This is a genomic window from Amycolatopsis marina, from assembly GCF_900111885.1.
Taxonomy (GTDB): domain Bacteria; phylum Actinomycetota; class Actinomycetes; order Mycobacteriales; family Pseudonocardiaceae; genus Amycolatopsis; species Amycolatopsis marina.
In genome coordinates this window covers 1-56697 of sequence record NZ_FOKG01000025.1, presented here as the reverse complement: position 1 = coordinate 56697, position 56697 = coordinate 1, and the positions used below count along the sequence as shown (strand labels likewise).

Below are 56697 nucleotides of genomic sequence, written 5' to 3'. Positions count from 1 at the left end.
GCCGCCGAGTGCGGGATCGACCAGTTCACCGGACCTGCCGGTTCGGCGCTCTGGTTCGACTCGAACATCATGCACGGCTCGGGCAACAACATCACGCCGTATCCGCGCTCGAACATCTTCCTGGTGTTCAACAGCGTGGAGAACGCGCTGGTGCAGCCCTACGCGGCGAGCAAGCCCCGGCCCAACTTCATCGGCAGCCGGGACTTCACTCCGCTGTCCCGTTAGGGCGGGCGCCAAGGGTGCGGTCGGGCCGCTTGTAGCGGTCCGACCGCACCCTGTTATGTTGTGCCGGTCACGCGCGCCGGTCCGGCTGGACGGGCGTCAGCGTGACTGTTGTCGGTGACGGTGGAACGGGTTTCTGCTCGGGGTGAGCTCCCGCGCCGCTGCCTACGACAACACCTGGTGGATCGTCCTGCGAGTCCGCCGCAATCACCACCGAGTACGGCCCCGCGCCATCAGATCGGGACTGATGGCACGGGGCCGTATTTGTGCGCGCTGCCGCCGAACGGGTGACGATCGGTGGTGGAGTCCCGGGGAATCGCCTTTGCGCATCCGCCGTCCCCGCGTTCGCGATACGTTCGGCTTCTCGTTGAAGGCCGACCGGGGGGACGGACGTGAACGAACGGGATATTCGTGATGGCACAGGGCCGGATGTGCGGATCCAGCTGCTCGGCCCGGTGCAGCTGCTGGCGGACGGAAGGGCGATACCGGTAGGGGGACCGGGCGTTCGCGGTCTGCTTGCGCTGCTCGCACTCGATGCCAACAAGGTCGTGACGCTCGACGACATCATCGACGCGCTGTGGGGACACGAGCCGCCCGCGACGGCGCGGACGATCGTGCACGGCAACGTGTCCCATCTGCGGCGCGTGCTGAGATCGGTGTACGGGGAGAAACGCGCGGACAGCGCGGAGTCCGCTCGGATCCGCACGGCGCCGCCGGGTTACCAGTTGCACGTCGACCCAGATCGGATCGACGTACACCGCGCGCGAGCGTTACTCGAGCGAGCCGCGGTTGCGCCGCTGGCCTTACGGGCCGACCTGCTGCTGGAGGCGTTCGCCCTGTGGCAAGGGCCGGTGCTCGGCGGAGTCCCGCAGTCGGTGGCGGCGCCCGCGCTCGAAGAGCTGCGGCTGGCCGTGCACGGTGCGCGAGTCGATGCCGATCTCGAACTGGGCAGACATGCCGAGTTGATCGCGGAACTCACGCCGATGGTGCGGGAGAACCCGGCAGCCGAGCGCACGGTGGGCCAGCTCATGCTCGCGCTGTACCGGGCGGGCAGAAGGGCTGATGCTCTCGACATCTTCCGTCAGGTGTCGCGGTACGTGAACGACCAGCTGGGCATCGACCCAGGACCTGAGCTGCGGCAGCTACACGACCGGTTGCTGCAGGACGACCTGGACGGTGGCAATCCCGGGGTCACGGTTCCACTGGTTCCCGCCCAGCTGCCCGCCGCGCTGCCCGTCCTCGCGGGGCGAAGCAAAGAGCTGGAGTGGCTCGACCAGCTCGGTGCGGGGGCCGACGCAGGGGCAGGGGCGATCGGCGTGGTCACCGGGACAGCGGGAGTCGGGAAGAGCGCACTCGTGGTCTGGTGGGCGCACCGAGCCGCGGGGCAGTTCGTGGACGGCGTGCTCTTCGCCTCGCTGCGCGGATTCGACCCCCGCACACCCGCGCTCAACCCTGCCGAGGTGCTCAACCAGTTCCTCCTCGGTCTCGGTGTCGCCGCGGCGGAGCTACCGGAACAGCTGCACGAGCGGGTCGCGCTCTACCGGTCACTGCTGGCCGGTCGCAGGGTGCTGGTGGTGCTGGACGACGCGGGATCGGCGGAGCAGGTGCGCCCGTTGCTGCCACCCGGAGCCCGGTCGATGACGTTGGTGACCAGCCGGTCCAGGCTGGACGGCCTCACGGTCAGCAACACCGCGCGGGTGCGTGCGCTGGACGTCCTGGCTCCCGCCGATGCGGTGCGCCTGATCGAGGACCTGGCGGGCGCGACTCCCGACGGCCGCAACGAGCGGCTCGCGAAGCTGTGCGGCTATCTCCCGCTGGCGTTGCGGATCGCGGGGGCTCGGCTCGCCGGTAGTCCACCGTGGATCGGCGAGGAACTGCTGAAGGAACTCGCCGACGAACGGACCAGGCTGGCGGCTCTGGAGGCGGACGGTGGGGAGGCGAGTTTGCGGGCGGCACTCGATCTGTCCTATCGGGGTCTGGCCGCGGAGCACGCTGCGACCTTGCGGGTCATCGGGGTCCTGCCACTCGGCGCCGTGGACCCACACCTGATCGCCGCGCTGTGTGGCGTGGAGGTGGGCGAGGCCCGGAACAGGCTGCGGCTGCTGGCGTCCCAGCACCTGCTGGCGGAGCCGAGGCAGGACCGTTTCACCCCGCACGATCTGGTGCGGCTGTACGTGCGGGACCTCGCCGAGACCGAGCTGACCGGGGCGGAACGAGCGGAACTGCTGGCCGATGCGGTCTGGTACTACCAGGCCGTCGCGGATCGTGCGCGCAGGCGGCTGCTGCGGATCGTGGACCCGCTCGAGTTCTCCGGACTGCTGCCGGAGGGCAGTGCTGTGGTGCCCGCGCTGGCCACGTTCGACGAAGCGCTGGACTGGTTCGCCGCGGAATGGGCCAATCTGCTGGCTGTGATCGAGGCTGCCAGTGCTGCCGGTGCGTACGAGGACGCGTGGCAGTTGGCGAGAGTGGCGCACACCTATCGCGTGGTGCGCCCGTGGTGGGACGAGTGGTCCCGGCTCGTGGAGCTCGGGTTGACCGCGGCCGAGGCGGCGGGCAGCGAACTGGGGCGCTGCTGGATGCTGATCTCCCGGTGTGCGGTGGCACTGACCTTCGGCCTCGCCGAAGGCAGCCTCACCGATGCCGAGGCCGCACTGGACATCGCGCGGGATCTCCAGGACGACCGGCTGCGGATCTCGGCGGAAATCCACGTCGGCTGCGCGCTTGTGCTCGCGGGCCGGGACGACGAGGCGATCGCCAGGCTGTTGACCGCGATCGAGGAGACCGAACGAACCGGGGATCTCGCGCTGCAGGGCCAGGCGCTGAACAACTGCGCGGAGGCCGAGAAACGTGCGGGCAGGTACTCCGAGGCGATCACGCACCAACTGGCTTCGCTGCGGGTGGACCGCAAGCTCGGCGACGACAGCTACGCGGTTGTGTCGCTGAACAACCTGGCCGAGCTGCACTTCGCCCTCTGCGAGCATGCCGAGGCGGAACGCTACGCCCGGGAGGCCCTCGAACTCACGGTCGCGCGCGGATTCGTTTTGCAAGAGGGTGTGGCGCGCTTCACTCTTGGCCGGATCTTAGGTGCTCGTGGCAACGTATCGGGAGCGAGGCAGCAGCTCACGGCCGCACTCGAACTCCACGAACGAGTAAGCCCGCGCTCAGCGGTCGACATCCGGGCAGAACTGGAGCGGCTGCGGCCCGCTGATGCTTAGCGGATTCTTAGTGGCGTCACGATCGTTCGGCGTACTGTCCGAATCGCAGTGCTTGCCACAGCGGCCTTCAGGGGGAGGAGTTGCTGTGGCGGCACTGTTCCTTCGTGACGCAGGGAGGGCTGCGCGGAGGAAGACGGGCGTCTCACGAGACGAGCCGTTGCGTGCTGGCCGGCCGGCCCTGGTGGGGGGAGTTCCGGCCGGCCAGTCGCGTGGGGATGGTGCGCCTGCAAGTACCCCCAAGCAAGATCGACATCGTCGTCAAGTACCCCCAACCCAAGCCCGCACTTTCCCGGGAAAGTGCGGGGATGGAAACTCCCGTACCAGGTCAAGGGCGTGCCGGCTCGCACTTTCCCGGGAAAGTGCGAGGTAGGGCTGGGTGCGGAGATCGCTACGCCTCAGGCTGTGTTTATTTTGCAGCGCTTCGCAGGCTGCGCGCTGCGTGCGTCTCCTTCGGCGGATGGGTGTCGTTGTGGTGAGGTTTTGTGCCCGCCTCAGTCGAACAGACTCCCCTGGGAGCGGATCTCCAGCAGCTCGTACACCGGCCTGCCGCGGCGGCCGTCGATCGTCGTTGTCCGAACCACCCGCAGGCGCGCCGTGACTGGCTGATCCAGCTTCAGCTTGATCTCGTCGAGCAGGTCGGGCGCGACAGCGCCCTGGATGGTTCCGCCGGTGTCACGTTCCAGATAGAAGATGCGCCGACGGGTACGCACACCGTCGAGCCTGCCGGTCACAGTCTCGTAGCCGACGTCCTCACGGGACTCGCGAAGGCTGCTCTGCAGCACCCTGGCCTGCTCGGTGGTCATGCTGCGCGCCACCTCCTCGCCGGAGGTGGGGGTGAGCGTCAGGCCGATTCCCGAGTTCTTGGTCACCGCGTTGACGATGTCGCTCACGGCGTTGCGCACGGTGTCGCGCTGCAGCAGGACCGCGTCGAGCGCGCCGTCGTCGGAGCCGTTGACCGGGAGGAAGTCACAGAGTTCCTTGACCGCGCGCTCAGACAGCGTCTCGATGCCGTCCTGGATGAGCGCGTCCTCGGCACCGATCTCCGGAAAGCCGAAGAAGATGGTGTTGCCCGCCTGGCCGCGCTGGATCAGCGGTGCCTTCTCCCGGTCCGCGGGTTGCACCGAGGTGATCTCGCCCTGCGGGTTGCGAACGATGTGTCCGATCTTCGCGGTCGCGTCCTGCAAGGAGCGGCTGATGTCGGAGAACGTGTAGGCGTCCAATTGGGTCGAGCCGAGAACCGATACCCGCAGCAGTGGCGCTCGGGAGGTGCGTTCGAACTTGGCGTAGGCCGACATCGCGGAGGCGCGTGCCAGGTCGTCCAGCCAGGTACCACCGGGAATGTCGTCGGCGATGCGCCGGAACCTCATACCGTCCTCACCAGGTCACTTCCGCGAAACCCTTGACGAGCCCCTCGACGGTGCCGTGCGGTCCCCGCACCGCCGACCATGTCTCGGCCCAGGTCTCCTCGTCGCCGGGACGGCAGAGGAAGCCGTCCAGCAGCCCGCCCACCGGCTGAACCTGGTCCAAGTACATCACCGGCTGCTCCACGATCACTCCGCGCAGCGTCAGCAGGCCATAGATTTCCGCCCTCGCCACACTGTCCAGACGCTTGAGACTGCCCCAGTCGTCAGGCAGCAGCAGGACGTCGATATCGCGTGGAACACCATCCATTCGGGTGGTGAAGCCGCCGCTGATCCAGGCCCGTCCCGCCGGGATCATCCGCATGACGACACCGAGATAGCCGCCGAGAGCGCCGAAGAGGTTCTCCCGCTCGTTACGGTGCGGGGCGTCCCAGACGAACCGCTCGTAGATGTCGGAGAGGTCGGCGGGATGCCGGCCAGGCGGCAGCAGGTTGTCCGGCGTCCAGTGCGGGAGCGCCATCTGCCTCCTTACGGTGCGTGTCCTGCGGCGAGTCACCCGCCCTGCGAGATCCACGCAGCGGACGGCACGTGCCGCATCGATGGATTCCCCAGATGGCCCGGCGCGGCCTTCGCTCGCATGGATGTTCGAATTTATCAGTTCGGTCTCAGCGCTCACGCGGACGGTGGCCCGAGTCGTCCACGATCTCGGTGGTGTGTCCGTCGTCCTCGCCCGGCCATTCGTTCCTGGAGCGCCAGCTCTCATCGCGCGGAAGCGTTCCCGACTGACCGCCGAGGTTGATCTGCTGAGTCAGATCGTCGTCCTGGGGCTCGAACCGGTCGTACGCCGCGGCGGGCAGTGGGATGTCACCGGAGATCCGTTCGGGAGCTTCGGTGTGGGCCCGAGAGCCTGCGCTGTCCTCTGCCCGGGTTCCGACGCGGTCCTGGCCGCCCGGTTCCGGATGCTGCTCGGCAGTACTGATCTCTGGCTTGGCGGGTTGCCGCCGGGTCAGGAGAAACCCGGTGATCCCGGCCCCCAGCGCGAAGGAGATCAGTAACCAGAGCCAGATCTGCCCGGCCAGCCACATCATGGCAATCCCTCTCTCACCTCAGTGTGATCTCCACCCGGCGGTCGTCGCCGCCGTCGGTGCGCGGCTGGGTCGCGCCGTAGCCCCTGGCTGTGATCCGCCCAGTCGGTAGCCCCTCGGAAACCAGCAGGTCGACCACGGTCTGGGCGCGGTCGGTGGAGAGCGACATCGCGGTGGACTCGTCTCCCGGAGTCGCCGCGACGTGGCCGCCGACCTCGATCACCTCGTAGCCGCCGGCCCCGGTGAGCAGCTCGGCGACCTGCTGCGCGGTGCGCGCACCCTCCTGGGTCAGCTCGGCTGTGTCCGGTACGAACGAGATGGGTTCGTCCTCCAGCAGCCGGTCGATCTCGGCTTGTAGCTCCTCGATGCTCTGCCCGCCGGAGCCGCTCGTGGTCTCGGCACCCGCGTGCTCGACGACACGTACTCCGGAGACCGAGCGCACGACAGCGGCGGCCTGCTCTGCCCGGTCGCCGGCGAATCCAGCCACAGTGGCGTCCCGCCCGTCGAACGTGACTGTCCCGCCGTCCAGCCCTTCCTCGGCAAGGGCGGCAGCGGAACGCTCGGTAAGACCGGCTTCGATGTCCTGCCCGGTTGTCCATCCGGCGAGCAGGGTGAGTACCCCTGTCACCAGCAGCCCGAGCGGAATCAGCGGGAGCCAGCCGCGTGGACCGGACATGGGCTGACTGTAAGCCCGCTCTGGTCCCGATGCGACTTGAGAAATCCTCGCCTATCGGTGGATCAGCGCAGGTCTTGGTTGCAGGCGGCGACGTCGACCAGGCCGATGGCGGGCGGCTCTGGCGCGGCTTCGATGAGCGGCATCAGCTGTGGACGCTTGGGCGCGAGGCCGTCCCCCATGGACTCACCGCGCAGCTGCCGCCGGATCCACGGCAGCAGGTGTGCTCGTGTCCATTCCAGATCTGACCGTCGTGAGGTGATCCAGGTGGCGTGCTCGTCGTTCTCCGGCCACGGCTCGCGCCAGTCCGCTTCCGTGGAAACACCGAGCACCTCGGCAGTGCGCAGCGCGATGCGGCGATGCCCCTCCGCGGTGAAGTGCAACCGGTCGTCGCTCCAGGCCCGCAGATCGTGCAGCGCGTCCATGGCCCAGAGATCGACCACCTTGGCACCGTATCGGTCGGCGATGGCCCAGAGGTGCGCGTTGTAGATCCCGACCTTGCCCCGCAGGATGTTCATCACCGATACCTGCTTGGTGTCCGGACCGGTGAAGATCACGACGTTGATCCCGGCGGCGCGCAGTTTCGCGACCGCGGCCTCGAACCGTCCGGCGACGGCGTCGACGTCGGCACCGGGAACGATGATGTCGTTGCCGCCCGCGCAGAGCGTGACCACATCCGGCCGGACTTCCAGGGCGATCGGGAGTTGTTCCTCCACGACCTCGCCGAGCATCTTGCCCCGCAGCGCGAGGTTCGCGTACTGGAAACCGGTACGGCCTCCCGCGAGGATCTCGGCGAGACGGTCGGCCCAGCCGCGGAACGTGCCGTCCGGCCGCGCGTCGTTGAGCCCTTCCGTGAAGCTGTCGCCGAGTGCCACAAAACTGTCGAAGGCGTACACGTTGCGTCTCCCTCCATCCGCGCCTGGTGCGATCCCCGCCAAGTGCGTCCGTCCCCTGGTCAACATCCCGACTTGCCCAGGTAGTCCTGCCCTTCGCCACCGTCGGTTCCGACGAGGGTCCCCAGTCTCTTCCTTTGTCGGCCGATCCTGCATCCGCATTACTGCGTCTTCCGTCAATACCGGCCGCTGCCCGGGTCGCGGACGGATGGATGTAACGAAGCTCTCATCCGGGCCTGACCCTTGGCCTGATTTGAGGCACGCTATAGGACGTGACCGACAGTCCCGTGCCTGAGCCCGCCCCGGCGCGGGAATCGCTGGCCACCCTGCTCGGTGGGCGCGGCGGTGCGGTGGACGCGAGCCTGCCGCCCGCGGCCTTCGTGGTGGGCTGGCTGGTTGCCGACAGTTCGATCGCCTGGGGCGCGGCTGCCGCGATCGCGGTGAGCATCGTGGTGGGCGCAGTGCGGCTTTCCCGAGGCGGCAAGGCCCGGGCCGTCGTGGTGAGCCTGACAGCGGTGATCGCCGGGGCGCTGATCGCGCTCTATACCGGGCGCGCCGAGGACTTCTTCCTGATCCAGCTGCTGTCGAACGTCGCGAGCGCACTGGTGTGGTCCGCGAGCATCGTGCTCCGCTGGCCGTTGCTCGGCGTCGTGGTGGGCACGCTGCTCGGGCAGCGGACCCGCTGGCGCCGGGACCCCGCACTCCTGCGGGCCTATTCGCGGGCCAGTTGGATCTGGGTGCTGCAGTACACGATCAGGGTGATCGTGTTCGGCCTGCTGTGGTGGAGTGGTGCGGTGGTGGCACTCGGCGTCGCCCGCACGGTGCTCTCCTGGCCACTGGTGGCGCTCACGATCGCGGTGAGCGGCTGGGTCCTGCACAAGTCGCTCCCGCAGGAGCATCCCGGCCTGCGGCTCGCCGCCGAGAGCAAGGGTGATGGCGCGCGCTGACTCCGGTGAGGCGGAGGCCCTGCACGCGGAGCGAGGTACGAGCGAGGCTGATGTGCGCTGCCTGCGGCTCGCCGCCGAGAGCAAGGGTGATGGCGCGCGCTGACTCCGGTGAGGCGGAGGCCCTGCACGCGGAGTGAGGTACGAGCGAGGCTGATGTGCGCTGCCTACGGCTGGGGGCGGGGGGCGTCCTCGCCGTAGGCGTCCACCGCGGCTAGCCAGGCAGCGCCGAGTTCGCCGTCGGCACTGCCCAGCACGTCGAGGTCCGCCAGTCCTGCGCGCACCTCGCGCGCGACCGGGCCACACTGGCTGAGGACGCTGCCGACCAGCACGACGGGCGTGTCCTCGCCCGGCTCCCGGGCCGCAAGCGCTTGCGCGACCAGTAGTTCGGCGGCGCGCGTGGTGATCCTCGCCGCGGCCGGGTCGCCCTGCTGCTCTGCCGCACTCACCAGCGGCGCGAAGCGGGCGAGCCGGATGGGCGCCTCGGCGTTGGCCATGGTGATCAGCTTGTGCGCGACCTCGAGCGGTGTGCCCGAGGGTGACTCGCCGAACGCCTCGGCGAGGACCGTCGCCGACAGCCCGTCGATCGGCTGCCCGCCGGTGAGTGCGTCCAGGGTCGCCCGGACGGCCTGCCTGCCCAGCCAGAACGCCGACCCCTCGTCGCCGAGCAACCAGCCGTAACCCCCGGCTACCGAGACGCGCCTGCGCTTGCGAATCCGCGCGGCGATCGAGCCGGTGCCCGCGATCAGCACCGTGCCGTCCGGCGCGGTCGTCGCGGAGGCGAACGCCGCCTCCGCGTCGCTCACGACGCGAACCGGGCAGCCGAGCCCGAGCCCGTCCCAGGTCCGGTCGAACGCCTCGGCGACGACCGGGTCGCTCAGCTTGCTCGCCCCGGCCATACCCACGACACAGGCGCGCGTTCTCGCCGCGTCCAGCCCGCTCAGCGCCGCTGTGATCGCTTCGGCGAGGTGCGCCGTCGCATCCTCCGGGGAATGGGAGTTCGGGTTCGCTCCGCCGGATCGGCCCCTGCCGAGCATCGACCCGTCGGGGCCGACGGCCAATGCCCTGGTGGACGTACCGCCTGCGTCCACGCCGACGACGTGCCCCTCGTGCCCGTCCATCATCGGGTCCTGGTCACCTTCTGCAGCCCGCGCGGGCGGTCCGGATCTCCGCCCCTGGCCAGCGCGAGGCCGAGCGCGAGCCGCTGGATCGGCAGTATCTCCAGGATGGGGGCGACCTCCTCGGTCGTCTCCGGAACCTCGATGCGCACCGCCGCGGGCACCTTTCCCGCGGCCGAGCCGACCGCGAGCACGTCGGCGCCCCGGCCGGTCACGGCGTCGAGCACGTCGTGCATCGCCGCACCGCCCTTGCCCGCGCTGGTCACGGCGAGCACCGCGGTGTCCTCGTCGATGGCGGCCACCGGACCGTGCAGCAGGTCGGCCCCGCTGTAGGCGCGGGCGGCGAGGTAGCTGGTCTCGGCGAGCTTGAGTGCGGACTCCGCCGCGCTCGCGTAGGAGTAGCCGCGCCCGGTCGTGATGACCCGCTCGACGAACCGGTAGCGGTCCACCGCCCTGGCCACGGCGTCCTCGGTGCTGTCGAGTGCGCGCTGTGCCTGCTCGCCGATCGATGCCACGTGGGCGCCCTCGCCACCGCGCACGGCGTCGATCAACAGGTAGAGCGCCAGCAAGGTCGAGGTGTAGGTCTTGGTGGCCGCGACCGCGTTCTCCGGCCCGGCACCGATGTCGACGGCGAGCTCCGCCGCACTGTGCAGCGGCGAGGACGGGGTGTTGCTGACCGAGACGGTGAGCGCACCCTGGCGCCGTGCCGCCTCGGTGACCTCGAGCAGGTCGGGGGAACCGCCGCTTTGGCTCACCGAGATCAACAGCACGTCCCGCAGATCGGGCTTGGCGCCGTAGAGCGTCGAGGTGGAGGGCGAGACCAGGCCCGTGGGCAGGCCGAGCAGCACCTCGATCAGGTATTTGGCGTAGAGCGCCGCGTGGTCGCTGGAGCCGCGGGCCGCGAGCAGCGCGAACCGCGGTGGCCGCGCGGCGATGCTCCTCGCGACCTCGGCGATGTCTCCCCTGCGGTCAACGAGGCCCGCCAGCATGTCTGGTTGCTGGGCGACCTCGGCACTCATGTGCTGGCCAGGTCGTTGGCCGCTGTCCCTGCTGGTCATCTCGCTCCCGATTCCGGCGGTACCTGAGTGGTCGGATGAGGTCTAGACCAATGCTAGCTGGTCGACAGCACACGTGCGAAGGGTACTTTTCCTCCCCGGGGCTCCACAGCGCCCGCGAGAGGGCATGCTGTGTGTGGAGGAGTTGGGACACGGAGTTCGAGGAGTCGGTCATGTTGGAGACGTCCACCGCAGGCGAAGCCGGACAGGTGTCCGGGGCGCGGGTGCAGCGCGAGCCCAAATACTGGGCACTCAAGCGGCATCTGCTGGACCTGCTCGAGGCGTTGCCCGCCGGGTCGCCCATCCCCACCGAGCGGGCGTTGGCCGGTGACTTCAACGTCTCCCGCACCACGGTCCGCCAGGCGCTGGCCGACCTCACGGTCGAGGGCAGGCTGCACCGGGTTCAGGGGAAGGGCACCTTCGCCGCCGAGCCCAAGCTGGCGCAACGGCTACAGCTGTCCTCCTACACCGAGGATATGCGGGCACAGGGCCGCGAGCCTTCTTCAAAGCTGCTGGACATCGAGGAGCTCCCCGCTGACGCAGACCTGGCGAAACTGCTCGGGATTCGCACCGGGGCGAAGGTGCTGCGCCTGCACCGCCTCCGGCTCGCCGATGCCGAGCCGATGGCGCTCGAGGCCACCCACCTGCCGCTGGCCCGGTTCCGTGGCCTGCGCAAACACGTCTCCGGGGGCGGTTCGCTCTATGCCGTGCTCCGGGAGCACTACGGGGTCGAGATGGAGCGTGCCGAGGAGACCATCGAAACCGCGCTCGCCGGCCCGCAGGAGGCTGAACTGCTCGGTGCGGACGTCGGCATGCCTATGCTGCTGCTGTCCCGGCACTCGTTCGCGGCGGACGGCAAGCCCGTGGAATTCGTCCGTTCGATTTACCGTGGCGACCGGTACAAATTCGTCACAACCCTTTATCGCGCTTGATCTTCATTTGTCTCCCGGGCATTTGTGAGGTCCACGTAGGCTTATTGTCCAATCTGGACTGCCTTTAGTGTCGGTGCTCACGGTGAGGCAACGACGGGAGCATCTGAACCGACTTACTCGTTGAGACGTGGGGAAACGCGAGTAGGGGCGGGAATGAGAACGCAAGAGTCGGAAAGACCGGACAGAGGGCCGGTGGAGGGGCAGGAGCCCGAGGAGAACTCGGCGGTAAAACCCATCCAGGTGGCCGCGGCCGCGCTGGCCGCCATCACCGCCGCGTTCGTAGGGTCGTCACTGGGAGTGTACGGAACCGTACTCGGCGCCGGAATCATCAGTATCGCGACGACGGTGGGCAGCGAGATCTACCTCCGCTCGTTGCGCCGCACCAAGGAAGCCGCGCGCCGAACCAGGATGATCGCCGCGCTCACCGACGCTCGCACACGGCAACCGAGGTCGGTTCCGGTGACCGTCGAGGCGGGAGCCGAGCCCCACGACACCACGGCGATCGACAAGGCCGACCCCGCCGACACGGCCATGTTCGTCGCCGAGGGGGATGGTGAATCGGGCAACCGCCGCCTCGGCAAGCTGCGCTGGCCGTTGATCATCGGAACCAGCGTGCTGGCTTTCGTGATCGGCATGCTGGTGCTCACCGGCTTCGAGCTGACCACCGGAAACGCGGTGTCCGGCGGTACGGGGAACACGGTCAGCAAGATCATCGGCGGCGGTGCGGGTCAGGGCCGCGAGCAGCAGGAAGTGCCCGCGGGCACGGGCGGGGATGTGCAGCCCACCGAGTCCCGGTCCCCGGACCAGGGCACCGAGGACGGCAGCACCGAGACGAGCACCCCCGAGTCGAGCGCACCGCCGGAGACCGGGGAAAGCTCGACAGGCACGGAGTCCTCGCAGCCGCCGGCCAGCAGTGTGCCCAGCTCCCAGTCCTCAGCGCCGCCTGCCGACTCCGGCGGAGACGCCGGTGGTGCCGGGTCCGGAGTGGGCGGCGAACAGGCCGACGGTTCCTGAGAGCCGGTCAGCGGGCCAGGCGGTCGCGGAGCTCGCGTGCGGCGGCTTCCGGGTCCTCGGCCTCGGTGATCGCCCTGACCACGACCACCCGGTCCGCGCCCGCGTCGAGCACCTCGGGCAGCCGCTCGTGATCGATCCCGCCGATCGCGAACCACGGCCGATCCTGTTCCAACGCGGCCGTCGCCCGGACGAGATCCAGGCCCGGCGCCGTGCGGCCTGGTTTCGTCGGGGTCGGCCAGCAGGGGCCGGTGCAGAAGTAGTCCACTCCCACCTCCTCGGCGGCGGCGCGGGCCTGTCCGGCGGAATGGGTCGAGCGGCCGATCACGACGTCGTCACCGAGGATGCGGCGGGCGAGCGGGACCGGGATGTCGTCCTGCCCGAGATGCAGCACGTCCGCGTCGACCGCGAGCGCGACGTCGGCCCTGTCATTCACCGCGAGCAGCGCCCCGTGCCGGGCACAGGCCTCCGCCAGCACCTCGAACGCGGCGAGTTCCTGCCTCGCTTCCAGCGGGGCGCCGTCGGTCTTGTCCCGCAGCTGGATGATGTCCACACCGCCCGCGAGCGCCGCCTCCGCGAACTCCGCGAGGTCTCCCCGTGAGCCCCGCGCGCCGGTGCAGAGATACAGCCGGGCGTCGGCGAGCCGCTGTCTGATCTGGTGTCCTTCGAGGCCGGGCATGGCGTCCACCGTAGCCGTCGCGATACGGTGGAGGGCGTCCGCACGGGAGCCCGAGGCACGGGCTGAGAGGGAGCCGCAGCCGCTCCGACCGTGGAACCTGATCCGGATCATGCCGGCGCAGGGAGCGTGAGTTCTTGAAGAACACAGCGATGAGTGAACACAGCGCGGAGGCGCCGCCGCTTGCCGTCGTCGGAGGCGGGGTCATCGGGCTGTCCGTGGCCTGGCGGGCCGCGGTGGCGGGGTTCGGCGTGACCGTCTTCGACCCTGCCCCTGGCCGAGGTGCATCGTGGGTCGCGGGCGGGATGCTGGCGCCGGTTGCCGAGGCCTGGCCAGGCGAGGAGGACGTCCTGCGCCTCGGTGAGGAGTCGCTGCGGCGCTGGCCCGGGTTCGCCGACGACCTGTGCGCGGAGGGCGCGGACCCCGGACTGTCCGGCGCGGGGACCGTCGTCGCGGGGGCAGACCGAGCCGACGTCGAGCAACTGAGCGTGCTCGCGCGATACCTCGGCTCCCTCGGGCGCGAGGTGAGCGTGCTCGGTGGTCGCGAGCTGCGCCGGACCCAGCCGGGGCTCGGTTCGTCGCTCAGCGGTGGCCTGCTCGTGCCGGGCGATCTCGCGGTGGACAACCGGCGGCTGCTGGACGCCCTGATCGACGCGGCATCCCGCCGGGGTGTGCGCTTCGTGCCCGCGCCAGTCACGACCGTGAGTCGCACCGAGGTGCGCACCGGTGACTCGGTGGCCGAGTTCGCGCACGTCGTACTCGCGGCTGGCGCATGGAGCTGCGGGCTGCACCCGGAACTGGCCGACCGGGTACGTCCGCTGAAGGGTGAGATCCTGCGCCTGCGGGCCCGCAGGGGGAGCCTGCCGCCGCCCCGCCGCACGGTCCGGGCGGTCGTCGAGGGCAGGCCCTGTTACCTGGTGCCGCGTGCGGACGGTGAGCTGGTGCTCGGGGCCACCCAGTACGAGGCCGGGTTCGACTCCACGGTGACGGCGCGGGGCGTGCGGGAGCTGCTGGAGAACGCGGAGCGGGTGTTCCCGGCCATCGCCGAGTACGAGCTGGTGGAGACGGCGGCGGGACTGCGGGCGGCGAGTGCCGACAACCTGCCGTACATCGGGGCGCTCACCGACGGCGTGCTCGCGGCCACCGGCCACCACCGCAACGGTCTGCTGCTGGCCCCGGTGACCGCGGACGCGGTCGTCGCGCTGCTGACCGGCGCCGAGCCGCCCGCCCCGGCCGTCGCCGCACACCCGGACCGAACGCGAGAGACACAGGAGGAATCTGCGTGAGAGCCAAGGTCAACGGGACCGAACGCGAGTTCGCCGACGACAGCACAGTGGCCGAGGTGCTCGCGGAGGTCGGCGCCAACCAGCGCGGGGTCGCGGTCGCGCTCGACGGGGAGGTGGTGCGACGCGGCAGCTGGGCCGAGGTCGTCGTGTCCCCCGGCGCGCACATCGAGATTCTGACCGCAGTGCAAGGAGGATGAGATGGCTGGAGACGTCGTCACCGACGGCAGCGACGACCTGCTGGTGATCGGGGAGCACAAACTGCGGTCCCGGCTGATCATCGGCACCGGCGGCGCGGGCAATCTCGCCGTGCTGGAACGGGCGCTGGTCGCCTCGGGAACCGAGCTGACCACCGTGGCGATGCGGCGGGCCGACGCAGAGGGCGGATCCGGTGTGCTGGAGCTGCTGCGGCGACTCGGCATCCGGCTGCTGCCCAACACCGCGGGGTGCCGAAGTGCCGCCGAGGCGGTGCTGACTGCCCAGCTCGCGCGGGAGGCGCTGGAGACCGACCTGATCAAACTCGAGGTGCACGCGGACGAGCGGACACTGCTGCCGGATCCGGTGGAAACGCTCGACGCCGCCGAACAGCTTGTCGCCGACGGCTTCACGGTGCTGGTGTACACCAACGACGACCCCGTGCTCGCGCTGCGACTGGAGGAGGCGGGTTGTGCCGCGGTCATGCCGCTCGGGGCGCCGATCGGCACCGGGCTCGGCATCCGTAACCCGCACAACATCGAGCTGATCGTCGCCCGCGCCGGTGTGCCGGTGGTGCTCGACGCGGGGATCGGCACGGCATCCGACGCGGCGCTGGCGATGGAGCTGGGGTGCGACGCGGTTCTGCTGTCCACCGCGGTCACCAGGGCGCAGGACCCGGAGCGGATGGCGTTCGCGATGCGGTCGGCCGTCACGGGCGGCAGGCTCGCCAGGGCAGCGGGACGCATTCCGCAGCGGTTCTGGGCGCACGCGTCGAGCCCGCCACGCTGACGGCGTCACTCCGGCGCAGGCAAAGCGCGTCCGACCCGTAGGGTGGACCGAAATTTCTCCCGTTCGTGTCACGCACGGACCTACGACGCGCACACGTGAAGGAGCGCCAGGTGACCACGTCGCCCGCACAGGACGTTCCAGGCAGGTTGTTCCTCGCCGTTGGCCGGCTCTCGCGCTCGCTCCGGCAGGCGGGCACGCCGGGGCCGGGACACGGTGCCATCTCCGCGCTGGCCACGCTCGTCGCCTTCGGGCAGTTGCGTCTTGGCGACCTCGCGGCGAAAGAGGGGGTGGCCGCGGCGACGATGTCGCGCATCGTCGCCGCGCTGGTCGAGGCGGGCTACGTCCGGCGCGAGTCCGACCCGATCGACCGGCGCGCCTGGCTGGCCACCGCGACAGAGGAGGGCGAGCGGCTGGTCTCCGGGGTGCGCTCGACGAGGGTGCAGGAACTCGGCAAGCGCATCGACCGCCTGTCCCCGGAGCACCGCGCCGCCCTGGAAGCCGCACTCCCGGCCCTGGAAGCCCTCCTGGCCGACGAGGAGAAACCCTGACAGCCGTCCCCGGCTCAGTTGGAGCGTCTGCAAGTACGCCCAAGCAAGATCAACACGTGCCTTAACTGCTACCAAGCCAAAGAGGCGGCCCCGTGGGTTGGTAGCAGTTGGCGACGAAGTTGATCTTGCTTGGTGGTACTTGCAGACGCACCATGCTCAGTTGGTGTGGTGGCGAAGTGCGGCTACCTCGGCGCGGAGGGCGCGCAGTTCGGCGAGGATCTCGGCGTTGGCCACCGCCTGCTGCTCGGTCTGCTTCGCCTCCTCCTCGCGCAGGTCGTCGCGCAGCTGGTCCTCCATCGCGCTGACCACCACCGCGATGAACAGGTTCAGCACCGCGAAGCTGGACACGAGGATGTAGACGACGAAGAAGATCCACGCCATCGGGACCTGTTCCATCACGTCCTTCGCGACGTCCGGCCACGCTTCCCCGGTCATCACCTGGAACAGGGTGAACAGCGACGTGCCGAGATCGCCGAAGTTCTCCGGCGAGACCGCGCTGAACATCTTGGTCGACATCACGCCGGCCACGAACACGATGAGCGCGAGCAGCGCCGCGATCGAGGCCATGCCCGGCACGGCCGCGAGCAGCCCGGAGACGACCTTGCGCATCGAGGGCACAACGGAGATCAGCCGCAGCACCCGCAGTACCCGCAGTGCGCGCAACACCGCGAACGGACCCGCGGCCGGAACCAGGGCGATGCCGACGACCAGCAGGTCGAACACGTTCCACGAATCCCGGAAGAAATCCCGCCGGTAGACGTAGAACTTCACCAGGAGTTCCAGTACGAAGATCGCCAGCGCGCTGTAGTCCAGCGCGTGCAGCACCCCGCCGAAGGCGGCCAGGACGCTGCTCGATGTCTCCAGCGCGAGGGTGACGGCGTTGAACACGATCACCGAGATGATGAAGTTCTGGAAGCCCTTGCTCTCCACGAGCCGTCGCAGTTGATCCCGGTGCCGCTCGCGGGATTTCATCGCGCTGCCCCTCACGTTTCGCCGGAAACCCAAACGCGCGAATGCTATCGGGCGAACACGATCAGCGGGGGTCCTTCGTGCTCCAGTTCTCCTCCGCCAGCCGCCAGAACGCGGACACCGGTCCGACCTTGGCGCCCATCGGGTAGGCGTGCAGTACGGCGTTGCCCACGTACCACTTGCCGAAGCGGGCCGCGTCCTCGACGGTCATGCCCCTGGCCAGTCCCGCGGTGAGCGCCGAAGCCATTGCGTCACCCGCGCCGTGCGTGTGCGTCGTGCGCACCCGTGGCCCGGGCAGCTCGGTGAACGTCCGGCCGTCGTAGAGCAGGTCCACGCACTCCGGGTCCTGTGTCAGGTGCCCACCCTTGACCAGCACCGCCCGCGGTCCCAGCGCGTGCAGCGCGACGGCCGCCTCCCGCATCTGCTCCCGCTCGGTGACCTCGATACCGGTGAGGAGGCGAACCTCGTCCAGATTCGGTGTCAGCACGGAGGCCCTCGGCAGCAACTCCTCGCGCAACGCGTCCAGCCCGGCCGCGTCGAACAACGGGTGCCCGTGCATCGACGCCGCGACAGGGTCGACGACGAACGGGATGGTGTGGTCCCGCCCGATACCCGCGGTGTCACAGGCCGTGGCGACGGCGTGGATGATCTCGGCGGACGCGAGCATCCCGGTCTTGGCGGCGCCGACGGGCATGTCCGCGGCGACGGCCTCGATCTGCCCGGCCACGATCCGGGCAGGCACGTCGGAGCGATCGTGCACCCCGAGGGTGTTCTGCACGGTCACCGCCGTGACCGCGACCAGCCCGTGTACGCCGCAGGTGAGGAAGGTCCGCAGGTCGGCCTGCAGACCCGCGGCACCACCGGAGTCCGAACCCGCGATGGTGAGTGCCGCGGGCGGTGCGGTTGCGGTCGTATCGCTGACGTCATCCATATTCCCAGTGTCCTTCCCGCCTTCCGTCGTAGGCCGACCGGCCGTCTTCACTTCAGTGGAAGGTCAGCTCACTGCCAGAGTGTGGAGCACGCGCGATGAGCCCGCTGACGGGCGCGCGGGTTCGAGCCGTCCTCCTGCCACGTGAAGGGACCAAGATGCGGGCTCTCCCAGCGGTGTTGACCGTCGGTGCGCTCCTGACGGGAGGACTGGTCGCCGCGCCTGCAGTCGCCGATCCCGTCCGTGTCTCCGCGGTCACCACCGTCGGTGTGCACAACACCTACGAGAAGAGCGCCTACGAATACCTGGCCAGTTCCCTGGATTCCGGCGCCTCGCTGATCGAGTTGGACGTCTGGCCGAACATCATCACCAAGGAGTGGAAGGTCAGCCATGGCAACCCGTTCGGCAACGACAACAACTGTGTCGCCGCTGACTCGCCGGACGATCTCTACACCGGGAGCAGGAACAAGAACCTCGAGCACTGCCTGGACAACATCAGGTTGTGGCTGAGCCGGCATCCCGAGCGCGGTCCGCTGACCTTGAAACTGGAGATGAAGACCGGATTCTCCGGCAACAACGGACTCGGGCCGCAGCGGCTGGACTCGGCGCTGCGTGCGCACCTGGGCGACGCGGTCCTCCGTCCCGCCGAGTTGCTCGGACAGTACGAGTCGTTGGACGCGGCGGCGCGGGCGGACAACTGGCCGAGCAGGGACAGCCTCCGCGGCAGAGTGATCGTCGAGGTCATCCCGGGTACGGTGGAGGAGGGAAATCCGACAGATACACTGTGGACAGACGTCGAGTACGCACGCCACCTCCGGTCACTACACGCGGCGGGCAGGATCGGGGAGGCGCAGATCTTTCCCGCGGTGCACCGGGCGCAGGCAGGCGATCCACGCCAGCGGTACGACGATACTGGTCTGCGGTCATGGTTCGTGCTCTTCGACGGGGACGCCAGCGCTTACGTGAACGGCATCGATACCGGGTGGTACAACGACAACCACTACATTCTGGTGATGACCGACGCGCACAACGTCGCACCGGCGATCGACTCCCGCACACCGTCGGCGGAGGACGCGTCGCAAAGGGTGGCCGAACTGGCCACCGCCAACGCCTCGGTGGTCACCTCCGACTGGGTCGGCCTGCCACAGGTACTCGGCCAGGTCCTGCCGCGCGGAGCGAGTGCGAACACTCAGCCGCGCGGATCGCTGTCGTCCAGTCGCCAGAACGGCGAAACCGGCCCTACGCCCGCACCCAGCGGGTAGGACTCGATGACCGAGCGCTCGATGAACCGCTTGCCCGTCTCCACCGCGTCGGGAACACCGAGTCCCTTGGCCAGTCCGGCGGTGATGGCCGAGGCCATGGTGTCGCCGCCGCCGTGGGTGTGCGGTGTGTCGTGCCGCCTGCCGGTCAGCTCCACGACGTGCGTGCCGTCGGAGAGGAGATCGACACACTCCGGGTCCGAGTACAGGTGCCCGCCCTTGACCAGAACCCACTGTGGACCGAACGCCAGTAGTGCGTCCGCTGCGGCACGCTGACTGTCCGGGCCGGTCACCTCGATACCGGTGAGCAGCCGTACCTCGTCCAGATTCGGCGTCACCAGAGTCGCGCGCGGGAACAGTTCCGTGCGGATCGCCTCCAGTGCGTCCTCTCGCAGCAGGGCGTTGCCGTGCATCGAGGCGGCCACCGGATCCACGACAAACGGGACGTTCGTGTCTCGTCCGATGTGGACATCGTCGAGCGTCTTCGCCACCGCGCCGATGATCTCCGCGGTGGCGAGCATGCCGGTCTTGGCCGCGTCGACACCCATGTCCCCGGCGACCGCTTTGATCTGGGCCACCACGGTCTCGGTGTCGATCTCGGTGAATCCCTGCACGCCCAGCGAGTTCTGCACGGTGACAGCCGTGATGGCGGTCATGCCGTGCACCCCGCAGGCGAAAAACGTGCGGAGGTCTGCCTGGATGCCCGCACCACCGCCGGAATCGGATCCGGCGATGGTGAGGGCCGTCCGCGGTGTGGCCGTCATGACGGGGCGGCCGGCTGCTCCACCACCGGCAGGTAGACCTTGTTGCCGTGCTCGCCGAACTCCGCCGACTTCTCCTGCATCCCGGCCTCGATCGCCTCCACGGTGGAAAGTCCGTGTTCCTCGGCGTACTTGCGAACGTCGTGGGTGATCCGCATCGAACAGAACTTCGGCCCGCACATCGAGCAGAAGTGGGCCGTCTTGGCCGGCTCGGCGGGAAGCGTCTCGTCGTGGAACGCCCGCGCGGTGTCCGGGTCGAGCGAGAGGTTGAACTGGTCGTTCCAGCGGAACTCGAAACGTGCCTTGGACAACTCGTCGTCCCAGTCCTGGGCGTGCGGGTGTCCCTTGGCGAGGTCGGCGCTGTGCGCCGCGATCTTGTAGGTGATCACACCGGTCTTCACGTCATCGCGGTTGGGCAGTCCCAGGTGCTCCTTGGGTGTGACGTAGCAGAGCATGGACGTGCCGTACCAGCCGATCTGGGCCGCGCCGATGGCCGAGGTGATGTGATCGTAGGCAGGTGCGATGTCCGTCGCGAGTGGACCGAGTGTGTAGAAGGGAGCCTCGCCGCAGAGCTTCTCCTCCAGCTCCACGTTCTCCTTGATCTTGTGCATCGGCACGTGTCCTGGCCCCTCGATCATCACCTGCACGCCGAGGTTGCGGGCGATGTGGGTGAGCTCGCCCAGCGTCTCCAGCTCGGCGAACTGGGCCCTGTCGTTGGCATCGGCGATCGAGCCGGGGCGCAGGCCGTCGCCGAGGGAGAACGTCACGTCGTATTCCCGGAGGATCTCGCACAGCTCCGAGAAGTGCGTGTACAGGAACGACTCCTGATGGTGCGCAAGACACCAGGCGGCCATGATCGATCCGCCACGGGAGACGATGCCGGTGACTCGCCGCGCGGTCAGCGGGACGTACCGCAGCAGTACCCCGGCGTGCACCGTCATGTAGTCGACGCCCTGCTCGCACTGCTCGATGATCGTGTCCCGGTAGATCTCCCAGGTGAGCTTTTCCGGCTCACCGTCGACCTTTTCCAGTGCCTGGTAGATCGGCACCGTGCCGACGGGGACCGGCGAGTTGCGGATGATCCACTCGCGGGTCTCGTGGATCCGCTTTCCGGTGGAGAGGTCCATGATCGTGTCGGCGCCCCAGCGGGTGGCCCACACCATCTTGTCGACCTCTTCCTCCACCGAGGACCACACGGCGGAGTTGCCCATGTTGGCGTTGACCTTCACCAAAAAGTTCTTCCCGATGATGGCCGGTTCGCTCTCCGGGTGCTTCCGGTTGACCGGGATCACCGCCCTGCCGGAGGCGACCTCCGTGCGGACGAATTCCGGATCCATCCGCTCCCGGGCCGCCACGAACTCCATCTCACGGGTGACGACTCCTGCTTTCGCCCATTCCAGCTGGGTTTTGTGCTCCCTGCCGTCAATCCAGCCGCTACGCACCGGGTGCAGTCCTTTGTGGACGTCGATTGTGACGTCGGTGTCCGTGTACGGGCCGGAGGTGTCGTACACGTCGAAATGGTCGCCGTTGGACAGGTCGATCCGGCGTGCGGGAACACGCAGGCCGGACTCGGTGTGGTGAAAGACCTTGTGTGATCCGGTGATCGGTCCGGTGGTCACGCTCGGACGAATGTCGGCAGCGTTGTTTTCCAGCGTCGTCAACGAAGATCACTCCCTACGCCGGCATTACCCGGTCAGGTTCATGCGGTCGGCGGCACCGGATCCCCGTTGGGGCCAGCCACCCTCTCAGCCCGCCATGGCGCGAGCTCCCGCGGTGTGTGGTTGTTCCCCGACCATGCCATGCCGGGGGTGGTCTTGCCAAGGGCGCGTCGGTTTCCCTGGCGTCGCACCATTCTTTCGGTCAGACGCCCTCTCAGACGTCCGCGGGCTCGGGCAGCCAGCTGTTGCCCGGAACTCCCCACTTGTTGCGCTTGAGCATCCGCTTCGCTTCGCGGGCGTACCTGCCGATCAGCCGGTCGAGGTAGATGTAGCCGTCCAGGTGATCGGTCTCGTGCTGCAGGCAGCGCGCGAAGTACCCGGTCCCCTCGACCTCGATCGGCTGCCCTTCGAGGTCGAAACCGGTGACCTTTGCCCAGCTGGCCCTGCCCGTCGGGTAGGACTCGCCCGGCGCGGAGAGGCAGCCCTCCCAGTCGTCGTCCGGGTCGGGCATCGACTCGGGGACCTCCGAGGTCTCCAGCCGCGGGTTCACCACGAGCCCCTTGTGCTGGTTGCCCTCGTCGTCGGGGCAGTCGTAGACGAAGACGCGCAGGTCGATCCCGATCTGGTTGGCGGCGAGTCCGACGCCCTCCGCGGCGTACATCGTCTCGAACATGTCCTCGGTGAGCGTGCGCAGCTCCTCGTCGAAGCCGACCACCTCGCGGGTGGGGGCGTGCAGGACTGGGTCACCGGCGATGCGGATGGCGTGGACGGTCACGCCGCGCATTTTAGTCAGACCCCTCTGGTAGACCTGCGGCGAACCACGTACTGGGGAATATCCGGCCAGGGAACTGACTGACAGATCCGACTGAAGAACAACCGCTCGTGACGCGCCGGGTGCGATGACGGCGCACACACTGCTGCCCGTGATCTAATGGCCTCGCGGGAATCACAGCCGTGTGATTCGGGCATGCTCGCCTACGGATCGGATTGCGAGGAGTCAGATGGACGCTGCGGAGTCGACGGCCCGCCAGGACCAGTCGTCCTCGTCCGCGCCGTCTGGGCCGCCTGTGTCGTCGGCGTCTTCCGACTCCGCCAAGTCCCCGGTCGCGCCCGCCGATGCGCTTTCGGCCCGTGAGCAGGAAGTGCTGGCGTTCGAGCGCCAGTGGTGGAAGTACGCGGGCGCCAAGGAGCAGGCCATTCGGGAGATCTTCGCGATGTCCTCGACCCGCTACTACCAGATTCTGAACCAACTTATCGACAAGCAGGAAGCGATGCGTGCCGACCCGATGCTGGTCAAGCGATTGCGCAAGATGCGAGCCAGCCGACAGCGCACGCGCGCGGCACGCCGGTTGGGGATCGAGCTGTCATGAGTTTCGGTGGAGTGTCTCGCCCGGCCCGCGCGGCCGGAATCGGCCTGCTCGCTGTCGCGGCCGCCGCGGCCGTGATCGGCGGGGTGACCCTGTTGACCAACGGCGACGGGGACAACACCGCCGCGCCGCCTTCGACGTCGGCGCCAGGTTCGCCGAGTGACCCCGGCACCAGTGGCCCGGACGGAAGTTCGCCACCGAGTTCCCCGGGCGACACCAGCACGCCGCCGGGAACGTCCGGCGAGCCCTCGGACCCGGCTGACCCGACCGGGCAGCCGGAGCAGTCGGGGCAGCCAGGTCAGCCCGGTCAGCCACAGCCAGGTCAGCCCGGTGGACCTCCCGCGCCGGGGGCCGACGGATCGCAGCAGGACCGGCAGGCTTCGGCCAAATGGGTCAGCGTCCGCGTGTACAACAACAGCACGACCAAGGGCCTCGCCAGCAAAGCGGCCGAGGACCTGCGCGGACAGGGCTGGAACGTCGGTGAGGTCGCGAACTACTCGTCGGGGATCATCCCGACCACCACGGCGTACTACCGGCCGGGTACGGACGAGCAGACCGCGGCAGACGCACTGGCAGCGAGCTTCGGAATGCGGTCGGAGCCCAGGTTCGCCGGTATCAAGGACTCCGCACCCGGTGTGATCGTGATCGTCACCAACGACTACGGCCAGTCGAACGGCAAGAGCGGTAAGTAACGACCGCGGGGGTCACCTCCCCCGCGCGTAGGCCTCGAGTGCCGCGAGCTGCGCCGGGTCGAGGGAGGGCCGCACAGCTTCGCGGGCCGCTGCGAGGTGCTCGGCGGTGACCTCCTCCGCCTCCAGTGACTCGCGCATCGCGGTGAGAGCCGCCTCCCGGATCAGCGCCGCGCAGTCCGCGGCCGAGTAACCGTCGAGAGTGACCGCGACGGCGTCGAGATCGACGTCGTCCGCCAACGGCGTGTTCCGTGAACTCGCCCGCAGGATGTCGGCCCGGGCCTCCTGGTCGGGCGGCGGGACGTAGATCAGGCGCTCGAGCCGTCCCGGCCGCAGCAGCGCGGGGTCGACCAGCTCCGGCCGGTTGGTCGCGCCGAGCACGACGACTTCCCGCAGTGGCTCGACCCCGTCCAGCTCGGTGAGCAGGGCGGCCACCACCCGGTCGGAGACGCCGGAGTCGCCGGACTGTCCGCGGCGCGGCGCGAGTGCGTCGATCTCGTCGAGGAAGATCAGTGACGGTGCGGCATCGGCCGCCCGCCGGAACAGTTCCCGTACGGCTCGTTCGGATTCACCGACCCATTTGTCCATCAACTCGGCGCCCTTGACGGCGAAGACGTTCAGCGCGCCGGTGCCGGCCAGTGCCCGCACCAGGAAGGTCTTGCCGCCGCCGGGTGGCCCGTAGAGCAGCACTCCGCGTGGCGGGGCCACGCCGAGCCGGGCGAAGGAGTCGGGGTAGCGCAGTGGCCAGAGCACCGACTCGGTCAGTGACTGCTTGACCTCGGTCATGTCGCCGACATCGTCCAGTGACAGCCCACCGGTGGCGAGAGTGTCCGACGTCGACATGGAGATCGGGCGTACGGTGGCGAGCGCTTCCAGCAGGTCAGCCTCGGAGATCCGGGGTTCCGCGGTCTCCCGCTGCCGGAGCGCGGCACGCAGGGCCGCGTCCCTGCGGAGCGCGACCAGGTCCGCGGCGACGAAACCGGGCGTGCGCTCGGCGATGACTCCGAGGTCCGCCCCGTGTTCCATGGGCGCCTCCCGTAAGAGCACGGCAAGCAGCTCCGACCGGACGCGGGCGTCCGGCAGTGCCAGCCCGATCTCCCGGTCGAGCAGCTCGGGGCCGCGCAGTCGCGGATCGACGGACTCCGGATGCGCGGTGGTCGCGACCACCGCGAACCCCGGCCTGCTCATGGCCGTGCGCAGTTGTTCGAGCACGATGGTGGCAACCGGAGGTGGCTGGCTCGCGGGCAGCAGGGCGTCGATGTCGGTGAGCAGCAGCACTGTGGGCTGGTTGCCGTCGGCTGCCAGTGTGACCGCTTCGCGCACCCTCGCCGCGGCGGCGTCCGGACCGAGTACCGCGACGGTCGGCGCGGCCAGTGGGACGACTCGTACGTTCTCGGCGTGGGCCACGGAGCGCACCAGTGTGGATTTGCCGACCCCTTCGGGACCGGAGACCAGCACTCCGAGCCTGCCTGAGGTGCCGAGCCGGGCGAGCAGTTCCGGCCGGTGGAAGGCGAGGTCAAACCACTCGGCGAGGTTACGTGCCGCCGCGCTCGAACCGGCGAGGTCGGCCACTGGCAGCGCCTCTTCGGTGTCCTGCAGATCCTCCACGAGTTCCGCATCGAGGATCTCCGCGGCGGGCTGTGTGGTGCTCACCGGGATCTGGTCCGCACCGCCACCCCGCACGGTGGCCGCTGGAGCCGGTTCCTGGTCGGACCGGCCCGCCCCATCCCGCCATCGGACTACTGTGGACGGACCAATCGCGACTGTTCCTTCCGGCTCGGCAGCGGTGACCGTGAGCAGTTCGCTCGTCCAGGTCATGCCGATCGCCCCGGAAAGCTTGGTGCGAGCGGTGGACAGGTCCGCGCCCGGTGGGGGCGCTAGGTCCTGTGGCAGCAGGGACACGGCGTCGCCCACGGTGAGTACCTTGCCGATCAGCGCGAGCCGCAGCATCGACGGCGTGAGTGACGTCGAGGCGAGCCGGGATCCGGCTACCGTGACCGTTCTGGCCGCGCTGACCTCGACCGGCCCGAGCACGATCTCGGTTCCCTCGGTCACCCCGAGGTTTGACATGGTGACGTCGTCGGCGAGCACCACCCCGGTCGGGCCGCCGGGTTCGGCAGGTGCGGCGAGCGCCGCGCTCACCCGTGCACCGGTCAGCCGGACCGCGTCCCAGGCGCGCAGGCCGAGCGCGTCGAGTACCTCGGGGTGCAGCCGCACGACTCCGCGCCGCGAGTCCAAAGCGGACGGCGTGTGGCGCACGGTGAGGGTGATCTGCGGGGATGAGCGATGCTGGGAGGACGTCACCCCGCCACACTATCGTCGTTCGAGCCCTAGTCCTGTCTGCCTCGCTGGCGCAGGCCGATTCGCCGCCAGCTGCGCCGCCGCCCGTGGTCGGACACGCGGCCCTGCGGCTCCGGCGGATGCGTCCTCGGGACCCTCGCGACATGCTGGTCCTCGTGCCGTGGCATTCGTACCGCCCGGCGGGCCGCTCCCGCCACCCTGCGTCGAAGTGGCGGCCGTAGGCCGAGCCTCCGCTGGCTGCGCGCCCGGCGGATCGCCCTGCGCTCGCGGGCGGGCACGTCCCATGCCTCGGGGTGCCCGGCGAGCCAGTAGTAGCGGCGCACCGAGTAGGGAACGTGGGCCAGGTAGAGCACCAGCGCGGCGGCCAGCGCGATCAGCGGGTACTGGATGATCGCCGCGGCGAGCAGGCCGACGCCGACAAGCAGGGGGGCGACCGCCTTCGCGGGTGCCTTGACCGTTTTCAGCGACAGCGTCGGGATGCGGCTGATCAACAGTGCGGCGATCGCCACCGTCCAGAGCCAGACCACGACGCCGGAGGACCACCAGCCATCACCGAACTGCTGGGTCAGGATCAACGGAAGCAGCGCGAGCAGGCCACCCGCGGGCGCGGGCACGCCGACGAAGAACTCGCTCGCGTACGGCGGCTGCTCCGTGTCGTCGAGCAGCGTGTTGAACCGGGCGAGTCGTAGGACTATGCACACCGCGAAGATCAGCGTCGCGATCCAGCCGATGCGGTCACCGTTGAACTGCCAGACGTAGAGGACCAGCGCGGGTGCGACGCCGAAGGAGATCGCGTCCGAGAGCGAGTCGAGCTCGGCCCCCATCCTGGAGGTCGCGTCGAGCATCCTGGCGATGCGGCCGTCGAGGCTGTCCAGCACTGCGGCGACGCCGATCGCGCCGATCGCCAGCAGGTAGTCCCCGGTGAGTGCGAACTGCACCGCGGAGAGCCCGGCGCAGAGCGCGAGCACCGTGATCGCGTTCGGCAGCAACCGGACACCGGGTGTTGTCCGTGCCATCACCGCTCAGCCCTCCGGAGCGATCGACGCCGCCGAGACCGGGGGCAGTGCGGCGAGCGGGGTCTCACCGCCGATGGTGCGTTGACCGACGCTGACCATGACCCGGCTGCCCTCTGGGAGGTAGAGGTCCACCCGCGAACCGAACCGGATCAGGCCGTAGGTCTCACCGGCCCGCACCTGCTCACCCTCGTTGATCTGACAGACGATCCGGCGAGCGACGAGGCCGGCGATCTGCACGACGACCAGGTCGTGGCCGTCGTCGGTGCGCAGGTGCACCGAGTTGCGCTCGTTGTCGTCGCTGGCCTTGTCCAGGTCGGCGGAAAGGAACTTGCCGGGCCGGTAGGCGATCCGCCGCACCGTGCCCGTGGCAGGCAGGCGCTGCACGTGGACGTCGAACACCGAGAGGAAGACGCTGATCCGCATCCGTGGAGTGGCGGGCAGCCCCAGTTCGGGTGGCGGAGTGGCTTCCTCGATCAGGGACACGACGCCGTCCGCGGCGGCGACGGCGAGGCCGGTGCCGGGCGGCGGTACTCGCTTCGGCTCGCGGAAGAACAGTGCGGTCGCCGCCGTCCCGAGCGCGGCGATGCCACCGAGGCGCTTGGAGAACTTGCGCAACACCAGGCTCGCCGCGAGGCCACCGAGAACGAAGGGCCTGCCCGCGGGGTGCATCGGGGGCACGGCAGCGCGGGCGAGTTGCAGGGCGTGGGTGAGGCTGTTGCCTGCCGGTGCGTCGGTGGTCGGCGGGACGGGCGCTTTCGAAGCGGCGCTCATGTGATCGGGGTTCCCCGTGCTGTCGTGGTCCGAAGACTTAGTTTGTTGGCAAACGCGCGTCACGATCGACTCGGAGGGGCTCTGACCTGGAGTGGAACGTCACCACAGCACGTCACACGCCCCGCCTCCTCGCTCGTGGGCTCCGCCGCGCGCGTTCTCTGGCGCACCGTAGCCACATTGCTCCCTTCACCAACAGGCTCTTGACAATGTGCCATTGCTGGGAGTGGTGACGGCGATTATCCACGGCCGCCACAACGGGAGGCAACGCTACGCCAGCGGCGGGAAACACGGACCGGCCGGGCGCATCCACCCCCCGACGGCGCATGCGCCCGGCCGTCAATCCGTTGGGGTGAATTGATGATCGTAGCGCCTTCGACGTGCGCTTGATAACCCGAAGTGTGGAAAACGTTACGAAACGTCACAGCCCGTCAACGTCGACGCGCACCGCCCAGCACCAGCCGGAGAACGCCGAGTAGCACGACCGAACCGAGGACGGCGACGCCGAAACTGGCGAGGTCGAACTCGAACGTCTTCTCGTTTCCGGTTATCAGCTGGTAGATCAGTCCGCCGAGGGTGGCGCCGACGATCCCGACCAGCACGCTGACCAGGCAGCCCTGCTTGCGCCGGTCGCGCCCGCCGACCACCAGGTTCGCCGCCCAGCCCGCCAGTGCACCGAAGATGATCCAGGAGAAGAAGCCCATGGCCCCACGCTACTGCGACCGGGTGATCAGCCGAGGAGTAGCACTTCCACCTCGCTGCCCTCGGGCGCTTCCGTGCGGTCCTCGGGCAGCACGATCAGACAGTTCGCCTGCGTGAACGCGGCCAGCAGGTGCGAGCCCGGTCCGCCCCTCGGGCCGACGACACCGGTCACCAGGGCCGAGTCGGCGGAGTCGGCCCGGTCGGGAGCGGTGTAGTAGCCCCGGCGGTACTGGCGCTTGCCCCGCGGCGACGTCAGGGTCTCGGTGAGCCGGGCTGGGACCTTCGTGCGCTGCACGTCCTGCTGGCCGAGCACCGTGCGCAGCGCGGGCCGCAGGAAGACCTCGAACGAGACGAGGACCGCGACCGGGTTGCCCGGCAGGGTCACCACGGGAACGCCGTTCCAGCGGCCACAGCCCTGTGGCCCGCCCGGCTGCATCCCGACCTTGGCGAACTCCACACCGATGCCGGTGAGCGCGTCCTTCACCACCTCGTACGCTCCCGCGCTGACGCCGCCGGAGGTGACCACGAGATCGGTGGTGGCCAGCTTCGGCTCGATGGCGGCCCGGAACGTCTCGACGTCGTCGGCGACGCTGCGCACGGTCTCCACCTCGCAGCCGAGGCCGCGCAGTGCGGCCGTCAGCATCACGCTGTTCGACTCGTAGATCTGTCCGTGTCGCAGTGGTTCGGGCGGCAACACCAACTCCGAGCCGGTGGAGACGACGAGCACCTTCGGCGCGGCATGGACCGTGAGCCGGTCGAGGCCGACGGCAGCCGCCAGGCCGAGGTGCGCCGGCCCCAGCACGGTTCCCCCGGACAGCGCGACAGCACCGCTCGTGACGTCCTCACCCGTCCTGCGGACGTGCGCACCCGGAGCGGCCCCGGCGAGCACGCGGACGGCCGGTTCGCTGTCCTGGTCGCTGTCCGCCCACGCGCCGGTCTCCGTGTGCTCCACCGGGACCACGCTGTCCGCACCGGACGGCATGGCGGCGCCGGTCATGATCCGATGTGCGGTGCCGGGCAGCAGCGTGGGAACGTCCGTGCGGCCGGCGGGGATGTCCGCGACCACCGGGAGCACCGCGGGCTTCTCCGCACTTGCTCCGACCACATCCACCGAGCGCACGGCGAAGCCGTCCATCGCCGAGTTGTCGAATGGTGGCAGCGAAACACCGGCCTGGACGTCGGCGACGAGCACCTTGCCCGCACAGTCGGCCAGCGGCAGTTCCACGCCTGCGGGACGGGACAGCAGGGCTCTCACCTTGGCGAGATGGTCTTCGACGGAGATCACGCCGACTATCCTCCCCCGAGCCCTCCGGCATGCAAGACTCTCCCCGCGTTCGCGCTGGGTCCGCGTGGGATCGCGGGTGGGGAGAGGAAGAGTCGATGCAGGTACAGGTCCGTCACCAGCCGTCGTTCGCCGTGGCCAGGCTGCTGCTCGCGCCGGGCGAGCCCGCGCAGGTCGAGGCGGGGGCGATGCTGGCGACCAGCTACGGCGTGCACGTCCAGTCGAGTTCGCAGGGCGGGGTGATGAAGGGGCTCGGGAGGGCGTTCCTTTCCGGCGAGTCGTTCTTCATCTCCACCTACACCGCACCGCAGAACGGCGGCTGGGTGGATGTGGCGCCGAACCTGCCCGGCGACATCCAGTTGATCAACATGGACGGGCGGACCGGATGGTGCGTCACCAAGGGTTCCTGGCTGGCGTCCTCGCACGGCGTGCACACCGAGACCCGCTGGGGTGGCTTCGGCAAGCTGTTCGGTGGTGAGGGCGGATTTCTCACGCACGCCACGGGCCAGGGCCCGCTCGTGGTGGCCTGCTACGGCGCGCTGGAGACGGTGAACCTGCAGCAGGGCGAGATGATCACGATCGACTCCGGGCACGTCGTTGCCTACGCCGACACGGTTCAGTCGCAGACCCGCAAGGTGGCTTCGGGCATGATCCAGTCGTTGAAGAGCGGCGAGGGGCTCGTGTTCGACTTCGCGGGGCCGGGGCAGGTGCTGACCCAGACGCGGAACCCGAGTGCGCTGTCGAGTTGGATCGTCGCGCAGGTGCCCAGCCGCTGAGTGCCTGTTGGTGAGTACCGTTCCCAAGTCCGAGCCCCGCCGAGTCGATCGTGACGCGCGTTTACCAACGACGCTGAGGCGGGTGCTGCGGCAGACGTCGAACCCGGGCGGGAAGAGGAAGCATGGAGGTTCAGACCAGGCACACGCCGACGTTCGGCGTGGCCCGTGTCGTGCTGTCGGCCGGTGAGGCCGTGCAGGCAGATGCCGAGGCGAAGGTCGCGAGCAGCTTCGGACTGGGCGAGTCAAAGCAGGCGCGCGGCGCGCGAGGACGAGGACCGACGGTTTTCACCGCGCCCGCGGAGGGCGGCTGGGTCGACCTGGCGCCGCGGCACCCCGGCGACGTGTACGCGCTGAGCTTCGACGGTCGCACCGGCTGGTCGGTCGCCAGGAACGTCGTGCTGGCCCGCCCGCCGACGATCCGGTCGGACGAAACGTGGCCGCCACTGCAGTCCCTGTTCGGCGCCGACTCCGGGTTCCTCGAGCATTTCAGCGGGCACGGTCAGCTGGTGCTCGCCTCGGCAGGTCCGGTGGACGCGCTCACGCTGGAGCGGGGCGAGGTCATCACGGTGAGCCCCGGTTTCCTGGTCGCCTACCCGGATTCGCTGCAGTGCCGCCTGCGTGCGATCGACCCCGCGGGCCCACAGTCCGTACGCACCGGCGAGGGTCTCGAACTCGACTTCGCCGGCCCGGGCACGGTGTTGGTCCAGGCCCGCCGACACGCGTAAGACCCGGTCGGTTGGTGAGGGCGGGCCGTTGCACGCGGAGCGAGGTACGAGCGAGGCAGTTGGGCAGAGTCCGCCGACACGCGTAAGACCCGGTCGCAACCGCACTTTCCCGGGAAAGTGCGGTTCCAGGGACATGGAGCGCCTGCAAGTACCCCCAAGTAAGATCAACAATGCCGCCAACTGCCTCCAACGGGCGTTGACGGGGACTGCCGAGGTTGGCTGAATTCGAAACGAGTTGCCCATTGCTCGCTGCCGTTATTCCGGTAGCGTGATCGAAGCTTTCACGCGACGGCGGGGCGCAGCCGCCGTCGTTTTCGGCTGTATCCAAGGAGGACGCCGTGGCTGTCGGCACGGTCAAGTGGTTCAACTCGGAAAAGGGCTACGGATTCATCGAGTCCCCGGAAGGCCCTGATGTGTTCGTACATTACTCGGCCATTCAGGCCGACGGATTCCGCACCCTCGATGAGGGGGACCGAGTGGAGTTCGAGGTGCAGGCAGGCCGGGACGGCCGGAGTCAGGCCGCGGACGTCCGCAAGGTCTCCTGAGCTGCGCTGCCGGTGCCCCGGCACAGTCCTCCTGGCAAAAGGAGACGCTCCGCGTAGCCTGCCCAACGGCGCGTTAGGCTTCGCGGCGTGACAGGCGATGTGTCGGGGGACCTCACCGGTCGCCGCTTGGGCAACTACCGCATCGACGGTGTGCTCGGCAAGGGCGGCATGAGCGTGATGTACAAGGCCACCGACGTGCGGCTGGGTCGCAAGGTGGCGCTCAAGGTCATCGGGGATCACCTCGGGGCGGATGCCGAGTTCCGTGAGCGGTTCGTCGACGAGGCGCGCAACACCTCGGCCATCGATCACGCGAACATCGTGCCGTTGTACGACTTCGGCGAACTCGACGGCATGCTGTACATCGCCATGCGGCTCGTCGACGGGTCCGATCTGGCGAGCCTGATCAGCGCGGGGCCGATGGCCCCCGAACGCGCGGTGGGTCTCCTGGAGCAGGTCGCCGACGCACTGGACACACTGCACGGCAGGGGACTGGTCCACCTCGACGTCAAGCCGGCCAACGTGCTGGTCACCAGCAGGGAGTCCGCGCGCGAGCATGTCTACGTCGCCGACTTCGGGCTGACCCGGCGCGGGGCGACGGGCCACCGCACGAGGGGCGGGGATTTTCTCGGTTCGCCCACCTACGCGGCTCCAGAGCACCTGCGGGGTGAACCGCTCGACGGACGCACCGATCAGTACGCACTGGCCTGTGTGCTCTACGCCTGCCTGACCGGCGGGCCGCCCTACCAGGGTGACGTGCCGAATGTCATCAAGGGCCATCTCGGGGGCGAGCCGCCGTCGGCGGCCAGGGCGGCCGCGCTGCCTGCGCCCATCGACGAAGTAATCCGGCGAGGCATGGCACGGACTCCCGACGATCGGCACGGCAGCTGCGGGGAACTCATCTCGGCGGCCAGGTCCGCCCTCACCCGCAAGGATGTCCCGGTCGCGTCGGCGGCCCAGGCAGGCAACGCCATGGGCCACGGCGAAGGGCCCCGTGGTCCCGCACGACAGGGAGAGGGGACGCCGGTGCAGCCGTACGGGCAGCAAGGACAGCAGGGGCAGCCCAACGGCCGACCGCCGCACGGCACGCAACCCCCACCCGGCTACGGGCAGCAGGGTCAGCAGGGGCAGCCGCACCAGCAGGGACCGCCGCCCGGATACGGCTCCGGCGCACCGCAGGGGCTTGGCACGCCGCCGCACGGTTTCGTGCCCGGCTACGGCCAACCACAGGGCCCGAGGCAGCAGGGCCCTGTGGGGCAGCAGCCGCATCCGCACGGGTACGGGCCGCAGCAGGGTGATCCGATGCGGCTCCGCCCGCCCGCCCCGGCCGGTGGTTCGGCCTTCACCCAGCCGCCGAGTGGTGGTGGCAAGAAGTGGATCATCTGGTTGCTCGTCGCGGTGGTGGTCGTCGCGGGCGGTGTCCTCACACTGGTGCTGGTGCTCGGGGGTGACGACGACAAGGGCAGCGGCGGCACGCCCCCGGCCGAGCCGAGCGCGACCGCTCCGCAGATTCCCGTCGGTCCTGGCGAGTCCGCGCCGAATCGGGGCAACGAGTCGTCCCGCCCCGATAACCCGCCGCCCACATCCATCCCGGTAGTGCCCGGAAACTGACCACCCTGCTGTGTCTTATCTAAAACTCGGGTTATTCACCGCCCACGTGCGGCACGTACCAGACTCACCTGCGGTCGGCAGCCACGGCCACCCTCCGGGCGGCCCCGTCTGCAGACTTGTGAACAACCCTCCTTGCACTCTCATCCGGAGAGTGCTAAAACCGAGATTGGCACTCGACGCCGTCGAGTGCTAGGCGGGTGGTCGCCGACCGCTCGCCTGAAGGTCGGGACGGTGAGGCTGTGTTCTTGCGGGAATCCCCGCGGGAACTCCGTCGTCCGTCGCGGGCACCGAGCCTGGCCGAGGACGTGTCCTGCTGCAGCGGGCAGCCGAGAAGTCGGCTGTTCGCTGGTAGCGCCCAATATCGGAGGACCACACCGCAATGGCCAAACTGATCGCGTTCGACGAGGACGCCCGCCGCGGTCTAGAGCGCGGCCTCAACACCCTCGCCGAAGCCGTCAAGGTGACGCTCGGCCCCCGTGGCCGCAATGTCGTGCTCGAGAAGAAGTGGGGCGCGCCGACCATCACCAATGACGGTGTCTCCATCGCCAAGGAGATCGAGCTCGAGGACCCCTGGGAGAAGATCGGGGCCGAGCTCGTCAAGGAAGTTGCCAAGAAGACCGACGACGTCGCGGGTGACGGCACCACCACCGCCACCGTGCTCGCCCAGGCCCTCGTTCGCGAGGGGCTGCGCAACGTCGCAGCCGGTGCCGACCCCATCGCCCTCAAGCGTGGGATCGAGCAGGCCGTCGAGGCCGTCACCGAGCAGCTGCACAAGGCCGCCGTGCAGATCGAGACCAAGGAGCAGATCGCTGCTACCGCCTCGATCTCCGCTGCTGACCGCACCATCGGTGAGCTGATCGCCGAGGCGCTGGACAAGGTCGGCAAGGAAGGCGTCGTCACTGTCGAGGAGAGCAACACCTTCGGCCTCGAGCTCGAGCTCACCGAGGGTATGCGCTTCGACAAGGGCTACATCTCCGGTTACTTCGTGACCGACCCGGAGCGTCAGGAAGCGGAGCTCGAGGACCCCTACGTCCTCCTGTTCGGTTCCAAGATCTCCAACGTCAAGGACGTGCTGCCGCTGCTGGAGAAGGTCATCCAGTCCGGCAAGCCGCTGCTGATCATCGCCGAGGACGTCGAGGGCGAAGCCCTGGCGACCCTGGTGGTCAACAAGATCCGCGGCACGTTCAAGTCCGTCGCCGTCAAGGCGCCTGGCTTCGGCGACCGCCGCAAGGCCATCCTGCAGGACATCGCGATCCTGACCGGTGGCCAGGTCATCACCGAGGACGTCGGCCTCAAGCTGGAGAACGCTGACCTTTCCCTGCTGGGTAAGGCCCGCAAGGCCGTCATCACCAAGGACGAGACCACCATCGTCGAGGGTTCGGGCGACGCCGACCAGATCCAGGGTCGCGTCAACCAGATCCGTGCGGAGATCGAGAACTCGGACTCCGACTACGACCGCGAGAAGCTCCAGGAGCGCCTGGCGAAGCTGGCCGGCGGCGTTGCCGTCATCAAGGCCGGCGCCGCCACCGAGGTGGAGCTCAAGGAGCGCAAGCACCGCATCGAGGACGCGGTGCGCAACGCCAAGGCCGCCGTCGAGGAGGGCATTGTCGCCGGTGGTGGCGTGGCTCTGCTGCAGGCTGCCGAGGCTGCCTTCGCCGGCCTCAAGCTCGAGGGCGACGAGGCGACCGGTGCCAACATCGTGAAGGTTGCGGTCGAGGCCCCGCTCAAGCAGATCGCGGTCAACTCCGGCCTCGAAGGCGGAGTCGTGGTGGAGAAGGTCAAGGGCCTGCCGCAGGGCCACGGCCTGAACGCCGCCACGGGCGAGTACGAGGACCTGCTCGCGGCCGGCGTGCCGGACCCGACCAAGGTCACGCGCTCCGCGCTGCAGAACGCCGCTTCCATCGCGGCGCTGTTCCTGACCACTGAGGCGGTCATCGCTGACAAGCCGGAGAAGGCTGGTGCCGCTCCGGCCGGTGGCGACCCGACCGGTGGCATGGGCGGCATGGACTTCTGATCGGTTTCGCACCGGACTGAAGTTCAGTCGAGTAGCTACACACAGGGACCCGGTTCCGCTTCGGCGGGGCCGGGTCCCTCTGTGTGTCCGGCCGTTGCCGATCTTCGAACGGTCGATTGACACACAGCCCACTTCGGGGAAAGGTCTGGACCATGTCTTCCCGAATCGCCCGCGCCGTGCTGGCCATCGGGCTCGCGCTCGTCCTGCCGTCCTCGATCGCGGCGGCGGAGCCCGTCGCGGCGCCGACCGGCGCGTCGCTTCCGGTGATCACGCCGACGCCGCAGCAGTTGCAGGCCAACGGGCGCGCGGTCCGGGTCCCGGCGGAGGTCGCGGTCATCTCGGGCGCCGGTGCCGACCGGGCGAGCCAGGACCTGGTGCGCACGACACTGGAGGCGGCGGGCGCGCGGGAGATCCGGACCTCAGGGCGGGCGGCGCTGACGGTGGTGCTCGGAACCATCGACGACCCGGTGGTCGCCGCGGCGCTGGAGAAGGCCGGCGGTGAACGTCCCGCCGACCTGGCCCCTGAGGGGTACTCACTGGCCGGAAGGGCCTACGGCGGTGGCGGCGTGTTTGCCCTGGCAGGTAACGACGACGACGGCGTCTACTACGCGGCTCAGACGTTCCGGCAGCTCGCCGAGCACCGGCGCATCGCAGCCGTGTCCGTTGTGGACCATCCGCTGATGGCGCTGCGGGGGAGCATCGAGGGGTTCTACGGCGCTCCGTGGTCGCATGCCGATCGGCTCGACCAGCTGGCCTTCTACGGCGATGTCAAGGCCAACACCTACATCTACACCCCGAAAGACGACGTCTACCTGCGGGAGAAGTGGCGGGAGGCTTACCCGCCCGAGGAGTTGGGGCGGCTGAAGGAACTCATCGACGCCGCCGCCTACCACCACGTGCAGTTCACGTACGCGCTCTCTCCAGGGCTGTCCATCTGCTACAGCGACCCGGCCGACCTGCGCAGCCTGACCGGCAAGCTCGGCTCCCTCTACGAACAGGGCGCACGCAGCTTCTACATCGCGCTGGACGACATCAGCTACACCGAGTGGAACTGCGCGGCCGACGAGCAGAAGTACGGCGCGCCGGGGCGGGAAGCGGCTGGGCATGCGCAGGCCGACCTGCTCAACGCCGTCCAGCGCGACTACCTGGACACGCTCGACGGAACGAAGGCGTTGCAGATGGTGCCCACCGAGTACGCCGATGTGCAGGACTCTCCGTACAAGAAGGTGCTGCGGGAGACGCTCGACGAGCGCATCGTCGTGCAATGGACCGGAACGGACGTGGTGCCGCCGGCGATCAGCGTCGCCGACGCCCGGCAGGCGGCGCAGGTGTGGGGGCGCAAGGTTTTCCTGTGGGACAACTACCCGGTCAACGACTACGGCCAGACCACGGGACGGCTGCTGCTCGCGCCGTACGACAAGCGTGAGGCGGGCCTGCACGAGGCGCTCGGCGGCATCGTGCTCAACCCGATGAACCAGGCGGCACCGAGCAAGGTGGCACTGTTCGGCGGTGCCTCTTTCGCCTGGAACGACCAGGACTACGACCCGGAACGCACCTGGCGTGCCGCGGCGGACTACCTGGCGGGCGGCGATGACGTGACGGCGCGCGCGTTGCTCGCCTTCTTCGACACACAGCACCTCGCTCCGACGTTCGGCGAGCACGCGTGGCAGCCGCAGGCGCCGGTACTGCGGGGCGTGTTGGACGAGTTCCGTGCGGCGTGGCAGGAGCCCAAGCAGCGCAAGGCCGCGCTACGGGAGTTGCGGCCGTACGTGGACCTGCTGGCCGCGGCGCCCGCGCGGATCCGCGCGGGGGTGGACGACCCCGCCTTCATCGCGCAGACCGAACCATGGCTGGACGCGCTACAACTGTGGGGCCAGTCGCTGCAGGCGACAGTGGACGGGCTGGCGGCAGGCGAGGCAGGCGATTCGGCGGATGCGCATTTCGCCAGGGCTGCCGAGTCGGCCGAGCAGGCGTCGGCCATCCGGACGATTCCGGGCACGACCAGGCCGCAGGGGCCGATCAAGGTGGCCGACGGGGTACTGGACACGTTCATCGCGCAGGCGCCCGCGCTCCTGTCAACCGGCTGACTTAACCCGGATGGACCTTTCGTACCGGTAACTAACCACCTTACGTTCGACGAACTGGTGGAAATCCGGGCGGGAGGCAGAAATGTCGGTGCGGTGGAAGAGATCGGGCTTCGCCACGGTGATCGCGGCGGTACTCACCGCGGCAACGCTGACCAGCGGTGTGGGAGCCGCGGCCGAGCCGGAAGACCAGGTCTCGCTGCTGCGGGTCGCGGCGGCGACGGACGCCGAGGTGAACCGTCTCGTCGCCACCGGCCTGGATGTCAGCGAGCATCGCGACGCCGATTCGGTGGACGTCTTCGCCCACGGCAGCGGCGACCTCGACCGGGTGCGGGACGCGGGCTTCACCTATGAGGTGGTGATTCCGGACCTGGTCGCGCACACGAAGGCGGTGCTCGCCGAGGACGAGGCGCGGGCGCGCACCATGGCCGCGTCGCCGCTGCCGACCGGGCGCAACACCTACCGCACCTACTCCGACTACGGCACCGAGATGGACGCGCTGGTGGCGCAGCGCCCCGATCTGGTCCGGCCCATCGATCTGCCACACAAGTCGTTGCTGGGCAAGACGATCTCCGGGGTCGAGATCGGCCACGACGTCGCGGAGCAGGACGGCAGGCCGACATTCCTGCTCGTGGGCACCCACCACGCCCGCGAATGGCCGACCGCCGAGATCGCGATGGAGTTCGCCACCGATCTCGTGCAGAACGACGGCGAGGACCCCCGTGTCACCGGCCTGCTCGACCAGGCGCGGATCATCGTCGTGCCGGTCGTCAACGCCGATGGTTACGACATCTCCAGGAGCTACATCCACGAGTACAAGCGCAAGAACTGCCGGGTCGCCGACGGGGCGGTGCCCACTCCCGCGCAGTGCGCGGACGCGGACAACTCCCGGCTGGGCGTGGACCTCAACCGCAACTACGGCGGAAACTGGGGCGGCGCCGGTGCGAGCACGAACCCGGCCAGCGGCACCTACCGGGGAGCGGCCCCGTTCTCCGAGCCGGAGGTGCGCAACATCGTCGAACTGGTGACCTCGAGACAGGTCACGTCGTTGCAGAGCCTGCACAACTACGGTTCGCTCGTGCTCCGGCCACCGCAGCAGTCCAGCACGCCGCTGACCGTGGACGAGGAGACCTACGCGGCCATCGGCGATCGGCTCGGTGACGCGACCGGCTACCGGAGCATCCCGTCCTACCAGCTTTACGACACCAGCGGCAGCACCGGTGAGTGGTCGTACTTCACCACCGGCGGCTTCGGTTTCGAGTTCGAGCTGGGCGGCGACAACTTCCACATTCCCTATCAGCAGGGTGTGATCGACCAGTACTTCGGGACCGGCTCGGCGGAGGGTGCCGAGGGCGGTGTGCGCGAGGGGCTGCTGCGCCAGTTCGAGATCGCGGCCGACGACGACCACCACGCGGTGATCACCGGTACCGCACCGAAGAAGGCGCTGCTGACCCTGGAAAAGTCGTTCATCCAGTACACCGCGCCGGTGCGGCAACCGGATGGCACCACCGGGCCGAGACTGCCGGTCCCCACCACCCTGACGTCGTCGCTACCGGTGTCCGGGGACTTCTCCTGGGACGTCAACCCCTCGATCCGTCCTGATCGGACCGGCCACGCGATCGCCGAAAGCTGGACGTTGCGCTGTGCCAAGCCGAACGGCAAGGTGCTGCAGGAGGTTCAGGTGACGGTGGCGCGCGGGGAGACCGAGACCGTCGACCTGTCGCAGTGCGCGGGCAAGGTGAAGCGTTGAGGTGGAAGGCGGCGGCGGTCACGCTGGCAGTGCTCGCCGTACTCGGGATCGGCACCGCGAGCGCGAACTACTCCACGGACCCGGGTGCGCAGGCGGAGCTCCGGCCCGGGCACAGCAGACTCGACACCATCCAGCGGCGGGGCGAGGTGCAGGTGTGCAGCACCGGGGACTACCGACCGTTCACCTATCGCGACCCGGTCACCGGCGAATGGACCGGCATCGACATCGACATGGCGCGTGACCTGGCCGAGCGGCTCGACGTGCGGCTCACTATCGTGCCGACGACCTGGGGTCGAATTCTCCAGGACCTCGGTCGGCGCTGTGATCTGTCGGTCGGCGGTATCTCGGTGACGCTGGATCGGGCTACGCAGGCCTTCTACAGCGAGCCGTACCTGCGGGACGGCAAGACGCCGATCACCCGCTGCGAGAACGTGGAGCGGTTCCAGACCCTGGAGCAGATCGACCGGTCCGGGGTCAGGGTGATCGTCAATCCGGGTGGTACGAACGAGCGGTTCGCCGAGGACAACCTGAGGCAGGCCACGATCGTTCGGCACCCGGACAACAACACGATCTTCACGGAGATCATCGCCGGGAACGCGGACCTGATGATCACCGACGCCACCGAGACGCGGTGGCAGGCCGAGCAGCACCCCGAGCTGTGTGCGGTGCACCCCGACCAGCCGTTCACGTTCTCCGAGAAGGCTTACTTGTTGCCGCGTGGCGATGTCGTGCTGCAGGAGTGGGTCGACCAGTGGCTGCATCTCGCCCGCAACGACGGAACCTACGACCGGATCGCGAAACCCTGGCTTGGCTGAGTCCCCGCTCAGTCCTCATCCTCCGGCATCAGGATCCAGGATGCGGCGTAGATCAGCACCGGCACTCCGACGCCGAGGATCGTGGTCGCGACAAGCAGGATGCGCAGGATCGCCGCGTCGACGCCGAGCAGCCTGGCCCAGCCGCCGCATACCCCGGCGATCATCTTGTCGGACGAGCTCCGGCGCAGCTTCTTGACGGACTGATCGGTTTGTGTGTCGTACGTGGTGTTGGTCATGACTCAATGGTGCTCCGCGCGAGGTCGTGGCACATCAGGGAAGGCCCCGGAGTGCACCCGGAGCCGCGGACCCCGAGATCGGTAGGGGGTGTGCTTGAGTGTGCAGGGTGAGTGACGAGTTCGAGGAGTGTCGGCAACATCTCTGGGCGGTGGCCTACCGGATCACCGGCACCATCAGCGATGCCGATGACGCCGTTCAGGATGCCTGGCTGCGCTGGCAGGGCACCGACCGTGACGCGGTGGTCGAGCCGCGTGCCTTCCTCACCACGATCGTGAGCCGGATCTGCTATGACATGCTCACCTCCGCCCGCGCTCGGCGGGAGTCCTATGTGGGCGAATGGCTGCCGGAGCCGCTGCTGTCCGGCGACCCGAATCCGGAAGCGCGGATCACCATGGACGAGTCGGTGAGCGTTGCCATGCTCGCCGTGCTGGAACGGCTGAGCCCTGCCGAGCGGACCGCTCTGGTGCTGCACGACGTCTTCGCCGTGCCGTTCGGCGAGATCGCCGGAATCGTCGGTCGGAGTACCCAGGCCGTGCGCCAGGCCGCATCCCGTGCGCGCAGGCAGGTCCAGGAGTACGGACCACGGCGGTCGGTCGACCTGCCCGCGCACCGGAAGGCCGTGGAGGCCTTCGCCGCGGCCGTGGAAACCGGAGACCTGCCGGGGCTGGTGGCGGTGCTGGATCCCGACGTGGTCTGGCGCGCCGACGGCGGCGGAGTGGTCAACGCGGCCAGGGTTCCGGTCTCCGGCAGGGAGAAGGTCAGCAGGCTGCTGACCGGGCTGGTCGAGAAGTTCTATGTCGGGAGAGGGCTTTCCGCGCGGCTGGAACTGGTCAACTCCGAACCGGGCCTGGTGATCCGGGAGGCATCCGGCGCGGTGAACAGCGTGCTCGCGTTCTCCGTCCACGAGGGCCTGATCACCGAGGTGGACGTCGTGCTCAATCCCGAGAAGTTGCGCCATCTCCCGATGTGACCCGAGTCATGGTCACGTTCTGCCTCGTTGTGTCGTCTCCCTTGCATACGAAGGAGGCAGACATGACACACGTCGTTGTACTTGGTGCTGGATATGCGGGCCTGACCACCGCACTGCGGCTCGGCCGGGGCCAGCGCGTCACGATCGTGGATACGGCGGCGGACTTCACCGAGCGCATCCGCCTGCACGAGTACGTGGCGGGCAGGCCCAGCGTGTCGATTCCACTGACCGAGTTCACGAAGGGCAGGGACATCGCGACCGTGCGCGACACGGTGACCGCGATCGACCCTGAGCGCCGGACGGTGCACACCGGCGGCGGCAGGGAGATCACCTACGACATCCTGGTTTACGCGCTCGGCAGCCGCACCGACACCAGGACGCCGGGAGTGGCGGAGCACGCGTTCACCGTGGAGAACGCGAGCGAACTGCGTGAGCGGGTGCGTGCGGGTGCCGGGTCGGTGGCGGTCGTCGGTGGCGGACTGACCGGCATCGAGATGGCCGCCGAGTTGGCCGAGGCCTACCCAGGCCGCGGAGTCGAACTCGTCACCGCCGACGCACCGGGAGATCGGCTTTCGGTAAAGGGCAAGGAATACCTGCGGGCCGCACTCGAGCGGCTCGGCGTCACCGTGCGCCCAGGTGTGCGAGTGTCGCATGTGGACGAAGGGATGCTGCGGACCGACAAAGGGGACATCACTGCCGAGGTGATCGTCTGGGCGGCGTCCTTCGCCGTGTCCGCGCTGGCGGCCGAGGCCGGGCTGGACGTCGACGACCGTGGCCGGATTCGGGTCGACGACACGCTGCGTTCGCTGTCCCACCCCGATGTATACGCCGTGGGGGACGCGGCTGCGGTACACGTTCCCGGTGTCGGTGAACTCCGTATGTCCTGTGCCTCGGGGATGCCGGTCGGCGCGCACGCGGCCGATGCGATCACCGCGCGGGCGGCAGGCAGGGAACCAGCGCAGTTGAACTTCAGGTACTTCATCCAGTGCGTCAGCCTTGGCAGGCGGGCCGGACTCATCCAGGCCGTGCGGGCCGACGACTCACCGAAGGAGTGGGTGCTGCGGGGCAGGGCCGGGGCGTTCGTGAAGGAGCAGATATGCCGCTCGACCGTGTCCTCGCTACGCCTGCTCCGCCGTACTCGCCACGGCTACTGGTGGCCGAAGCGTCGCACACGATCCGCCGTCCCGAGCGCGCCGACCGGGAGTTCGTCGACGAGTTCCCGGTGACGGGGCACGCGTCACCGGAACTCGTCGACGAACTCCCGGCGTCCGGCTACGCGGTGCAGCCGGTCGAGCCAGCGGTCCCGCGTCACCCGGTCGGCGGCGACGTAACCGAAGAGATCCGGTTCGGGCGCTTGTGTTCGCACCGTCAACTCGCCGTCCACAGGCGTCAGTGAGCTGGCGGTGACATCCGCGGACAGCAGGGAGGTCGTGCCGAGGCCACAGGCGAAGTCGAGTTCCGGCAGGGCCGCGGCCAGCGCGAGTTCCGCGGCAAGGCCGACACTGCTCTCCACGGCGGAGGACACCACGCACGGCAGTCCGCAGGACTCGGCGACCTCCAGCGCACGCCGCACCCCGCCCAGCGGGGCGACCTTGAGCACGGCCACGTCGGCGGCACCGGAGACCGCGACCTTCATGGGGTCCTCGGCCCGGCGGATCGACTCGTCCGCCGCGATCCGCACGTGCGTCCTGCGGCGAACCGCGGCGAGCTCCTCGATGGTGGGGCAGGGCTGCTCGACGTATTCGAGACCACCGGCAGCCCGGTCGAGGTCCGCGATCGCCGACACCGCCGCGTCGGTTTCCCATGCGCCGTTGGCGTCCACCCGGATCGCGCCCCCCGCACCGAGCGCGTCGCGTACCGCCGCGACCCGCTCGCAGTCCTCGACATGGGTGGAACGGGCATCGGCGACCTTGATCTTGGCGGTTCGGCAGCCCGATTCCACGGCGATGTCGTATGCCTCCTGCGGGCCCACCACGGGAACGGTGGCGTTGACCCGCACCCGGTCCCGGAGCGGTGCGGGCCATCCCCGCTCGGCGGCTTCGAGTGCCGACCGGAGCCAGGGAACGCACTCGTCGTCGGAGTAGTCGCCGAACGGGCAGAACTCGCCCCAGCCTGCCTGCCCGTGCAGCAGAACTCCTTCCCGCACGGTGATTCCACGGAAACGATTGCGTAGTCCGATCGCGTAAACCCGGGCAGTGGCGAGGTCCATCACCCGATCATGCCAGTGCCTGCGTGGCCGGTTTGGCGCGTGGGGGCGCGGGTAGCCGATTCAGTGCACAACCCACAGCAAGTGAGGAGTGACGAACGTGTCGGACACACTCAGTGGACGCCGAGTGGCCTTTGTCGCGGCGCCGGAAGGCACCGAGCAGGTGGAGCTGACCGAGCCGTGGAAGGCCGTGCAGGACGCGGGCGGCCAGCCCGAGCTGGTGTCCGTCGAGCCCGGGACCATCCAGGGGTTCAATCACCTGGACAAGGGCGACACCTTTCCCGTGGACAAGGTGGTGACCGAGGTCTCCGTGGACGACTATGACGGCCTGGTGCTGCCGGGAGGGGTGGCCAACCCGGACTTCCTGCGGATGAACGCCGACGTGGTGCGGTTCGTCGGCGAATTCTTCGCCAAGGGCAAGCCGGTCGCGGCGATCTGCCACGCCCCATGGACCCTCATCGAGGCCGACGTGGTCCGCGGCCGCCGGATGACGTCCTGGCCGAGTCTGCAGACCGATCTGCGCAACGCGGGCGCGGAGTGGGTCGACGAGGAGGTCGTCGTGGACTCGGGCTTCGTGACCAGCCGGAAGCCGGACGACCTGCCCGCCTTCTGCGACAAGATGGTCGAGGAGATCGGCGAGGGCGCGCACCGTCAGCAAGCCCGCAGCAGCGTCTGACGCTCACTTCCGGACGAGCACCTGGTCCAGTGACTTGCGGACCAGATCGGGTACCTCGCAGTCCGCTGCGGGGTACCCGACGGGGATCACCGCGAACGCCTTCTCGTTGCGGGGCCTGTCCAGCACCTCGCTGAGGAACTTCATCGGTGAGGGCGTGTGGGTGAGGGCGGCGAGCCCGGCCAGGTGCAGGGCGGTGAGCAGCATTCCGACGGCGATCCCCACGGACTCGTCGACGTAGTAGTGCTTGCGCACACTCCCGTCGTCCAACAGCGTGAACCGCTGCTGAAAGACGACGACCAGGTAAGGCGCATCGGTGAGGTGCGGTTTCACGTCGTCGGTGCCCAGCGGCCGCAGAGCTGCCAGCCACTCCTCGCCCAGCCTGCCCTCGTAGGAGATCCGTTCCTCCCGCTCGGCCTCCTCCCGGATCCTGCGGCGCAGTTCGGGATCCTCCACCAGCACGAACGTCCACGGCTGCTGGTGCGCGCCGCTCGGAGCCGTCGAGGCGACGGCGATCGCGTCGAGCACGACCTGCTCGGGAACGGGATCGGTGGAGAACCTCCGCACGGTCCGCCTGGTGTCCATCCGTGCACGAAGTTCCGCGGCGGCGCACAGCGATGCCTCGACGGGCATCCGTGCCGGACGGTAGGGGACTCCGCGGTAGTCGTGGCCGTGTACGGAACTCCACCGGTCTGGTCGGTCCGGTGCGGGGGCTGCGGCGTCGACAACGCGATCGGCATCGGTCACGGCGGCAGTATGGCAACTCCGGGGCCTTGAGGAGAAGGCCGATTACCCGAATATCGTACTCACACGTCCGGATTCCGGACGGCGCCGACGCCCAGAAGTTCGGCGAGCGCGATCGCGTCGGTCGGCGCGTGCACCTTGGCGTCGTTGTCGAAGTAGACGAACACGTCCCTCCGGCTGCGCGGCGCCCGGCTCCCGACCGTGTGCTCGGTCCGGGGGCTGCCGCCCCTGGCCCAGTCGGTGATCCGCCGTGCCCAGCGGTCCAGCGCCTCGGCGCCGTAGCCGCTGGTGTACAGCTCCTCGTCGCCGTGCAGGCGCACATAGACCAGGTCGGACGTCACGTCCTCCAGGTACGGCCAGGTGCCTGCCGAGTCCGCGACCACGAGTGCGATGTCGTGTTCGCGCAGCAGGTCCACCAGCTCGGCGGTCGCGAAACCGGGGTGGCGGACTTCGAGCGCGTGCCGCAGGCGACGCTCCTCGCCGGGATCGGTCCAGGGATCTCCCTTCAGCCGGTCATCGTGCCGCCGAGCCAGTGCCGCGGCCTCCGTCGTACTGCGGGGCAGCAGCCGGAAGAACGTCGTCAGCCGATCCACGTCGAACGGCAGCCGGGCAGGCAGCTGCCAGAGCAGTGGTCCCAGTTTGTGCCCGAGTGCGAGCGGTCCCGAGGCGAAGAAGTTCGCCAGCGGGGTCTCCACGTCGCGCAGTTGCTTCAGATGCGTGATGAACCGCCCGCCCTTGACCGCGAACACGAAGTCGTCCGGTGTCTGCTCGAACCATGTCCGGTAGCGCTCCGGGCGTTGCAGCGAGTAGAACGAGCCGTTGATCTCCACCGTGCGCAGCCGCCGCGACAGGTACTCCAGTTCCCGGCGCTGGGGCAGCCCCTTGGGGTAGAAGACGCCCCGCCATGGTGGGTACAGCCAGCCCGAGGTGCCGATCCGGATTTCGGTCATCATCTCCTCGTCAACATGTCGGCGAGGGGTTACCCGGACAGCGCGAATCGAATCCGGACCAGCCGCGATCCGGGCACTGTCCGTCAGGTCACCGCACTGTCCGGACGGGTGGCGTCGCGATCATCGAGCAGATACCGCAGGAAGGCTTCGGGTTCGTTGAGAAACCTCCGGGTCAGGGCCACCGGAAGAGCCTGGTCGTAGTGGACCTGCTCGATCGCGCCGTCGTCGTCGATCTGCAGGATCCGCGCACCGGGTGCGGCGAGCAGTACCGGCGAGTGGGTCGCGATGACGAACTGGCTGCCCTGCGCCACCAGGTCAGCGATGCGGGTGATCAGGGAAAGGCAGCCCCGTACCGACAGTGCCGACTCGGGTTCGTCGAGCACGTAGAGCCCGTTCGGCCCGAAACGGTGGATCACCAGGTCCAGAAAGGACTCCCCGTGAGAGCGTTCGTGCGGTGAGACACCGCCGTAGGCGGGTAGCAGCGGGTACGGGCTTTGCTTGTCGAGATACTCGATCTCGGTGGCGACGTTGTAGTACGCCTCCGCACGAAGGAAGTAGCCGGTGCGTGGTTTGTGGATGCCCCAGCGCAGCACTAGATAGTCACCCAGGAAACCGGCGGCAACCGCGAGCCCTTCGACCAGGGTGGACTTGCCTGTGCCGTTCTCGCCGACCAGGAACGTCACAGCCGGATCGAGCGCCAGATGCTCGATGCCGGCCAGCTGTTGCACCACAGGCAGGGTGAACGGATAGCGGCCGGTGGCGGACTCCGCGCTGAGCCGCACGTCACGGATGAAGCCGCCGCCGGACGCACCGTGGGAGCTGGTGCTCCTGCTCATCGCGGACCCGGTAAACGTGCCATCCGACAAGGATAGGCAGCGCGACGTTCAGTCCCACCAGAAGCGCCATCGCCTGCGGCCGGCGAGATCCGCGCCGAACTCCCGCATGCCGCCTGGTTGGCCGGTGAAGTTCTCCAGGCAGAAGGCGCGGTGCTCGGCGGCCAGCGCCAGCGAGTGGTCCCTGGACTTCGGCGGGGCGGCCACGGAGAGTTCCAGTGAGTCGAACCCCAGCGCGATCAGCACCGCGCCGAACCGCTCCTCCCAGCTGCGCAGTACGGCCGAGACAGCCGCGACGTCGTCGGTGGTGTTGATCATTCCGGCCCAGCCGAGTAGCGCGGGCACGTCGGCGGGCCGTTCGGTCTCGATCAGGCCGAGGCGGCAGTTCGCCCGCGCGGCGAGGATCGAGCCCGTGTTGCCCGCCTCGGCGAGCGGATCGGCCCTGCGTGCCGACCGCTGCGCGAGCCCGGGAAACTCCGTGCCGAACGGGCGCAGGCAGGTGCCGTCACAGCACGGCTCGCGCCACCATCCGGCGAGTGTCCTGGCCACGTCGACGTCGGCGATTCGGTCATCCGCGGGCGCGAGCCTGCCCCTGTCGACCGTCCAGTCCTCACCGCTGCGCTCGAAGCGGGAGTCCCGTGGAATCAGCACCGGCCACAGGCCGGTGCGCGGATGGGCGGCGACACACGCGAGGTACCGGTTCGGGTCGTCGAGCGGGGAGTCCGACACCCACAGCCTGCCCTGCCAGCGGCCGGGCGGAAGGGCGAGCTCGGTGGTGGGGTTGTGCGGGTGCAGCTGGACCACGGTCATGGCGAGTCCCCTCGAGTCGGTGTTCGGCGGTGTCCGCGACAACGGATCGAACACTAGTTCGAGGGTCTGACAGTTTTGGGGCGCCCCGAATGGCTGGAGCGGATCTCATCCGTGTGGGTGCGCGGGGGTGCGGCGCAGAGCGCACACGGCTGTCCCTGGAACGCGCACAGGGGTGCACAGGACGCGCACAGGGGTGCTGTCAGAGGTAGGCGTCGGCGTCGTGGATTGTGTAGGCGTAGCCCTGTTCGGCGAGGAAGCGCTGGCGGTGGGCGGCGTACTCGGTGTCCACGGTGTCGCGGGAGACGACGGAGTAGAAGTGCGCCTGCCTGCCGTCGGCCTTCGGGCGCAGCAGCCTGCCGAGGCGCTGTGCCTCCTCCTGCCGGGAGCCGAAGGTGCCGGAGATCTGGATGGCCACCGAGGCCTCCGGCAGGTCGATGGAGAAGTTGGCCACCTTCGACACCACCAGGGTGTTGATCTCGCCCTGTCGGAACGCCTCGAACAGCGACTCCCGCTCCTTGTTGCGGGTCGAGCCCTGGATCACCGGAGCGTCGAGCTCGTCGCCGAGTTCCTCGAGCTGATCGAGGTAGGCCCCGATCACCAGTATCTGTTCCCCGGCATGCTTGTCCACTATGGACTTGATCACCGCCGTCTTCGTGTGCGCCGTCGCGGCGAGCCGGTAGCGCTCCTCGGCCTCCGCCGTGGCGTACGCGATGCGCTCCGCCTCGGTGAGGGTCACGCGCACCTCGATGCACTCCGCGGGCGCGATCCATCCCTGCGCCTCGATGTCGCGCCACGGCACGTCGTAGCGCTTCGGGCCGATCAGTGAGAACACGTCGCCCTCCCGGCCGTCCTCGCGCACGAGTGTCGCCGTCAGCCCGAGCCTGCGCCGGGACTGCAGGTCCGCGGTCATCCGGAACACCGGCGCGGGCAGCAGGTGCACCTCGTCGTAGACCACCAGTCCCCAGTCCCTGGAGTCGAACAGCTCCAGGTGCCGGTACTCGCCCTTCGTCTTACGGGTGACGACCTGGTAGGTCGCGATGGTGACCGGGCGGATCTCCTTGCGCTCGCCGGAGTACTCGCCGATCTCCTCCTCGGTGAGCGACGTGCGCGCCACCAGTTCACGCTTCCACTGCCTGCCCGCGACGGTGTTGGTCACCAGGATCAGGGTCGTCGCCCCTGCCTGGGCCATCGCGGCGGCGCCGACCAGGGTCTTGCCCGCGCCGCAGGGCAGCACCACGACACCGGAACCGCCTGCCCAGAACGCCTGCACCGCCTGGCGCTGGTACTCCCGCAGTTGCCAATCCCGCTCGTCGAGTGCGATGGGATGCGCTTCACCGTCGACGTACCCGGCCAGGTCCTCGGCGGGCCAGCCGACCTTCAACAGCGCCTGCTTGAGCCTGCCCCGCTCGGACGGGTGCACGAGCACGGTGTCCTCGTCGATCCGGGTGCCGAGCATCGGGTTGATCTTCTTGCTCCGCAGGACCTCTTCCAGCACGGCCCGGTCGGTGGTCGCCATGACCAGCCCGTGTGCCGGGTGGTTGGTGATCTGCAGCCTGCCGAACCTGCTCATGGTGTCCACCACGTCGATCAGCAGTGGCTGTGGCACAGGGAAGCGCGAATAGCTCGTGAGCGCGTCGACCACCTGCTCGGCGTCGTGCCCCGCCGCTCGTGCGTTCCACAGCGCGAGCGGGGTGACCCGGTAGGTGTGCATGTGTTCCGGCGCGCGCTCCAGTTCGGCGAACGGAGCGATCGCCATCCGGGCGTCGTCGGCCTGCTCGTGGTCGACTTCGAGCAGGACGGTCTTGTCGGACTGGACGATCAGCGGGCCATTGCTCACATGGTCCTTTATACGTGCCGGTCAGGCCCTTCTTCCGCGCCGGTCAGCCGAGCCCGGGAGTCGGCAGCAGTGACTGCACGTCCAGCCGGGCGCCGATCAGGCCCGAGTTGTGCATCAGGTCGGCCACCCGTTGCAGGCGGACCGCGCTGATCGAGGTCGGATAGTCGCCGAGCGAGACGAGCGCGGCCGTGGTCTCGTCCACGTCGGCAAGGCCGGGCAGCGCCTTCCTGATCACCATCGGGTCCCCGCCGTGCTGTTGCGCCTCGCCGAGGACCTGCCGGAACAGCGTGAGTGTTCGTGGGCGGGATTCGGCGAAGGAGACGGTGGCGGCATAGCTGGAAACGGGGAAGCCGAGGGTGGCGCCACGGGCCGTGTCCAGCACCATTCGCGCGCCGAAGTCCTTCTCCGCCCTGGTGATGTGTGGCTCGGTCATCCAGGCCGCGTCGACGTCGCCGGACCTGATGGCGTCCACCATCGTCCCCGGCTCGCGCCGGACGAAGGTGATCCGCTCCGGATCGACCCCGGCTCCGCTGAGCGCCGAGCGCGTCGTGAGGGTGCCGAGGTCGTCCAGCGTGTCCACGGCGATCTCCGGGAACCGCAGGTCGTTGGGTGCCTGCAGCGCCGACTCCGGCAGGGTCACCAGCGCCATCGTGTTACGGCCCGCGGTGTACGCCTCGCCCTGCAAACGCAGCGGATTTCCGTCCGCTGCCGTCTTGAACAGCGCCACGTTGCTCGCGAAAGCCACGTCGAGTTCGCCCTCGGCCAGCTTCGTCAGCGCGTCCGTATCATTGGTCTGTTCCACGAGTTCGATCTGCAGCCCCGCGCGCTGGAACCGGCCGTCGGCGACCGCGATGCGCAGGGGCGCGGTGTCGATGGCGCTGCCGACGCCGACGCGAAGGGTGCGCTGCTCGGGAACGAGGGGCTCCGGTTGCGGGTCGCCGCCGAGAAATGAGCAACCGCTCAGTAGCAGGGTCGCGCAAAGGAGAGCTAGTGCCGTTCGCGCACAGGCCCTCATTCGGTGGCTCCCATGGACCGAGAGAATCTGGTTTCGTGGTGGAGCTTAGGCGGTGCGAGGCAATAGCATCGCCGGCGGGCCGCACGGGGATGGACCGGGTTCCGGAACCACATGCCGGTCGCTACCCTCCAGTAGTTTCTTACGCGGTGTCCCCGGAGCGTCGTGTAGCGCGCAAGGCGCAGCGGTTGAAGAAGGAAGCCAGGTGACCCGTCGCAGTAGTCGTCCCCGTGATGGTGACGCGGCGGATCCACAGGACGCCGGCACCAGCACGGGTGGCCGTTGGCGGCTACGGAACTGGCGGTTGCGCACCAAGCTGCTCGCGGTGCTGCTCATCCCCACCCTCACCCTGGTCACCCTGGTCGGTCTGCGGATCGGGGCGGACCTGGACCGGGCCGAGCAGTTCGCCGAGGCCGCGACGCGGGTCAGGGTGGACGATCGCCTCGCGGCCGTGATCCACGAACTGCAGCGGGAGCGCGATCTGACCGTCCGCTACGTGGCCGCGGGCAGGCAGGGAGACCTGCCGGGCCTGCGCGACCAGCGGGAGCGGGTCGACGCCGCGATCGGCGAGTTCGACCGGGAGTTCGCGGACGCGCGAGCGAGGCTCTCCGACACGGCGTCGGTGGGATTCCAGCGCAGTGAGGACCGGCTCGGTCTGCTCACCGGGCTGCGGTACTCCGGCGAGCACTCCACCTACCCGGCGGGCGCGGTGCTGCGCTCGTACAGCGAACTGATCTCCGGCCTGCTCGACGTCGGGGACGAGGCAGCCTCCGAGCCCACCGACCGTGAGCTGACGCGGATGCGCCTCGCGGTCAACGCCCTCGCCAGGGTGAAGGACCAGATGTCGGTCAAGCGCGCGATCGTGGCCTCCGCGCTCGCGACCGGCGAGCTTCCGGCCAACCAGCAGCGGGCCCTGCTGGGCGCGGAGGCCGAACTCGCCGCGGCCCGCAGCGACTACACGAAGTTCGCCACAGCCGAGCAGCAGCGCATGTATGACGACACGGTCATCGGCCTCGTCGTCGACATCGGCAACGGCATGGTCGAGTCGGTCCTGAACCGGGCCGAGGACGGCGAGCCGCTGGCCGGCCTCGACGCCGGGCAGTGGGACGTGGCCGCCACGTACACCGTCAACCTTGCCGAGCAGGTGCAGGACGCGGTGCTCGTCCAGTTGCGCCAGCGCACCGACACGCTGGCGGGTCAGGCCAGGGAGGCGGCGTCCTGGGACGCCGCGATCGTGCTCGGTGTCCTGCTGGTGGGCGGCATGCTGGCCGCGATCGTCGCGCGTTCGCTCCTGCGGCCGCTGCGGACGTTGCGCCGCACGGCGCTGGACGTGGCCGAGCACCGGCTGCCAGCCGCGGTCGAGGAGATCCTGGCCGATCCCGACCCGCGTCCCGAAGGCGTCCGCCAGCTGCGCGGGGTTGCCCCGGTACCGGTGTACAGCCGGGAGGAGCTCGGTGAGGTCGCCAGGGCTTTCGACGTCGTCCACGGGCAGGCCGTGCGTCTCGCCGGTGAGCAGGCGCTGCTGCGGGAGAACGTCAACTCGATGTTCGTCAACCTGTCCAGGCGCAGTCAGCAGCTGGTCGAGCGGCAGCTCTCGGTGCTCGACCGGATGGAGGCGGACGAGCAGGACCCGGACACTCTCGGCGGGCTGTTCGAGCTGGATCACCTCGCCACCCGCATGCGGCGAAACAGCGAGAACCTGCTGGTCCTTTCCGGGCAGGACCTGGGACAGGGAGTGGACGGCGCGATCTCCGCCGAGGAGATCATCGGGGCCGCGCTCTCGGAGGTCGAGCACTACCAGCGGATCGAGATCGTCTCGACCCCGGAGCTCGCGATTCGTGGCGACGCGGTCAGCGACCTCGTGCACGTCATCTCCGAGTTGCTGGAGAACGCCACCGAGTACTCGGGCAACGACGCCCCGGTCACCCTGGTCAGTTCGGCGACCGTGGCCGGTGACTGGCGGATCGAGATCACCGACAGAGGCGCGGGAATGCCTCCCGCGGAGATCGCACGGGTGAACGCCCGGCTGGCCCAGCCGCCCGAGGTGGACGTCGAGGTCTCCCGGCGGATGGGGCTCTACGTCGTCGCCCGGCTGGCTCGCAGGCACCAGATCGGGGTGCGGCTCGGCGCGGCCATCGAAGGTGGTCTCACGGCGACGATCATCGTTCCCGCTGCGCTCGTCACCGACGTCCCCGAACAGCAGGAGCCACCGCCCGCGCCGCCGCCGGAGCCGGAGCCGGAGCCCGCGGCGCAGCCCGAACCTGCCGGTGAACTCGTCGCCGAGCACACGGGGCATCTCGAGCAGGGGGAGCCGGATCTGCCGGGGCCGCTGTACGTGCCGCTGAATCTCATCCAGCCGCTGCCTGATCCGCCGGAGACCCCTTCGCCACCGCAGGTCGCCGAGCGCCCGTCACTGGACCGCTCGCTCGCGGAGCACGGTCCGCCCCGCAGGGCGCCGGTCGAGGACTGGGACGTGGTGCCTGCCTGGCCCAGCGAGGAGGACGATCCCGACGGTGAGTTCAACTTCGACGGGCCGACCGAGCGAATGCCCGCCTACGAAAAGGTGCTCTCCGAATGGTTCGGCACCGGTGCGCACGCGCGGGACAGCGAGCCTGACACCGTTGAGCTGGAGCGGGTGCAGCCGGTCTGGCCGAACGCGGAACAGAACGGTGAAGAGCCGCCCACGTTGCCGAAGCGGGTGCCACACGTCGACCTCATTCCGAGTGTGACCGACACCCCGCTGATGGACGACGGGCCGATCGTCTCCAGAGCCCCCGACGCCGTGCGCTCGCGAATGGCGAGCCTGCAGAACGGAGTGCGGCGGGGGCGGCACCAGCGACGCGAGGACGTGGCGGCGGAAGGGAACTGGGATTGAGCGAGCGCAGCGGCCTGCTGGAGGTGATCGCGCTCGGACCGCGCGACGCCGAGTGCGCCCAGGAAGGGGGCGCCGATCGACTCGAACTGGTCGCCGACATGGCGGCGGACGGGTTGACCCCCGCGGTGCGGGTCGTCCGCGAGGTGCTGGCGGCGACCGACCTGCCGGTGCGGGTGATGTTGCGTGACTCGGCGTCCTTCGCGGCCGCCGACCCGGCAGGACTGCGCGCCGCAGCGGCGGAACTGGCCGATGCGGGCGCGCGCGAGTTCGTCCTCGGTTTCCTGACCGTTGCCGGGCGGGTGGATCGGGCTGCCTGCACGGAACTGATCGCCGTGCTGCCGGGCTGCGCGTGGACTTTCCACCGGGCGGTCGACCACGCCGCCGACGTCGTCGCCGCGCACCGGGAACTGGCCGGGCTCGGCTGCGACACCGTGCTCAGCGCGGGCCATCCGGCAGGGGTCGAGCACGGTCGCGAAGTCCTCACGGAGGTCGCGGTGCGGTCGGAACCGCCGGTGCTGCTGGTGGGTGGCGGCCTTCGGGAGGGCATGGTCGCGCCGTTACGCGCCGCAGGGGTGCGGGCCTTCCACGTCGGCAGCGCCGTCCGGCCGGGTGGCTGGGAGTCCACAGTAGACGTCGATGCCGTGCGGCGCTGGTCCCGGCAGGTGCATGACCCGCTCAACGCGACTGCCGCGCCTCCAGCCACCGGGCGAACCGGGACAGCGAGTAGTTGACGACGAAGTAGACCAGCGCCACGACCAGATACGTCTGGATCAGCAGGTGATTGTAGTTGGCGAGCACCCGCGCGCTGAACAGCAGTTCCGTGTAGCTCACGATGTAGCCGAGCGAGGTGTCCTTCAGCAGTCCGACGGTCTGGCTGACCAGTGAGGGCACCACCCTGCGGATCGCCTGCGGCAGGATCACGTGCCACATCGCCTGTGCCGGCCGCAGCCCGAGCGCGGCGGCCGCCTCGCCCTGACCGCGTTCCAGCGACAGGATCCCGGCGCGGAAGATCTCGGCGAACTGGGCCGAGTGCGACACCGCGAGCGGGACCACCAGTTTCCACAGCAGCGGCATGTCCATGCCGTAGCGGGGTAGGGCGAACAGGACCACGAAGACCAGCAGTAGTGCCGGGATGACCCGCACGACCTCGACGTACGCACGGGCGGGGACGCGCAGGACGGTGAACCGGGACACGCGCGCGAAGGCGAGCAGCAGCCCCGCGCTCGCGGCGATCGCCGCGGACAACGCCGCGGCGACCGCTGTCGAGGCGAGCCCGTCCAGCAGGTAGCGCCACATCGGCCAGGTGCCGTACGGCGCCCACTTGTCGGCCGCCAGCTGGCCGTTGATCGCGAACTGGCGGATCGCCAGCGCGAGGGCCAGCGCGCCGAGCACGAGCGCGGCGACCGTGGCGATGCGGATCCGCCGCCTTGCTCGTGGGCCCGGCTCGTCGAAGAGCAGGTTCGTCGGGCTCACCGGTGGATCACCAGCCTGCGCTCCAGTACCCCGAACACGGTGGAGATGAGCAGCGCCAGCAGGCCGTAGGCGACTCCGGCCGCGGTGAAGATGACGATCGGATCGGACTCGACGTTGTTGACCCGGCTGGCCGACGCGGCCAGTTCGACCACTCCCGCCGCCGCGGCCAGCGCCGTGTTCATCAGCAGCATGATCGTGAGGTTGCCCAGCGGCTGGATGACGCTGCGCAGTGCCTGCGGCAGGATCACCTGCGCCAGCGACTGGCGGAAGCCGAGGCCGAGCGCGCGGGCGGCCTCCGCCTGCCCGCTGGCCACGGTGTTGATCCCGGTGCGCAGCGCCTCGGCGTAGTACGCGCCCTGGTACAGCGCTATCGCGATGACGGCCGTGGTGATCAGGTCGAACTGGATGCCGATCTCCGGCAGGCCGAAGACGAACAGGATGATCCAGACCAGCAGTGGAATGTTCTGGAACAGCTCGACATAGGCCGTGCCGAACGCCCGCAGCGGACGTACCGGAGCGACCCGGCAGCACACGATGACGATCGCGACCACTGCCGCCCCGGCGAAGGAGGAGCCCGCCAGCTGGAGTGTGCGCAGGATGCCCTCGCCGAACTCGCCTGCGTGCTCGAACACGACGTTCATGTGTTCCTCACGACCCCACTCTTGCGCGAAAGTGCGCGGTGGTAAGCCACTGAGCTGGGCTTACCCGCACCGGCCGCGCACTTTCCCGCAAAAGTGCGTAGGTCAGGAGCCGGGGACAGAACCGATCTCCGGCGGTTTCGGTGCCTCGCCCGCGACGACCGTGCCGAGCGAGTCCTGCCACACCTGCTGCCAGATGCCTTCGGCCTGCAGCTTCTTCAGCCAGTTGTTGACGAACCGCTTGAACTGCTCGTCGCCGCGTTTGAGGCCGATGCCGTAGGGATCACTGGTGAACGGCTCGCCCACGATCTTGATCTTGTCGTTGAGCTGCGCGTTCGCCGCGAGCAGGGTGAGGTCCTGCACGTACGCGTCGCCGCGGTTCTGCTCCAGCGCCTGCATGCACTCCGGGTCGGTGCCGAAGGTGACGATCTCGGCGTCCGGGGCGACCTCCTTGATCGCCTCGATGGCCGGGGTGTTGGCGCCCGCGATCACCTTCTTGCCGTTCAGGTCGGCAGGGGTGTTGATGTCGTTGTTGTCCTTGGTGGTGGCGATCGACTGACCGGAAAGCAGGTAGGGCCCGGCGAAGGCCACCTTCTCGGCGCGCTCCGGGGTGATCGTGTAGGTCTGGAACACCACGTCCACGGTGCTGTTCTGTAGCAGCGCCTCCCGTGTCTCCGACCCCGAGTTCACGATCTCGGCGTTTGGCTCGCCGATGATGTACTTGGCGAGCAACTTCCCCAGGGTGGCGTCGAAGCCCTCGGTCTCACCGGTGGTCGGGTTCTGCTGGGAGAGCAGTGGTGCGTCGAGCGAGCCGCCGACCAGCATCTCTCCCCGCTGTTTGATCGCGGCGGCTGTGGTGCTCGCGCCGATCTCCGCTTCGCTCGCCACCGGAGCCCGGTCCAGCACGCTCTCGGTGGCCTGCGCACCGCCCGAGTCGCCGCCGGGTACGGCGGCATCACCGCCAGAGCATGCGCTGACCGCTCCCAGAAGGCCGACAGCGCCGACCGCTGCGATCAGCCGGCGTGTCGAGAACGCCAAAGTCATGGTGGACCCGTTCCTAATCAGTTCTGGGAGTGAGCTATCCGGCACACTCCTGCTGGTAGCCGGCCGGCAGGTGAGCACTCTCGGTTCCTGGATTTCGAGTCCTGGTGAAAGACAGTGCCCCTGCCGGTAGGCCGGGAGAGTTGATCGCTGCTGGGATGTCGTGCCCCGCGTGAGGGTTGCGGGAAGCACTGCTTGATTAGGTCGCTGATGGTTCTCCCGCTGGCTGCACAGGGTGATCGGCATCGAGAGCGGGAGGACCGTTGCGACTGTTCGTGGGAGATGACTGGGCCGAGGACCATCACGACATCGAGCTGATGGACATGGCCGGACGTCGGCTGGCCAAGGCTCGCCTGCCCGAGGGCGTGGCGGGGATGGCCC

The 56697-nt window shown here is 69.1% G+C and carries 54 protein-coding genes and 1 riboswitch (1 of these 55 only partly in view); of the genes, 25 read left to right on the top strand and 29 right to left on the bottom strand.

The genetic code is table 11. The features are described from left to right. A protein-coding gene (gene thpD, locus BM199_RS28775) for an ectoine hydroxylase (RefSeq protein WP_091678124.1) crosses the window boundary here: on the top strand, positions 1-225 show its final stretch. 678 nt of this gene lie to the left of the window's left edge; only the last 225 of its 903 coding nucleotides appear in the window; its start codon lies beyond the left edge, outside the window; the stop codon is at positions 223-225. Positions 226-614: 389 nt separating this feature from the next. Then, positions 615-3437 (top strand): AfsR/SARP family transcriptional regulator, encoded by a 2823-nt coding sequence (locus BM199_RS28770; RefSeq protein ID WP_245788860.1) that lies wholly within the window; start codon positions 615-617, stop codon positions 3435-3437. Positions 3438-3928: 491 nt separating this feature from the next. Here BM199_RS28770 and BM199_RS28765 read toward each other — a convergent pair whose 3' ends face one another. The 5 genes from BM199_RS28765 to BM199_RS28745 all read right to left on the bottom strand — a co-directional run bounded on the left by BM199_RS28765 (position 3929) and on the right by BM199_RS28745 (position 7452). Further along, positions 3929-4804 carry a hypothetical protein gene (locus BM199_RS28765; RefSeq protein WP_091678121.1) on the bottom strand — a complete coding sequence of 292 codons (876 nt, stop codon included), beginning with the start codon at positions 4802-4804 and terminating at the stop codon, positions 3929-3931. Positions 4805-4811: 7 nt separating this feature from the next. Further along, complete coding sequence (locus tag BM199_RS28760) at positions 4812-5318, bottom strand: DUF6932 family protein (protein ID WP_091678119.1); 507 nt, start codon at positions 5316-5318, stop codon at positions 4812-4814. 145 nt (positions 5319-5463) lie between these two features. After that, entirely contained in the window at positions 5464-5886 is a 423-nt protein-coding gene (locus tag BM199_RS28755; protein ID WP_091678116.1) for a hypothetical protein, read from the bottom strand. Between the two features lie 13 nt (positions 5887-5899). Continuing rightward, complete coding sequence (locus BM199_RS28750; protein ID WP_091678113.1) at positions 5900-6559, bottom strand: OmpA family protein; 660 nt, start codon at positions 6557-6559, stop codon at positions 5900-5902. Positions 6560-6621: 62 nt separating this feature from the next. Further along, a complete protein-coding gene (locus tag BM199_RS28745; RefSeq protein ID WP_091678111.1) occupies positions 6622-7452 on the bottom strand; it encodes an SGNH/GDSL hydrolase family protein in 831 nt (276 codons plus the stop codon). 269 nt (positions 7453-7721) lie between these two features. On the opposite strand from BM199_RS28745, the gene BM199_RS28740 reads away from it, so the two are divergent. After that, positions 7722-8396: a DUF3159 domain-containing protein gene (locus tag BM199_RS28740; RefSeq protein ID WP_091678108.1), complete on the top strand. Its 675-nt coding sequence runs from the start codon at positions 7722-7724 to the stop codon at positions 8394-8396. 164 nt (positions 8397-8560) lie between these two features. On the opposite strand, the gene BM199_RS28735 is transcribed toward BM199_RS28740, so the two are convergent. Continuing rightward, on the bottom strand, positions 8561-9517 hold the full coding sequence (locus BM199_RS28735) for an N-acetylglucosamine kinase (protein ID WP_245788859.1): 957 nt from the start codon (positions 9515-9517) through the stop codon (positions 8561-8563). Continuing rightward, on the bottom strand, positions 9514-10569 hold the full coding sequence (locus BM199_RS28730) for an SIS domain-containing protein (protein WP_245788857.1): 1056 nt from the start codon (positions 10567-10569) through the stop codon (positions 9514-9516). Before BM199_RS28730 ends, BM199_RS28735 begins: the two co-directional genes overlap by 4 nt. A gap of 170 nt (positions 10570-10739) precedes the next feature. Here BM199_RS28730 and BM199_RS28725 point away from each other — a divergent pair, with 170 nt between their 5' ends. Further along, positions 10740-11498: a GntR family transcriptional regulator gene (locus BM199_RS28725; RefSeq protein ID WP_091678100.1), complete on the top strand. Its 759-nt coding sequence runs from the start codon at positions 10740-10742 to the stop codon at positions 11496-11498. 153 nt (positions 11499-11651) lie between these two features. Further along, on the top strand, positions 11652-12512 hold the full coding sequence (locus BM199_RS28720) for a hypothetical protein (RefSeq protein WP_218160459.1): 861 nt from the start codon (positions 11652-11654) through the stop codon (positions 12510-12512). A gap of 7 nt (positions 12513-12519) precedes the next feature. On the opposite strand, the gene thiE is transcribed toward BM199_RS28720, so the two are convergent. Continuing rightward, positions 12520-13188: a thiamine phosphate synthase gene (thiE, locus tag BM199_RS28715; protein ID WP_091678183.1), complete on the bottom strand. Its 669-nt coding sequence runs from the start codon at positions 13186-13188 to the stop codon at positions 12520-12522. A gap of 32 nt (positions 13189-13220) precedes the next feature. Beyond that, a riboswitch (TPP riboswitch) is annotated at positions 13221-13329 on the top strand. An 8-nt stretch (positions 13330-13337) separates the two neighbouring features. Here thiE and thiO point away from each other — a divergent pair. The 4 genes from thiO (at position 13338) to BM199_RS28695 (ending at position 16000) form a co-directional block, all read left to right on the top strand. After that, positions 13338-14471, top strand: coding sequence for a glycine oxidase ThiO (thiO, locus tag BM199_RS28710; RefSeq protein WP_091678180.1), 1134 nt, complete (start codon positions 13338-13340; stop codon positions 14469-14471). Beyond that, on the top strand, positions 14468-14668 hold the full coding sequence (gene thiS / locus BM199_RS28705) for a sulfur carrier protein ThiS (protein ID WP_091678094.1): 201 nt from the start codon (positions 14468-14470) through the stop codon (positions 14666-14668). The genes thiO and thiS overlap by 4 nt, the downstream gene beginning before the upstream one ends. Position 14669: 1 nt before the next feature. Then, the gene (gene thiG, locus BM199_RS28700) at positions 14670-15452 is read left to right on the top strand and encodes a thiazole synthase (protein WP_091678092.1); all 783 of its coding nucleotides are present in this window, start codon (positions 14670-14672) and stop codon (positions 15450-15452) included. Positions 15453-15562: 110 nt separating this feature from the next. Then, a complete protein-coding gene (locus tag BM199_RS28695) occupies positions 15563-16000 on the top strand; it encodes a MarR family winged helix-turn-helix transcriptional regulator (protein WP_091678089.1) in 438 nt (145 codons plus the stop codon). A 156-nt stretch (positions 16001-16156) separates the two neighbouring features. Here the strand turns inward: BM199_RS28695 and BM199_RS28690 are convergent, their stop codons facing one another. Both BM199_RS28690 and thiD (BM199_RS28685) read right to left on the bottom strand, forming a co-directional pair. Further along, positions 16157-16972 carry an ion transporter gene (locus BM199_RS28690; protein ID WP_091678087.1) on the bottom strand — a complete coding sequence of 272 codons (816 nt, stop codon included), beginning with the start codon at positions 16970-16972 and terminating at the stop codon, positions 16157-16159. Between the two features lie 61 nt (positions 16973-17033). After that, complete coding sequence (gene thiD, locus BM199_RS28685) at positions 17034-17900, bottom strand: bifunctional hydroxymethylpyrimidine kinase/phosphomethylpyrimidine kinase (RefSeq protein WP_091678084.1); 867 nt, start codon at positions 17898-17900, stop codon at positions 17034-17036. 95 nt (positions 17901-17995) lie between these two features. Here thiD (BM199_RS28685) and BM199_RS28680 point away from each other — a divergent pair, with 95 nt between their 5' ends. Further along, complete coding sequence (locus BM199_RS28680; protein ID WP_245788855.1) at positions 17996-19159, top strand: phosphatidylinositol-specific phospholipase C domain-containing protein; 1164 nt, start codon at positions 17996-17998, stop codon at positions 19157-19159. Here BM199_RS28680 and thiD (BM199_RS28675) read toward each other — a convergent pair. From thiD (BM199_RS28675) to BM199_RS28665, 3 genes are all read right to left on the bottom strand, one after another. Further along, positions 19087-19920, bottom strand: coding sequence for a bifunctional hydroxymethylpyrimidine kinase/phosphomethylpyrimidine kinase (thiD, locus tag BM199_RS28675; RefSeq protein WP_091678082.1), 834 nt, complete (start codon positions 19918-19920; stop codon positions 19087-19089). The genes BM199_RS28680 and thiD (BM199_RS28675) overlap by 73 nt on opposite strands. Continuing rightward, positions 19917-21578: a phosphomethylpyrimidine synthase ThiC gene (gene thiC / locus BM199_RS28670; RefSeq protein ID WP_177242840.1), complete on the bottom strand. Its 1662-nt coding sequence runs from the start codon at positions 21576-21578 to the stop codon at positions 19917-19919. The genes thiD (BM199_RS28675) and thiC overlap by 4 nt, the downstream gene beginning before the upstream one ends. 211 nt (positions 21579-21789) lie before the next feature. After that, on the bottom strand, positions 21790-22350 hold the full coding sequence (locus BM199_RS28665; RefSeq protein WP_091678172.1) for a peptide deformylase: 561 nt from the start codon (positions 22348-22350) through the stop codon (positions 21790-21792). A gap of 226 nt (positions 22351-22576) precedes the next feature. Between BM199_RS28665 and napA the strand changes: the two genes are divergently transcribed. Next, a complete protein-coding gene (gene napA / locus BM199_RS28660; RefSeq protein WP_091678079.1) occupies positions 22577-22945 on the top strand; it encodes a nucleoid-associated protein NapA in 369 nt (122 codons plus the stop codon). Further along, positions 22942-23634, top strand: coding sequence for a LytR C-terminal domain-containing protein (locus BM199_RS28655; protein ID WP_091678076.1), 693 nt, complete (start codon positions 22942-22944; stop codon positions 23632-23634). The genes napA and BM199_RS28655 overlap by 4 nt, the downstream gene beginning before the upstream one ends. A 12-nt stretch (positions 23635-23646) precedes the next feature. Here the strand turns inward: BM199_RS28655 and BM199_RS28650 are convergent, their stop codons facing one another. The 5 genes from BM199_RS28650 to moeA form a co-directional block, all read right to left on the bottom strand. Then, positions 23647-25935 carry an AAA family ATPase gene (locus tag BM199_RS28650; protein WP_091678074.1) on the bottom strand — a complete coding sequence of 763 codons (2289 nt, stop codon included), beginning with the start codon at positions 25933-25935 and terminating at the stop codon, positions 23647-23649. A gap of 26 nt (positions 25936-25961) precedes the next feature. Next, positions 25962-26948 carry a CDP-alcohol phosphatidyltransferase family protein gene (locus tag BM199_RS28645; protein ID WP_091678071.1) on the bottom strand — a complete coding sequence of 329 codons (987 nt, stop codon included), beginning with the start codon at positions 26946-26948 and terminating at the stop codon, positions 25962-25964. Between the two features lie 6 nt (positions 26949-26954). Further along, positions 26955-27719: a phosphatidylserine decarboxylase gene (locus BM199_RS28640; RefSeq protein WP_091678069.1), complete on the bottom strand. Its 765-nt coding sequence runs from the start codon at positions 27717-27719 to the stop codon at positions 26955-26957. A gap of 428 nt (positions 27720-28147) precedes the next feature. Beyond that, complete coding sequence (locus BM199_RS28635; RefSeq protein ID WP_091678066.1) at positions 28148-28420, bottom strand: GlsB/YeaQ/YmgE family stress response membrane protein; 273 nt, start codon at positions 28418-28420, stop codon at positions 28148-28150. A gap of 26 nt (positions 28421-28446) precedes the next feature. After that, positions 28447-29703, bottom strand: coding sequence for a molybdopterin molybdotransferase MoeA (moeA, locus tag BM199_RS28630; RefSeq protein WP_091678063.1), 1257 nt, complete (start codon positions 29701-29703; stop codon positions 28447-28449). Positions 29704-29798: 95 nt separating this feature from the next. Here moeA and BM199_RS28625 point away from each other — a divergent pair, with 95 nt between their 5' ends. The 8 genes from BM199_RS28625 to BM199_RS28590 all read left to right on the top strand — a co-directional run bounded on the left by BM199_RS28625 (position 29799) and on the right by BM199_RS28590 (position 40017). Continuing rightward, entirely contained in the window at positions 29799-30476 is a 678-nt protein-coding gene (locus tag BM199_RS28625) for a TIGR00266 family protein (protein ID WP_091678060.1), read from the top strand. A gap of 122 nt (positions 30477-30598) precedes the next feature. Next, positions 30599-31201 carry an AIM24 family protein gene (locus BM199_RS28620; protein WP_091678058.1) on the top strand — a complete coding sequence of 201 codons (603 nt, stop codon included), beginning with the start codon at positions 30599-30601 and terminating at the stop codon, positions 31199-31201. A gap of 338 nt (positions 31202-31539) precedes the next feature. Next, entirely contained in the window at positions 31540-31746 is a 207-nt protein-coding gene (locus BM199_RS28615; protein WP_091678055.1) for a cold-shock protein, read from the top strand. Positions 31747-31833: 87 nt separating this feature from the next. After that, positions 31834-33354, top strand: a complete 1521-nt coding sequence (locus BM199_RS28610; protein ID WP_177242839.1) for a serine/threonine-protein kinase — start codon at positions 31834-31836, stop codon at positions 33352-33354. Positions 33355-33733: 379 nt separating this feature from the next. Next, positions 33734-35368, top strand: coding sequence for a chaperonin GroEL (gene groL, locus BM199_RS28605; RefSeq protein ID WP_091678050.1), 1635 nt, complete (start codon positions 33734-33736; stop codon positions 35366-35368). Between the two features lie 152 nt (positions 35369-35520). Further along, complete coding sequence (locus BM199_RS28600; protein ID WP_091678047.1) at positions 35521-37455, top strand: glycoside hydrolase family 84 protein; 1935 nt, start codon at positions 35521-35523, stop codon at positions 37453-37455. Between the two features lie 82 nt (positions 37456-37537). Beyond that, positions 37538-39202: a M14 family zinc carboxypeptidase gene (locus BM199_RS28595; RefSeq protein ID WP_091678046.1), complete on the top strand. Its 1665-nt coding sequence runs from the start codon at positions 37538-37540 to the stop codon at positions 39200-39202. After that, positions 39199-40017 carry a transporter substrate-binding domain-containing protein gene (locus tag BM199_RS28590; protein ID WP_091678043.1) on the top strand — a complete coding sequence of 273 codons (819 nt, stop codon included), beginning with the start codon at positions 39199-39201 and terminating at the stop codon, positions 40015-40017. Before BM199_RS28595 ends, BM199_RS28590 begins: the two co-directional genes overlap by 4 nt. An 8-nt stretch (positions 40018-40025) precedes the next feature. Here BM199_RS28590 and BM199_RS28585 read toward each other — a convergent pair whose 3' ends face one another. Then, entirely contained in the window at positions 40026-40253 is a 228-nt protein-coding gene (locus tag BM199_RS28585; protein WP_091678041.1) for a PspC domain-containing protein, read from the bottom strand. A 107-nt stretch (positions 40254-40360) separates the two neighbouring features. Between BM199_RS28585 and sigJ the strand changes: the two genes are divergently transcribed. Continuing rightward, on the top strand, positions 40361-41224 hold the full coding sequence (gene sigJ, locus BM199_RS28580; RefSeq protein WP_218160458.1) for an RNA polymerase sigma factor SigJ: 864 nt from the start codon (positions 40361-40363) through the stop codon (positions 41222-41224). A 62-nt stretch (positions 41225-41286) separates the two neighbouring features. After that, positions 41287-42450, top strand: coding sequence for an NAD(P)/FAD-dependent oxidoreductase (locus BM199_RS28575; RefSeq protein WP_091678035.1), 1164 nt, complete (start codon positions 41287-41289; stop codon positions 42448-42450). 11 nt (positions 42451-42461) lie between these two features. Here the strand turns inward: BM199_RS28575 and BM199_RS28570 are convergent, their stop codons facing one another. After that, entirely contained in the window at positions 42462-43433 is a 972-nt protein-coding gene (locus tag BM199_RS28570) for an o-succinylbenzoate synthase (RefSeq protein ID WP_091678032.1), read from the bottom strand. 97 nt (positions 43434-43530) lie between these two features. Between BM199_RS28570 and BM199_RS28565 the strand changes: the two genes are divergently transcribed. Continuing rightward, positions 43531-44106, top strand: coding sequence for a type 1 glutamine amidotransferase domain-containing protein (locus BM199_RS28565; RefSeq protein WP_245788853.1), 576 nt, complete (start codon positions 43531-43533; stop codon positions 44104-44106). 3 nt (positions 44107-44109) lie between these two features. Here BM199_RS28565 and BM199_RS28560 read toward each other — a convergent pair whose 3' ends face one another. From BM199_RS28560 to BM199_RS28535, 6 genes are all read right to left on the bottom strand, one after another. Beyond that, positions 44110-44736: a nitroreductase family protein gene (locus BM199_RS28560; protein ID WP_091678030.1), complete on the bottom strand. Its 627-nt coding sequence runs from the start codon at positions 44734-44736 to the stop codon at positions 44110-44112. Positions 44737-44909: 173 nt separating this feature from the next. After that, positions 44910-45797 carry a DUF72 domain-containing protein gene (locus tag BM199_RS28555; RefSeq protein ID WP_245788851.1) on the bottom strand — a complete coding sequence of 296 codons (888 nt, stop codon included), beginning with the start codon at positions 45795-45797 and terminating at the stop codon, positions 44910-44912. Between the two features lie 83 nt (positions 45798-45880). Further along, the gene (locus BM199_RS28550) at positions 45881-46633 is read right to left on the bottom strand and encodes an AAA family ATPase (RefSeq protein ID WP_091678024.1); all 753 of its coding nucleotides are present in this window, start codon (positions 46631-46633) and stop codon (positions 45881-45883) included. 48 nt (positions 46634-46681) lie between these two features. After that, positions 46682-47440: a DUF4253 domain-containing protein gene (locus BM199_RS28545; protein ID WP_091678166.1), complete on the bottom strand. Its 759-nt coding sequence runs from the start codon at positions 47438-47440 to the stop codon at positions 46682-46684. 199 nt (positions 47441-47639) lie between these two features. Further along, entirely contained in the window at positions 47640-49277 is a 1638-nt protein-coding gene (locus BM199_RS28540) for a DNA repair helicase XPB (protein WP_091678021.1), read from the bottom strand. A gap of 43 nt (positions 49278-49320) precedes the next feature. Beyond that, positions 49321-50292 carry an ABC transporter substrate-binding protein gene (locus BM199_RS28535; protein WP_091678018.1) on the bottom strand — a complete coding sequence of 324 codons (972 nt, stop codon included), beginning with the start codon at positions 50290-50292 and terminating at the stop codon, positions 49321-49323. 202 nt (positions 50293-50494) lie between these two features. On the opposite strand from BM199_RS28535, the gene BM199_RS28530 reads away from it, so the two are divergent. Next, positions 50495-53164: a sensor histidine kinase gene (locus BM199_RS28530; RefSeq protein ID WP_091678016.1), complete on the top strand. Its 2670-nt coding sequence runs from the start codon at positions 50495-50497 to the stop codon at positions 53162-53164. Beyond that, entirely contained in the window at positions 53161-53895 is a 735-nt protein-coding gene (locus BM199_RS28525; RefSeq protein WP_091678013.1) for a copper homeostasis protein CutC, read from the top strand. Before BM199_RS28530 ends, BM199_RS28525 begins: the two co-directional genes overlap by 4 nt. Here BM199_RS28525 and BM199_RS28520 read toward each other — a convergent pair. The 3 genes from BM199_RS28520 to BM199_RS28510 all read right to left on the bottom strand — a co-directional run bounded on the left by BM199_RS28520 (position 53840) and on the right by BM199_RS28510 (position 56319). Further along, positions 53840-54637, bottom strand: a complete 798-nt coding sequence (locus BM199_RS28520; protein WP_091678010.1) for an amino acid ABC transporter permease — start codon at positions 54635-54637, stop codon at positions 53840-53842. The two genes, BM199_RS28525 and BM199_RS28520, sit on opposite strands and share 56 nt — an antisense overlap. Continuing rightward, positions 54634-55278, bottom strand: coding sequence for an amino acid ABC transporter permease (locus BM199_RS28515; protein ID WP_091678008.1), 645 nt, complete (start codon positions 55276-55278; stop codon positions 54634-54636). Before BM199_RS28515 ends, BM199_RS28520 begins: the two co-directional genes overlap by 4 nt. Positions 55279-55380: 102 nt before the next feature. Continuing rightward, entirely contained in the window at positions 55381-56319 is a 939-nt protein-coding gene (locus BM199_RS28510) for a glutamate ABC transporter substrate-binding protein (protein ID WP_091678003.1), read from the bottom strand. Between the last annotated feature and the right edge of the window lie 378 nt (positions 56320-56697).

Bases quoted from the DNA above. Each gene is read 5' to 3' on its own strand.
- BM199_RS28765 (WP_091678121.1), bottom strand. From the start codon at position 4,804: ATGAGGTTCCGGCGCATCGCCGACGACATTCCCGGTGGTACCTGGCTG.
- BM199_RS28760 (WP_091678119.1), bottom strand. From the start codon at position 5,318: ATGGCGCTCCCGCACTGGACGCCGGACAACCTGCTGCCGCCTGGCCGG.
- BM199_RS28755 (WP_091678116.1), bottom strand. From the start codon at position 5,886: ATGATGTGGCTGGCCGGGCAGATCTGGCTCTGGTTACTGATCTCCTTC.
- BM199_RS28750 (WP_091678113.1), bottom strand. From the start codon at position 6,559: ATGTCCGGTCCACGCGGCTGGCTCCCGCTGATTCCGCTCGGGCTGCTG.
- BM199_RS28735 (WP_245788859.1), bottom strand. From the start codon at position 9,517: ATGATGGACGGGCACGAGGGGCACGTCGTCGGCGTGGACGCAGGCGGT.
- BM199_RS28730 (WP_245788857.1), bottom strand. From the start codon at position 10,569: ATGACCAGCAGGGACAGCGGCCAACGACCTGGCCAGCACATGAGTGCC.
- BM199_RS28725 (WP_091678100.1), top strand. From the start codon at position 10,740: ATGTTGGAGACGTCCACCGCAGGCGAAGCCGGACAGGTGTCCGGGGCG.
- BM199_RS28720 (WP_218160459.1), top strand. From the start codon at position 11,652: ATGAGAACGCAAGAGTCGGAAAGACCGGACAGAGGGCCGGTGGAGGGG.
- thiE (WP_091678183.1), bottom strand. From the start codon at position 13,188: ATGCCCGGCCTCGAAGGACACCAGATCAGACAGCGGCTCGCCGACGCC.
- thiO (WP_091678180.1), top strand. From the start codon at position 13,338: ATGAGTGAACACAGCGCGGAGGCGCCGCCGCTTGCCGTCGTCGGAGGC.
- thiG (WP_091678092.1), top strand. From the start codon at position 14,670: ATGGCTGGAGACGTCGTCACCGACGGCAGCGACGACCTGCTGGTGATC.
- BM199_RS28690 (WP_091678087.1), bottom strand. From the start codon at position 16,972: ATGAAATCCCGCGAGCGGCACCGGGATCAACTGCGACGGCTCGTGGAG.
- thiD (WP_091678084.1), bottom strand. From the start codon at position 17,900: ATGGATGACGTCAGCGATACGACCGCAACCGCACCGCCCGCGGCACTC.
- BM199_RS28680 (WP_245788855.1), top strand. From the start codon at position 17,996: ATGAGCCCGCTGACGGGCGCGCGGGTTCGAGCCGTCCTCCTGCCACGT.
- thiD (WP_091678082.1), bottom strand. From the start codon at position 19,920: ATGACGGCCACACCGCGGACGGCCCTCACCATCGCCGGATCCGATTCC.
- napA (WP_091678079.1), top strand. From the start codon at position 22,577: ATGGACGCTGCGGAGTCGACGGCCCGCCAGGACCAGTCGTCCTCGTCC.
- BM199_RS28655 (WP_091678076.1), top strand. From the start codon at position 22,942: ATGAGTTTCGGTGGAGTGTCTCGCCCGGCCCGCGCGGCCGGAATCGGC.
- BM199_RS28645 (WP_091678071.1), bottom strand. From the start codon at position 26,948: ATGGCACGGACAACACCCGGTGTCCGGTTGCTGCCGAACGCGATCACG.
- BM199_RS28640 (WP_091678069.1), bottom strand. From the start codon at position 27,719: ATGAGCGCCGCTTCGAAAGCGCCCGTCCCGCCGACCACCGACGCACCG.
- BM199_RS28635 (WP_091678066.1), bottom strand. From the start codon at position 28,420: ATGGGCTTCTTCTCCTGGATCATCTTCGGTGCACTGGCGGGCTGGGCG.
- BM199_RS28625 (WP_091678060.1), top strand. From the start codon at position 29,799: ATGCAGGTACAGGTCCGTCACCAGCCGTCGTTCGCCGTGGCCAGGCTG.
- BM199_RS28620 (WP_091678058.1), top strand. From the start codon at position 30,599: ATGGAGGTTCAGACCAGGCACACGCCGACGTTCGGCGTGGCCCGTGTC.
- groL (WP_091678050.1), top strand. From the start codon at position 33,734: ATGGCCAAACTGATCGCGTTCGACGAGGACGCCCGCCGCGGTCTAGAG.
- BM199_RS28600 (WP_091678047.1), top strand. From the start codon at position 35,521: ATGTCTTCCCGAATCGCCCGCGCCGTGCTGGCCATCGGGCTCGCGCTC.
- BM199_RS28595 (WP_091678046.1), top strand. From the start codon at position 37,538: ATGTCGGTGCGGTGGAAGAGATCGGGCTTCGCCACGGTGATCGCGGCG.
- BM199_RS28585 (WP_091678041.1), bottom strand. From the start codon at position 40,253: ATGACCAACACCACGTACGACACACAAACCGATCAGTCCGTCAAGAAG.
- BM199_RS28575 (WP_091678035.1), top strand. From the start codon at position 41,287: ATGACACACGTCGTTGTACTTGGTGCTGGATATGCGGGCCTGACCACC.
- BM199_RS28570 (WP_091678032.1), bottom strand. From the start codon at position 43,433: ATGGACCTCGCCACTGCCCGGGTTTACGCGATCGGACTACGCAATCGT.
- BM199_RS28560 (WP_091678030.1), bottom strand. From the start codon at position 44,736: ATGCCCGTCGAGGCATCGCTGTGCGCCGCCGCGGAACTTCGTGCACGG.
- BM199_RS28555 (WP_245788851.1), bottom strand. From the start codon at position 45,797: ATGACCGAAATCCGGATCGGCACCTCGGGCTGGCTGTACCCACCATGG.
- BM199_RS28550 (WP_091678024.1), bottom strand. From the start codon at position 46,633: ATGAGCAGGAGCACCAGCTCCCACGGTGCGTCCGGCGGCGGCTTCATC.
- BM199_RS28545 (WP_091678166.1), bottom strand. From the start codon at position 47,440: ATGACCGTGGTCCAGCTGCACCCGCACAACCCCACCACCGAGCTCGCC.
- BM199_RS28535 (WP_091678018.1), bottom strand. From the start codon at position 50,292: ATGAGGGCCTGTGCGCGAACGGCACTAGCTCTCCTTTGCGCGACCCTG.
- BM199_RS28515 (WP_091678008.1), bottom strand. From the start codon at position 55,278: ATGAACGTCGTGTTCGAGCACGCAGGCGAGTTCGGCGAGGGCATCCTG.
- BM199_RS28510 (WP_091678003.1), bottom strand. From the start codon at position 56,319: ATGACTTTGGCGTTCTCGACACGCCGGCTGATCGCAGCGGTCGGCGCT.